Origin of the sequence: Pseudomonas cerasi, from assembly GCF_900074915.1 — a bacterium.
GTDB lineage: Bacteria > Pseudomonadota > Gammaproteobacteria > Pseudomonadales > Pseudomonadaceae > Aquipseudomonas > Aquipseudomonas cerasi.
The window spans coordinates 2,062,405-2,117,970 of the sequence record NZ_LT222319.1; the positions used below are offsets into that span (position 1 = coordinate 2,062,405).

Below are 55,566 nucleotides of genomic sequence, written 5' to 3' on the forward strand. Positions count from 1 at the left end.
GCATCGTGTTGCGCTCGCAGTGGGACGTCAGCGACGCCATTGCCAGCGGCAGGCTGGTAAGGGTGCTCGCCGATTGGCAACTGGCCAGTGCGCCGATCAACCTGCTGGTGCCTGTACGCAAGCATCGCAGCGCACGGGTGCAGGCGTTGACCGAGTTTCTCGAGACAGCTCTGAAAGCCTGATCCGGCAAAGCAACGGCACGCTGTTGGTCGCAGGGTTGAATACCTTAATTGACGCTCACGGCAACGCGCGGGTATAAACCGCGTCTTGTGTTTTTGTCGGATTTTTCTCCATGAGTTTCAGCCCCCTGATTCGCCAGTTGATCGATGCCTTCCGCGTGCTGCCGGGCGTCGGTCAGAAAACCGCTCAGCGCATGGCGTTGCAGTTGCTGGAGCGTGACCGCAGCGGCGGTTCGCGGCTGGCGCAGGCACTGGGGCAGGCGATGGACGGCGTGGGTCACTGCCGCTCGTGCCGTACGCTGACCGAAGAGGAACTCTGCCCGCAATGTGCAGATACGCGTCGTGATGACACGTTGTTGTGCGTGGTTGAAGGCCCGACGGATGTCTATGCGGTGGAGCAGACCGGCTACCGCGGTCGTTACTTCGTGCTCAAGGGCCATCTGTCGCCGCTCGACGGCCTGGGGCCGGAGGCCATCGGCATTCCGCAGTTGATGGAACGCATCAGCCAGCAGGGCACCTTCACCGAAGTGATTCTCGCGACCAATCCGACCGTGGAAGGCGAAGCGACGGCGCATTACATCGCCCAGTTGCTCCATGACAAGGGCCTGGTCGCGTCGCGCATCGCCCACGGCGTTCCGCTGGGTGGCGAGCTGGACCTGGTCGACGGCGGTACCCTGGCGCACTCGTTTGCAGGGCGCAAGCCGATTTCGATGTGATACCGGCCAGCGCTTCTGCTGTCAGTAGCGCGGTGTAATATCGCGCTCGACAGGTGGCGCGTCCGGGTCCTGACCTGCCGGAAACTTGCCTTTCAGGTGCCAGGCGAACGCGATGATTTCGGCAATCGTGCGGTACAGCGGCTCGGGAATGCTGTCGCCCAGCTCCATGCGTGCCAGCAGCTTGACCAGTTCGGCATTCTCGTAGATGGGCACTTCGTATTCGCGAGCAATGGCCAGAATCGCCTCGGCCAACTGGTCGTCGCCCTTGGCGCTGAGCGTCGGAGCATGCTGGCCGTCATAGCTGAGGGCGATAGCCTGGCGCGGAGTGTGGTCGGGTAGGCTCATCAGGCGTTCTCGTCGATCCAGCGTTGTTCGAGCGCGGTACGCGGACCGCTTGGCGGTGTGCCGTGACTGCAGGCCAGTTCACCCACTGCCAGGCCGCAGGCTATCAGCCGTTCGCGCAGATACCCCAGCTCATGTTCGATCAATGCCGCGCTGTCGGGGCGCTCGGCCCACAGCTGGCTGGACAGCGTGCCGCGCAGTAACTGTGCATGCACCTGCAAGGGGCCCAACGGCTCGAGGTCGAACGCCAGATCGACTTTCCAGAGCTTTTCCCGGGTGTCCTTGATCTCGCCATCATCACGGTCTTCGGCGGCCTCCTGATCCGGCGTGTCTTCGCGCTGCACCTTGACCTGCAAGGGCACGATGTCGTGGGCGTTGCGCATTGGCACTTCCAGTTGCCAGGTGGTCACCTGGGTGCCGTCGGCGTTGGTACGTGTCTGCTCCAGACCGCCCAGTTGATGGCTTTGCAGGCGTGATACGGCAGCCGCAGCGAGCTTGAGGAGGATTTCCAGATCGTCCTCCTTCTCGCCTCCGCTGACCGTGCGCGATGGCAGCGGAAAAATGCTTGGCTGAGTGCGTGCCGCGACCAGGCCCAGGGTGCCCAGCGCATTGCGGATTGCATTGGGCATTGTGCGCGCCAGGGTATTGGACGCCGCCGCTGCGCCATAGGACGTGTTATCCGGCAGGCCGGGAAGGATCTGGGCGATCAGGCGCATCAGATTGGCTTTCATGTCCGGCATGTGCGCCGGGTTCAATCCGGCCAGCAGCTTGGCTTCCAGAAATACACCGCTGGCGTTGAGCGCCTGGGCGACGCCTTTGGGCGTGGTCATCTGCTCAACGTCGGGCAGGTCGGCGAGTAACTGGTTGATACTGGCCTGCAGCGGCGCGCTGATGGCCGGGCTGGTACTGGTCGGGCTGCCGGACTGCAGGTTTTGCAGTGCGTTGATCAGAGTGTCCAGCGAGCCTTGGCGATTTTGCTGTGCGGACAGTTGCTGCGCCACGGCCAGTTGGTCGAAACGACCGGGCAGGGCAACGAAGTTGAGTGCCTGATTGCCTTGTACCTGAGCGCTCAAGAGGCTGCCGACCGTCAGCGGCTGCGGGCTCTCGATGGTCAGGCTGGAACCCGCCAGCGCTGTGTTGAGCAGCATCACGATGGACCGGTAGGTGGGCGTCGCAGCGGCCGGGCTCTGGCCGGCCAGTTGATTGACTCCCTGAGCGATCACCTGGCTGGTCATGACTTTGCCCTGCAGCAGCGTGCCGACCGGTAATTGTCGGGTATCGATGCTGGTCATCGAGTTTTTCAGCGCGCCGTTGAGCTGCTGCAGCGTCAAGGTCAGCTCGTTGGCCGACGCCTGCGCCACTTGCAGCAGGCTGCCGGGCGTGAACGGGACGCTGCTGGTGACCGGTAAATTGGTCAGGCTGCCGTTGGCGAGCACCAGTCGCAACAGCAGCTGGAAGTTCTGGTTGACCTGCTTGAGGGTCAGCACTTCGGCGTTGACGGTTTCGCCTTCGGGGATCAGATTTTCCGCCGATTGCAGCATGGTCAGCACTTGCGCCGGGGAGATGCCGTTGCGCAGCAGTGTCATGGTGGCGTTTGTTGCCGGAACGCTGGTGATGTCGCCTGTCATTGAACTATCGACCCGAGGAAATTGCCCCTTTGATAACAGGACTCGCATGTATAATACCGGCCAAAACCGGACCAGCCGCCATTAACTTCTCTTCATGTAACGGCCGTATCAACCCCGACTTGAACCGCGTTTTACTCCGTATGTGTCTGTTTTGGCACATTTCGCGACGCAAAGCACTGGAAACGCTCGATGATCCCAGCCACCCCATTTTTGCAAGCGACGGCTCTGGCGTGTGAGCGGGACGGGCGGATGCTGTTCGAAAACCTCGATCTTCAGTTGCACACAGGCGACATGCTGCAGATCAGCGGTCCCAACGGCTGCGGCAAGACCAGCCTGCTGCGCCTGCTGTGCGGGTTGATGCAGCCAACGGTCGGGCAGGTAGTGCTCGACACGCAGCCAGTGGGTCGTGAGCCCGCGGCACCGGGCAGCAAGCTGTTGTGGATCGGTCATGCGCCAGCGCTCAAGGATGTGCTGACGCCGCTGGAAAACCTGTCCTGGCTCAGTGCACTTCACAAGCCAGCCGATGCCGACGCCATAGCCACCGCCCTCGATGCGGTCGGTCTGGCAGGTTTCGAGGACGTGCCCTGTCACACCTTGTCGGCTGGGCAGCAGCGTCGCGTCGCGCTGGCGCGTCTGTATCTGCCGGGTCCGCCACTCTGGCTGCTCGACGAGCCGTTTACCGCGCTCGACCGCCAAGGCATCGAGCAACTGGAAAACCACCTTGCCGGGCACTGTGAACAGGGCGGCATGATTGTCATGACCACCCACCACAGCCTGAGCCGGGTGCCTGCGGGCTATCGGGACCTCGACCTGGGGCAGTGGTCAGCATGAGCAATGTGTTTGTCCTGCTGATGCTCCGTGAGGTGCGGCTGCTGGCGAGGCGTCCCGCAGAGCTGGCTAACCCACTGGTGTTCTTCGCGATCGTGGTCGCCCTGTTTCCGCTAGCGCTGGGACCGCAGACGCAATTGTTGCAAACCTTGTCGCCGGGGCTGGTCTGGGTGGCGGCGCTGCTGGCCGTGCTGCTGTCGCTGGACGGGCTGTTGCGCAGTGATTTCGAGGACGGCTCGCTGGAGCAGTGGGTCCTTTCGCCGCACCCGCTGGCCCTTCTGGTGCTGATCAAAGTGCTGGCACACTGGGTTTTTTCCGGGCTGGCACTGGTACTGTTGTCACCCTTGCTGGCCTTGATGCTCGGCCTGCCGGTGCAGTGCCTGCCGGTGTTGATGGTTTCACTGCTGCTGGGCACACCGGTGCTCAGCCTGCTGGGGGCATTGGGGACGGCATTGACCGTGGGGTTGAAGCGTGGCGGCCTGCTGCTGGCATTGTTGATACTGCCGCTGTATATCCCGGTGCTGATTCTGGGCAGCGGTGCGTTGCAGGCCGCGTTGCAGGGCATGCCGACGACCGGCTATCTGTTGTGGCTGGGCAGCCTGGCGGCGCTGGCGATCACCCTGACACCCTTTGCGATAGCCGCTGGCCTGAAGATCAGCATCGGCGAATAATTGTGGTTCCGGGATCGAGACTTCGATGCCGTTCAATACCCTGGATGTACCCTGATGAAAAGCAACGCCATGAAAAGCAGCATCGGTTGGGCCTGGCTGCACACGCTCGGCTCACCGAAAGGGTTTTATCGCGTCAGCGCACGCCTGCTGCCCTGGTTGAGTGTTGCCGCCGTGCTGTTGCTGGTCATCGGCATGGTCTGGGGCCTGGCGTTCGCGCCGCCGGATTACCAGCAGGGCAACAGCTTCCGGATCGTTTATATCCACGTACCTGCCGCGATGCTCGCCCAGTCCTGTTACGTCATGCTGGCCGTGTGCGGGCTGGTCGGGCTGGTCTGGAGAATCAAGCTGGCCGATGTCGCACTGCATTGCGCTGCACCTGTTGGCGCGTGGATGACCGCGCTGGCGCTGGCGACCGGCGCGATCTGGGGCAAGCCCACCTGGGGAGCATGGTGGGTCTGGGACGCGCGACTGACCTCGATGCTGATTCTGCTGTTTCTGTATTTCGGCCTGATCGCGCTGGGCAATGCCATCAGTAACCGCGACAGCGCCGCCAAGGCCTGCGCGGTGCTGGCCATCGTCGGTGTGGTGAACATTCCGATCATCAAGTATTCGGTCGAGTGGTGGAACACCCTGCACCAGGGTTCGACGTTCAGCCTCACCGAGAAGCCCGCCATGCCGGCTGAAATGTGGCTACCGCTGCTGTTCACCACGCTGGGTTTCTACTGCTTGTTCGGCGTGCTGTTGATGATGCGCATGCGTCTTGAAGTATTGCGCCGCGAAGCGCGCACGCAATGGGTCAAGGCCGAGATACTGCGCAGCCTGGGTCACACAACCGCGCAGTCGGAGAACACGCTTTGAGTTTTGCATCGTTCAGCGACTTTCTTGCCATGGGCCGCCACGGCGTGTTTGTCTGGTCGGCCTACGGTCTGTGCCTTGTGGTACTGCTGGTCAACGTGGCGCTGCCGCTATGGGCTCGGCAGCGGTTTATGAAACAGCAGGCGCGTCGCCTGAAGCGGGAGAATCGCCCGTGAACCCGTTGCGCAAAAAACGCTTGTTGATCATTGTCGCGCTGCTGGCCGGTGTCGGTCTGGCCGTGACCCTGGCCCTCAGCGCCTTGCAGGAAAACATCAACCTGTTCTACACCCCCAGCCAGATCGCCAATGGTGAGGCACCGCTGGATACGCGCATTCGGGCTGGCGGCATGGTCGAAAAGGGCTCATTGCAGCGCTCGGCCGATTCGCTGGACGTGCGTTTTGTGGTCACCGATTTCAACAAGTCGGTGACCATCACCTACCGAGGCATTCTTCCTGATCTGTTTCGTGAAGGGCAGGGCATCGTGGCGCTGGGCAAACTCAATGCACAGGGTGTAGTGGTGGCTGATGAAGTACTGGCCAAGCATGACGAGAAATACATGCCCCCCGAGGTCACCAAGGCGCTGCGTGATAGCGGTCAGGCGGTATCGGCTGCGTCTTCCACACCCGTCAAACAGGGTTGACCGATGATTCCCGAACTCGGCCAGCTGGCCATGATTCTGGCATTCTGCTTTGCGCTGGTGCAGGCCATCATTCCGCTGATCGGCGCATGGCGCGGTGATCGCTTGTGGATGAGCCTTGCCCGTCCCGCAGCCTGGGGCCAGTTCAGCTTTCTGATCTTCGCCTTCGGTTGTCTGACCTACGCGTTCATGGTCGACGACTTCTCAGTCGCCTACGTTGCACAGAACTCCAACACCGCGCTGCCCTGGTACTACAAATTCAGCGCCGTGTGGGGTGCGCATGAAGGTTCGCTGCTGCTCTGGGCGTTGATTCTTGGTGGCTGGACCTTCGCCGTGTCGGTGTTTTCCCGGCAACTGCCGCAGGTGATGCTGGCGAGGGTCCTCGCCGTGATGGGCATGATCAGCCTGGGTTTTCTGTCGTTTCTGATCCTCACCTCCAACCCGTTCGCGCGTCTGTTGCCGCAGATGCCTGCCAACGGACGTGATCTGAACCCGCTGTTGCAGGACATTGGCCTTATCGTGCATCCGCCGATGCTGTACATGGGCTATGTCGGCTTCTCCGTAGCCTTTGCGTTCGCCATCGCTGCCTTGCTCGGCGGCCGACTCGACGCTGCCTGGGCGCGCTGGTCCAGGCCGTGGACGCTGGTGGCCTGGGCCTTTCTCGGCATCGGCATCAGCCTTGGCTCGTGGTGGGCGTATTACGAACTGGGCTGGGGCGGCTGGTGGTTCTGGGACCCTGTGGAAAACGCCTCGTTCATGCCCTGGCTGGTGGGCACTGCGCTGATTCACTCGCTGGCGGTCACGGAAAAACGTGGCGTGTTCAAGAGCTGGACGGTATTGCTGGCCATTGCTGCGTTTTCTCTGAGCCTGCTGGGCACTTTCCTGGTCCGTTCCGGAGTGCTGACCTCCGTTCACGCCTTTGCCTCGGACCCGGCGCGCGGCGTGTTCATCCTGATGTTTTTGCTGTTCGTGGTCGGCGGTTCGCTGACCCTGTTTGCGATTCGCGCACCGGTGGTCAAAAGCCACGTCGGGTTCGGTCTGTGGTCGCGGGAAACCCTGCTGCTGGGCAATAACCTGTTGCTGGTGGTTGCCGCGTCCATGATTCTGCTGGGCACCCTTTATCCGCTGGTGATCGATGCCATGAGCGGCGCCAAGATGTCGGTCGGCCCGCCTTACTTCAACACGCTGTTCGTGCCGTTGATGGGCCTGTTGCTGGCGGTCATGGCGGTCGGTGTACTGGTGCGCTGGAAGGACACACCACTGAAATGGCTGCTCGGCATGCTGGCCCCGGTACTGCTCGGCAGCGTCGTTCTGGCAGTGCTGGCCGGTCTGCTGCTGGACGATTTCCAGTGGGCGGTGCTGGCCGCTCTGATGCTTGCCGCTTGGGTGCTGCTGGCCGGTGTTCGCGACCTGTTCGACAAGACCCGCCACAGGGGGCTGCTCAGTGGTGCACGCAGTCTGACCCGCAGCTACTGGGGCATGCAGCTGGCGCACCTTGGCATTGTCGTGTGCGCGCTGGGCGTGGTGCTGTCGAGCCAGAACAGCGCCGAGCGCGATTTGCGCATGGCCCCCGGCGAATCCACCGAACTGGGTGGGTATACCTTTGTCTTCGAGGGCGCCCGGCATTATGAAGGGCCGAACTTCACCTCGGATCGGAGCACCGTTCGCGTGTTACGCAACGGCGTTCAACTGACCGAACTGCACCCGGAGAAACGCCTCTACACCGTGCAGCAATCGATGATGACCGAGGCGGGCATTGATGCCGGTTTCAGTCGCGACCTGTATGTCGCCCTGGGGGAGCCGCTGGGCGATGGTGCGTGGGCTGTTCGGGTTCATGTCAAACCGTTTGTGCGCTGGATCTGGCTTGGCGGCCTGCTGACCGGTCTGGGCGGGGTGCTGGCGGCGCTCGATCGGCGTTATCGCACCCGGGTCAAGAACAAGGTGCGCGAGGCGTTGGGTCTGTCGGGAGCTGCACAATGAAACGCTGGTTCATGGTACTGCCACTGGTGCTGTTTCTGGGCGTGGCGGCGTTGTTGTATCGCGGTTTGTATCTGGACCCCTCTGAGCTGCCTTCGGCGCTGATCGGCAAACCTTTTCCGGCGTTCTCGCTACCGTCGGTGCAGGACGAGCGGATGTTGAGCCGTGCCGATCTGCTCGGCAAACCTGCGCTGGTCAACGTCTGGGGCACCTGGTGCGTGGCCTGCCGGGTGGAGCATCCTGTACTGACCCGGCTGGCGCAGCAGGGCGTGCTGATCTACGGCGTGAATTACAAGGACGTCAACGCGGACGCGCTGAAATGGCTCAAGGAATTCCATGATCCGTATCGGTTGAATATTCGTGACCAGGAGGGCTCTCTGGGGCTCGACCTGGGGGTGTACGGCGCGCCGGAAACCTTCCTGATCGATGCTCAAGGCGTCATCCGTTACAAACACGTCGGGGTCATCGACGATGCGGTGTGGCGCGAAAAGCTTGCCGCGCGTTATCAGCAACTGGTTGATGAGGCGCGGCCATGAAGCGCTGTCTGTTGATCGTCCTGCTCGGCATGCTGTGTTCCGGTATTGCTCACGCGGCCATCGACGCTTATGCCTTTCGCGACGACGCCGAGCGCGCGCGCTACAGCGAACTGACCAGAGAACTGCGCTGCCCGAAATGCCAGAACCAGGACATCGCCGACTCCAATGCGCCGATTGCCGCCGATTTGCGCAAGGAAATCTACCGCATGCTGGGCGAGGGGCAGAGCAATCAGCAGATCATCGATTTCATGGTCGATCGCTATGGCGATTTCGTTCGCTACAAACCGAGCCTGACTGCGCGTACCTGGCTGCTGTGGTTCGGGCCGGCCTGCCTGCTGGTCGGCGGGCTTGTGGTGATCGGGCTTATCGTTGGCTGCCGCCGCAAGGCACAATCCGCACAGGCCGACGGACTCTCCGAAGATGAGCGGCAGCGTCTTGCCACCTTGCTGGATGAGCACCGCCCATGATCGATTTCTGGATGGCAACCGGGCTGTTGCTGCTGGTCGCGCTGAGCTTTTTGCTGATTCCGCTGCTGCGCGGCCATCGCGCGCAACGGGAAGAAGACCGCACGGCTCTGAACGTGGCGTTGTATCAGGAGCGACTGAGCGAGTTACAGGTTCAGCACGAGCAGGGCGTGTTGTCGGCGACGCAATTGCAGGCTGCACGTGCCGAAGCAGCGCGCGAGCTGCTCGCCGACACCGAAGGCGCAGAGCCTGCCCGGACATCGCGTCTGGGCAAGCCCTTGCTGGTGCTGGCTGCGGTGCTGGTCCCGGTGTTGGGACTGGCGGGCTATCTTCAACTGGGTGCCAGTGACCGGGTTGAATTGAGTCGCGAATTCGCTCGACCACCGACCTCGCTGGCAGACATGACCCAGCGCCTTGAGCGCAGCGTGCAGGCTCAGCCGGATTCCGCCGAAAACCTCTATTTTCTGGCGCGCAGCTATATGGCGCAGAACCGCCCCGGTGATGCCGCGCAGATGTTCGAGCGTTCGGTGGCGCTGGCCGGAAGGCAGCCCGAGTTGCTCGGGCAATGGGCTCAGGCGCTGTATTTCGCCCGCGGCAAGCACTTCACGCCACAGGTGCAGGCGCTGACCGACGAAGCGCTGCAGGCTGACCCCAGGGAAGTCACCAGCCTTGGCCTGCTCGGGATTGCCGCGTTCGAAACACAGCGCTATCAGGCGGCCGTGGATTATTGGACCCGGTTACTTGCCGCACTGCCCGCAGATGACGCATCGCGTTCGGCACTGGAAGGCGGCATTGCCCGCGCCAGAGATAACCTTGCCAAACGCGCTGCAGACGCGGCGCCGGCAGTGAAGGCGAAGTCGATAAAAATTCATGTCGAGCTGGCTCCCGGGCTTCAAGGCAAAGTAAGGCCGAGCGACAGCGTGTTTATCTTCGCCCGCGCCATCAATGGCCCGGCGGCACCTCTGGCGGTCAAACGCATTACCGTGGCGGACTTGCCTGCCGACGTGGAACTGAGCGATGCCGATGCGATGATGCCGCAACTGAACCTGTCGAACTTCGCGCAAGTCCAACTGGTTGCGCGAGTGTCTCGCGCGGGGCAGCCAACCACCGGTGAGTGGGTCGGCCGCAGTCAGCCTCTGGCCAGTGATACTGCGGCGCAGCAGGCATTGACCATCGACAGTCCGGATAACTAGAGAAATCGCTTATGTACCGTACCGCACGCATCACCTTGTTGGGTCTGGTCGTTGGCCTGAGTGCCTGTGCTGTCCAGCATCCGGCACCGCCTCACAGCCAGGATCCGATTCTTAACCTGCCGGGTGGCCAACAGCCCGGCGCGCCGCGTCCGAGTACCGCACCTTCGGAGCCTGCCAAGGCACCTGCCGCAGCGCCGAAGACCTCGGCCAGCTTCGCGCCGCCACCGGGTGGCGGCAGCCATTGGGACCCGCGCTTGGGCGTGTACGTGATGGACGATCAGCCCAACACTTTCTATCGCCAGCGCACCTATTACCAGTGGAATGACGGCTGGAGCTGGGCAACCAGCCCCAACGGTCCGTGGCAGGCGACCGATGTCAGTGGTGTACCGGCAGGGCTGGGCAAACAGTTCAGTAAATGATTCAGGCTTCAACAAAAACGGCGACCTCGAAGGTCGCCGTTTTGCATTGCCTGAGCGGCTTATTTACCCGGATAGATCTGGTCGAACACCCCACCATCGATGAAATGGGTCTTCTGCACCATGCGCCAGTCACCGAAGGTTTTCTCCACCGAGAGGAAGTCCACTTTCGGGAAGCGATCGGTGTACTTGGCCAGCACCGCCGGATCACGTGGGCGCAGGTAGTTTTTGGCAGCGATTTCCTGGCCTTCCGGGGACCATAGGTAGTTGAGGTATTCCTCAGCCAGGAGGCGGGAGCCTTTCTTGTCCACGACCTTGTCGACCACACTCACCGGTGGCTCGGCTTCTGCCGACACGGAGGGATAAACCACTTCGAACTGATCGCGACCGAATTCGCGGGCGATCATTTCTGCTTCATTCTCGAAGGTGACCAGCACGTCGCCGATCTGGTTGGTCATGAACGTCGTGGTCGCGCCACGGCCGCCGGTATCAAGCACCGGCACATGGCTGAACAGATCACCGACGAATTTCTTCGCCGCCGCTTCATCGCCACCTTTTTTCAGGGTGTAACCCCATGCCGAGAGGTAGGTGTAGCGGCCGTTGCCCGAGGTTTTCGGGTTGGGCACGATGACTTCCACGCCATCCTTGATCAGGTCCGGCCAGTCTTTGAGGGCCTTCGGATTGCCCTTGCGCACAATGAACACCGTGGCCGACGTGAAGGGCGCGCTGTGGTTCGGCAGGCGGCTGACCCAGTCTTTCGGCACCAGCTCGCCGTTGTCGGCCAAGGCGTTGATGTCGGTGGCCATGTTCATGGTGATCACGTCAGCCGGCAGCCCGTCGATGACCGAACGCGCCTGCTTGCTCGACCCGCCGAAGGACATCTGCACGGTCACATCTTCATTCTTCTCGGCTTTCCAGTGTTTCTGGAAGGCGCTGTTGTAGTCCTTGTAGAAATCACGCATCACGTCATAAGAGACGTTGAGCAGCGTTGGAGCTGCCTGGGCAGCGCTGGCAAAAGCCAGGCCGGCGGCCAGTAGCGAGGCGGCGAAGAGTTTATTCACTGCAGGGTCCTTGAGATGAAGAGTCGTGTGACAAGCCTGATGGCGTAATGCCGCGACACTATCAGCATCGCGCCTGCGGTTTAAAGACCGAAAAGATCTTTGCTTATGCCTTGTGCTCGGTTTTTTTGAACAATTGATTGCCACATCTTGAGCAGAACGCCGCGCCATGCTCGTGAAGGTTTTTCGAGCACACGGGGCAGTCGTGTTTCAGTTGCTCGCCGCGCATGGCATTGGCCAGCTCGGCGGTGAATATCCCGGTAGGCACGGCGATGATTGAGTAGCCGGTAATCATCACCAGCGAAGAGAGCATCTGGCCGAGCGGGGTCTTGGGCACGATATCGCCAAAGCCCACCGTCGTCAGGGTCACGATAGCCCAGTAAATGCCCTTGGGAATACTGGTGAAGCCATGCTCTGGGCCTTCGATCACGTACATCAGCGTGCCGAACACCGTGACCAGTGTAGACACGGTGACCAGAAACACGATGATCTTCTGCTTGCTGCCACGCAGCGCCGCCAGCAAATAGTTGGCCTGGCGCAGGTAGGTGCCGAGCTTGAGCACCCTGAAGATCCGCAGCATACGAATGATCCGCACGATCAGCAGGTATTGAGCATCGCTGTAATAGATCGACAGCACGCCGGGCACGATGGCCAGCAGGTCCACCAGCCCGTAGAAACTGAATGCGTACTTCAGCGGCCGTGGCGAGCAATAGAGGCGCAGGATGTATTCGATGGCGAACATCAGCGTAAAGCCCCATTCGATCCATGCGAAAAGCATCGCGTAATCACGATGAATACTCTCGATGCTGTCGATGATAGTGACCAGCAGACTGAGCAGAATCGCGACCAGCACCGCCTTGTCAAACATCCGCCCGGCAGGCGTATTGGCCTCGAAAATAACAATATGCAACCGCTCGCGGCGGCTGAGAGAGCTGTCCATGGTGCTTCCCGAATCAAAGATCGGGTGAGCCTAGGAGCATGGATCGGCAAGTGCAAGCACACAAGCGAGCTTGCTCGCGAAGAGGTCGTTACAGCCGCGTAAAGGTGACCTGAGCCGACCCCCAATCCACCTGATATCGCAGAACCGCCGTGTGACGCAGTGCATCACGAACTACATTCCCACGCTGGAGCGTGTGAACGATAATCCGGGTAGTGACTGACACGGGGAGTAAACATGCAGTATGCAGGCGAAGGCTTTTCTCTCAGGATATTGGCATTTGATGATGCCGAGCTGATCAGCCGTTATGAAAACACCCATCGCCAGCATCTGCAGCCCTGGGAACCGCTAAGGGACGATGACTATTTCATCCTCGAAAACACCCGATCAAGGGTCCAGCAGCAATGGGAAAGCATGCAGACCGGCAGCGCGGTCTTTTTCCTCATAACAGCTCCGGGCGGCGAATTGCTGGGACGCTGCAGCTACACCAACATCGTGAGAGGCGCTTTCCAGGCCTGCAACCTCGGCTTCTCACTGGCAGAAACCGCTCAGGGGCAGGGCTTGATGAAAAGATCGCTGGAAGTCACCAATCGCTACTGTTTCGAACAGATGGGGCTGCATCGAATTATGGCCAGCCACATGCCAGTCAATGTACGCAGCGAGCGACTTCTGCAATCACTCGGCTTCGAAAAGGAAGGGCAAGCGCGCGCCTACCTGAAAATTGCCGGTGTCTGGGAAGACCATGTCCTCAGAGCACTGATCAATCCGAACCACGCCTGATGGCGTGGCGAACGCGCATCCTACTGCTGCGCCACGTCATCCTTCTCCCAGCCGCCGCCGAGAGCCAGAAACAGATTGATCTGCCCCATCGCCACCTGAGTGTTGGCCTCTGCCATCTGCGCGCGTACGTCGGTGTAAGTGCGCGTGGCTTGCAGGTCGGCGAGGAACGAGGCGCGCCCGGCCTGATAGAAGCGGTGCGTCTGGTCAGCCGCTTCTTTGGCAGATTGCTCGGCTTCTCTGAGGGCGTCGCGGCGGTCGAGCAGGGCGGTGTATTGCGCCAGGCCAGTCTGGGTTTCACGGATGGCGTTGAGTACCACACCATCAAAGCGCGCAAGGGCCGCCTGCGCCGAGGCTTCGGATTGATGGATGCGGGCGCGCGAGCCATTTGACGGGATGGTCCAGTTCAGCAACGGGCCGAAGCCCCAGCGATTGGCCGCCGGTTTGCCGAGGTTCTCGATCAGGCCGGTGGTGCCAATGCTCGCACCGATGCTGATGTCCGGATACAACTCGCCGGTGGCAACGCCGATATCGGCAGTCGACATCGCCAGATGGCGTTCAGCCTGACGCACATCCGGGCGGCGTTTGAGCAGTGCTGCGCCGTCGCCCACAGGAATGACCTGCGCAATCTGCGGCAACTGGTTGCAGGCGCTTACCCCGGCGGGCAGTTGCTCGACAGGTTTGGCCAGCAACATCGACAGGCGAAACATCGCGGCCTGACGGCGCGCTTCGTAACGGGGCATTTCGGCGCGCAATGACTTGAACTGCGTCTGCGAACGAGTGACCTGGGTTTCATCGCCACGCCCGGCATCGCGCAGGCGCTGGTTGAGGGTCACGCTCTGTTGTTGCAGGTCCAGCGATTCGCGGGCGATATCGAGCTCTTCGTTGGCGGCACAAATCTGCGTGTAGGCGCGCACCACATCGGCGACCACTGTGATACGTGCCGTATCCACCGCCGCCTGATTGGCATCGACATTGGCCTGCGCCGCCTCGATGCCACGCTGCAAGGTGCCGAACAGATCGAACTGGTACGAAGTGGTCAGACCCACGTCGCCGACATTGGCCACCGGCACCTTGTCGGTCAGCAGAAACGCCTCGCCGGACTCCTGCACGCGCTGAGCGCCGATCTTCGCGCCGTTGGTAAAGCCGCCAGCCGCCTCGGCTTCCGAGGTCTGATAGCGAGCACGCTGCAGGTTGGCGGCGGCGATGCGCAGGTCGGTATTGGAAGCGATGGCCTGGCGCACCAGCTCATCCAGCCGCGCATCCTGATACAGACGCCACCAGTGCGCCGGCACCGGGGCGGAAACCGTGTTGACCGAGCGGCCAGCCAGTTCACCCTGCAGGTCCGGACGGTTGATCGCGCCCTCCTTGGGCAACCGGTAATCCGGGCCGACCATCTGGCAGGCCGACAGCACGGCGGTAAAGCCGAACGCGGCCACGCGTAAAGCACGTTTCATCGGCTGCGCTCCTGCGTGTCGTCGATGATCGATACCGTCGCGGTACGTCCGGCAATCATGCGGAAGTCGGCGGGCACGTCATCGAAGGCGATCCGCACTGGAATCCGCTGCGCCAGACGCACCCAGCTGAAAGCCGGGTTGACGTTGGGCAGCAGGTTCGAGCCACTGCTGCGGTCGCGGTCTTCGATACCGGCAACGATGCTCACCACATGGCCGGTCAGCCGCGCGTTGTCGCCGATGACGCGGATGTCGACGCCCTGGCCGACATGGATGCCATCGAGCTTGGTTTCCTCGAAATAGCCGTCGATGTGGAACGACGTCGAATCAACCACCGAAAGCACTGGACGCCCGGCAGTGACGAACTCATGTTCGCGGGGCGCGCGGTCGTTGAGGTAGCCGTCCACCGGGCTGCGTATCACCGAGCGATCCAGGTTCAACTGCGCGGCGTCCACTGCAACCTTTGATTCGCCCAGTGCGGAAAGGGCTCGGGCTTCGCGTGACTGGCTTTCTTCCAGTTGTTCGCGGGCGACCAGATTGCCCAGGCCACGGTTACGTTTGTTCTCACGGCGTGCCTGCTCCCAGGTTTCCTGACGTTCGGCGACCGTCGCCTGCGCCTGGCGCAGTGCCAGACGGAAGCGGTCCTGATCGATGGTGAACAGGACCTGGCCCTTGTGCACGGGCTGGTTGTCAGTGACTTCGACCTTCTGGATCAGCCCGGAGACGTCCGGTGCGATTTGCACGATGTCGGCGCGGATATGCCCGTCTCGCGTCCACGGTGCATACATGTAATACATCACCATGCGCCATACGACCACGGCGGCCAGGGTGACAACCAGCAGGGTCAGGACCACGCGGCCCAGTGTCAGTATCGGTTTTTTCATGTCATCAGGTATCGACTTAGAGTATCCACGGCGCCGAGCAACAAAGCGTATAGACCTACGTTGAACAAAGCCCGGTGCCAGACCAGACGGTAGAAGTGGGCACGCGACAGCACCGCATGCACGACAAGAAACAGCAGATAGGCGATGCCCATCATCGCCAGAAACGTGGGGATGAAGATCCCGCTGATATCCAGATCACCGATCACAGGGGCGCTCCATCGATGTTATGCGGCAGTTGCTCGGTCAGTTCCCCGCCCACGGTGACGATTTCGACCCCCGGCAGCAGCGCCAGGCGCAGGCCGCTGAGAGCATGCAGCAGGTGCAGTCGGGCCGGGTTGTCGCCCATCTCCTGATCGGTCAGTGAACGGCGTGCGCGGTCCATGGCCATCAGCAGGCCCCTGGGCGCGGGCAGTCGTTCACCGGCCTTGCGGCACTGTTTGAAATAGCCGCTGACTTCGTCGATCACCTGACGCAGCAATACCTGAGCCGCAGGCGTGGCGCGGCGGGTGTAGGCCAGCAGGTCGAGCATGTTCAGCGCGACGCGCAGCTCACGCAGGGCAATCCCGGTGTCCTGAGCGGTGAGCGTCAGGCGCGGCAATTGTTGCATCAGGCGGTCGAGCATTTGCACGCCCATGCGCCGGTGTTCGGCCAGAGAAGCGTTTTCACTGAGGCTGGCGATGTCACGCCAGCTGAAACGGGTCAGACGCTTGACGGCCAGTTCGACGCCGAACGGGCGGAACACCAGGGTCCAGATGAAGGCGAACAACAGCCCGGCAGGACCCGCCAGGTTGGAGTTGAGGAAGTTCATGAAGTCCGCGTCATAAGCGCTCTGGATGCTGATGAACGACGAGGTGTTGACGATGGTCAGCAGCGTGCCGAGAAAGAAGCGCGGTTGCACGGTCAGGGTACCGACGCAAATGAACGGCACGGAAAAGGCCAGCACCAGCATCGGGAAGTCATGCAGGTTGGGCAGCACCACGAACAGGTACAGGCTGGCGAACACTACCGAGAGCAGGGTCCAGAAGAAGAACCGGTAGATTTGCGGAGCAGGGTCGTCCATGGCAGCGAAGAAGCTGCACGACACCGCTGCCAGTGCCACGGCACTTGCGCCGTCTTTCCAGCCGAGCAGAATCCATAACACCGACGCAGCAATGATCGCCAGTACTGTCGAAGTCACCGAATAGAGCATCAGGCCGCGGTCGAGAAACGGGGTCAGCCGGCCCAGGCGCCAGTGGCGATAGACCGCGCGCCACTGTGACTGATCGTCGGTCTTGATCGCGTATTGCAGGGTTCGGCAATCCAGCCACAGGTCGATCCACTCACCCAGCCTGAACAGCGTATTGGATAGCAGGAGTTGATCGCGATCGTCCAGTTGCGCGGAGTCCGGTTGCAGGCTCTGCAAGTCGCGGTGCAACTGTTGCCATCCTTCCAACTGCGGCGCGTCGGCAGTGCTTTCGAGCCAGTCACAAGCCTTTTGCAACAAGGGCTTGATGCTGGCCAGCAGCTCGGGCGTGCGCCGCTCCAGCGCCCACAGCGCGTCATCCAGCGCATCGATGACCGGCAAGAGGTGGATCATCCGGCCGCGCAGTTCATTGGCGTTGCGCACGGTTTGCTTACGGGCGCCTTCGTGGCTCAACTGGCCGATCATCATTTCCAGCGAGTTGAAGCTGCCGACCATCGAATTGCGCAGCGTGCCGATTTCTTCGGGCTGACAGGTACGGCTGATAAAGCGCTGACTGTAGGTCGCGGCATCACTGAACCATTTCTCCGTGGTGGCCTGAAACACAGGTGCCAGGCGCCTGGGCCAGAACATCGCACCTACGACGGCGGCGCAGATGATGCCGAGAAAAATCTCTTCGGTACGCGACACCGCGATGTCGAACACAGCCTGCGGGTTGTCGACCACCGGCAGCGAAATCAGCGGCATGGTGTAGCCGGCCAACATCAGGGCGTAGCTGTTGGCGGTGCGCAAGTGCAGGGACAGAAACAACAGGGTGCCGGTCCACAGCCCGACCACTATGGCCAGCAACAAGGGCGTTTGTACGAACATCGGCACCAGCAGCACCGACGCCGCAGCACCGGCCAACGTCCCGGCCGCTCTGTACAGCGCCTTGGAGCTGGTCGGGCCGACGAAGGGGCTGGAGACGATGTACACCGTGGCCATCGCCCAGTAGGGGCGGGGCATTTCCATCAACAATGCGATGTACAGCGCCAGCATCGACGCGCCGAAGGTGCGCACACCGTAGAACCAGTCACGTGCCGGCGGAACGCTGGAGAAAAATCCGTTCAAGCCTGGCCCCCGTGTTCGCGCTGCGCCGCATCAGCAAAGGCCTGTAACACACGCAAGGTGGCCTCCAGATCGGCAGGCTGCAGACCTTGCAGCACTTCGGCGCGCAAGCGGGTCAGCTCGGCTTCGATGGAGCAGGCCAGTGCGCGACCTTTGCGAGTCAGGCTCAAGGCCTTGGCGCGGCGGTCATTCGGGTCTTCAGTGCGGCAAACGATATCGGCCTTGCACAACTGGTCGAGCAGACGCACCAGCGTCGGGCTCTCCATGCCAGCCGCCTGGGCGACTTTCACCTGATGTGCGCCATCGCCCAGACGCGCAATGGCCAGCAACGGACCTGCGCAGGCTTCGGAAATGCCATAGGTCACCAGCGTGTTCTGGCAGATGCGTCGCCATTGGCGAGACGCGGCCACCAGGCCACTGCTGATTGTCCGATGCAGGGATTCGACAGACATGGAAACACCAGGAATTTAGTTAGGAGCGATATTGTTAGCAGGGAGATAAATAGCTTGCTAACTAATATCCCGTAACAACTGCTTACAGTCAACCCGAAGCCGCCCGGCGGAGGCGCTTTTTTAACCCGGCGAAAGCGTATTTCGAGGAGGCGTAGCGTTGATGAAGGGGCGAATTTGTCAGTTTCAAGTGCCATAAGTTCATTTTTCATGAAGATAATTGCTACCGTCTGTCGGTAATTTGCGGCTTTTTGCGCTGTATCGGCCTCGATACATTCAAAAAAATGACGCGCTTCGCAAAACACTTCTTCACGTTAATCAACGCTTACAGCTTGGTGGTGGCACATAGCCTCATCGCAACAATTGACATCGTAATGATGGCGTCGGCTATCTTTAGACGTTTTGTTGACGCCAAAGCATTGTCGATGCTGTTTAAAAAATAAACGATTCAGCCGATAGTCTGGATGACCAAACGGGCCAGCACACCCGTTCCAGAGCCATTCAGTTGGTGCGCGATGCGCACCTTGCGAGCTACGCCATGATCGACCTTGCTACCTGGAATCTCTCCGTCCCTGTCGGAAGCCCTGCGACCATCATCGAAACCCCCAAATTGGTAAAGGGCTATCGGGATGGCTATTTCCAGTCCGGGGATACGCTGTTCTTCTGGGCACCGGTGACGGGTTCAACCACCGAAAACGCCAAGTACCCGCGTTCCGAATTGCGCGAGACGACGTCGGACGGAAGAGTCTTCAACTGGGCCTACTCTAGTGCCGACAACTTTCTGCGCGCGACCCTGGAAGTCGATCAGGTGCCTTCCAGCGGCAAGATCGTGATCGGTCAGATTCACTGCTACCAGAGCACCGAACCGCTGCTGAAGGTGGAGTATCAGTACAAGGAGAAGCTGCAGACCGGCAATATCGTCGCCAAGTTTCGTCGTACGCCGGACTCGGAAATCGAGGTCATCAACATCGCCCAGGGTGTGCCGCTCAATAAGCAGTTCAACTACACCATCAACCTGTCGCCGTCTGGCGATCTGACGGTGAATGCCTTCGACGCAGTCTGGTACGCCAAGCTGGATTCAGCCTGGGCCAGCAAACTGTTCTATTTCAAGGCAGGGGTCTACACCCAGGACAACACCGGCTACACCACGGAAGGCGGCTCGGCCACGTTCTACAAGCTGGCCATTGCCCACGAGAAAAAGAATTGATCCTCTCGCGCCGCAGGCTTCAGGCCGCCGGGAATATCAGACTGAAGCAGATTCTGCCGACGGCGGGTTGAGCGACTTCGACCCGACCGCCGTGCAGTTGCATGATTGCCGTGACGATCGCCAGCCCCAGGCCGTTGGAATCCGAACGCTAGTGGCGTGAGGCATCACCGCGATAGAAACGATCAAACAAGCGTGCGAGGGTGGCTTCCGGCAGCACCGGTCCACGGTTCTCCACATCGATCTTCCAGTGCCTGTCCACAGCCGTCACCTGCATCAGAATCTCGCTGTCTTCATCGGCGTAGCGGATCGCATTGGCGACCAGATTGCTCAATGCACGCCGTAGCAAAATCGGATCGGCCTGCAAAGTACCTTGTCCGTGGGGGCTCAGGGTCAGGTTGCGTTCTTCGGCCAGCCCTTCGAAATAGCCGGCAACCCGTTGCAGTTCATCATGCAGATCCAGCGATTGACGCTCCAGAGCGGCCTGGGCTTCGTCCGCCCGTGCCAGAAACAGGATGCTTTCCACCAGCCGCGAGATGCGCTCCAGCTCTTCCAGATTGGAGGCCAGCAGCGCCTGATATTCATCGGCGCTGCGGTTCTGGCGCAAGGCAACCTGACAATGGCCCATCAGCGAACCGACCGGTGTGCGGATTTCGTGGGCCAGATCGGCAGAGAACTGCATCAGGCGTCGGTAGCCATCGTCCAGACGGTCAAGCATGGCGTTGAAGGCGTCGCTCAATTGTTGAAGCTCGACGGGCGTATCACGGCTGTCGAGGCGTTTGTGCAGGCTGGCCGGGGTGATTGCGGCGGTATGGGCAGCCATTCTTCGCAGTGGACGCAAGCCGCGACGCAGCAGTACATACCCCAGGGCTGCGGTGATCAGAAACGCCAGGGCCACGGCTATATAGATGCGCTGACGGAAGCTGGCGAGCATGGCCATTTCCTTGACCATCAGGTGCGCTGCCTGCAAACGTACTTCGACACCGTTGGACATCACCTGTACGGCAGCAGCGCGCAACGGCACGCCTTGCAGGCTCATGCCGCTGCGCAGGTCATCGACACGCAGCGGTTGGTCCTGCGCCACGGTCGGCAGTTCCGGCAAGGGCGCGTGCTGCGGGTTGACGGAGATAACCGGTGACTTGCCCGGCTCGCCGATGATGAAGATGTCTTCTTCGCTGTCGAGCATGTTCTCGAACAGCTGCGGGCTGCCCTTGAGGTTGTCCATGGTCAGGTCATAGCGCAGCAGCTTGCGAAAGTGGTCCAGTCGCGCGAGCACGGCATGGTCACTGCGTTGCATCACTGTTGCTTCGATTGACTGATACAGATACAGGCCGGCACCGCTGACGGTGAGCATCGCCACCAGAGCAAATGCCAGGGTCGAGCGCAGGGTCAGGGAAGGCTGGCGTCGCATGGCCGTACCTCGCACACATAACCAATGCCGCGCACGGTGTGGATGAGCTTGACCGGGTAGGGCAGGTCGACCTTGCTGCGCAGACGCTTGATGGCGACGTCGACGACATTGGTGTCGCTGTCGAAATTCATATCCCAGACTTCCGAGGCAATCTGTGCCCTGGACAGTACGTCGCCTTCGCGGCGCAATAACAGGTGCAGCAGGGCGAACTCCTTGTTGGTCAGCACGATAACCTGTTGCTGACGCGTCACCCGGCGGCGCAACAGGTCCAGTTCCAGATCGGCCAGATGAAAATGGTCCGCCTCGCGCACCACGCCCCGGCGCAGGATGGTGCGGATGCGCAGCAGCAGTTCAGTGAAGGAAAATGGCTTGACCAGATAATCGTCGGCGCCCAGTTCCAGGCCGCGAATCCGGTCCTGCAACTGGTCGCGCGCGGTGAGAAACAGCACCGGCACGTCCTGCCGGGCGCGCAGTACTTCGATGATTTGCCAGCCGTCGATGCCTGGCAGCATCACGTCCAGCACGATCAGGTCGTAGCGGTTTTCCAGCGCCAGGTGCAGGCCGTCGGCCCCGTGCTGGGTCCAGTCCACCTTGTAGCCGGACTCACCCAGACCCTTCTTCAGGTACTCGCCGGTTTTGGTGTCGTCTTCAATCAGCAGGATATGCATCGTTTTGTCCGCTACGCTTTTGCCTGCACCCATGGTGCGCCGATGCCGGAGTCTAACCAGTTGCCGACGAGGTGTCCGGCGAATGACAAAAATGTCATTGCCCGGTCATTCTGCGGTGCCGGTAACGGTGCAAGGATGGGTTTCAGATATCAACTGCCAAGGAAGTACCGATGAAGACTGCACTCTCTACTACGTTCGGCCTGCTGTTGCTCAGCGCTGCTGTCATGACTCAGGCTGCTGACATGAAGGTGGTTAAACCGATGCGCGGGACCGTCGACAGCGTCAGCGCCGACACCCTCGATTTCACCATCCGCTCGGGTCAGCACGAAAGTATCAAGCTGACTGACAAGACCGGTATTCGTCTTGTGTCCGAAGCTGACTTCAAGCAAATCAAAGGCGACAGTTTTGTCGGTTCGGCTGCCATCCCGCAGGCGGACGGCACACTGAAAGCGCTGGAGGTGACTGTTTTTGAAGCCAGCCTCAAAGGCAGCGGCGAAGGTCACTATGGCTGGGAAAACGCTGATGGCAGCACCGGCACCATGACCAATGGCACCGTTGGCACGTTGGCTGGCACCGATGGCCGCACGCTGACCGTCAAATACGAGGGTGGCGAGAAGAAGCTGGTGGTGCCGCAGGATGTGCCTATCGCCTACGTCGAGCCAGGCAAGGTTGATCAGTTGACCAAGGGCGCCAAGGTCGTGGTGTTCCCGGCTGACGACGGCAAGTCTGCTCGTGGTGTGGCAGTCGGCAAGGACGGGTTTACCCCGCCGATGTAATCACCGCCAGGGCTGTCAGGGGCGCAAGGCTGCCCCTGGCAGCCTTTTCCATGCCTGATCAGAGGGATCTCGACATGAAAACCCGCCCCATTCATCCGTGGCCGGTGCGCCTGACGCACTGGGTCAATGCCGTGGGCATGGTCTGTATGTTCATGAGCGGTTGGGCGATCTACAACGCATCGCCACTGATGCCGTTCACCTTTCCCAAATTCCTGACACTCGGCGGCTGGCTGGGCGGTTCCATTGCCTGGCACTTCGCGGTGATGTGGCTGTTGGTCATCAACGGTCTGATTTATGTGCTGTATGGCGTGTTCAGCCGCCATTTCAAACGCGACCTGCTGCCGGTCCGGCCGTCCGAAGTGACGCGTGACATGAGTGACGCGTTGCGTTTTCGACTGGTCCACGTCAAAGGCCGTTACAACGCGGTGCAACGGCTGATGTACTGGCTGGTGCTGGCCATGGGTGTGTTGGTGGTGCTGTCCGGCCTGGCCATCTGGAAACCGGTGCAGTTTCAGGGGCTGGTCAGTCTGCTGGGCGGATTCGATTTCGCCCGTTGGGTACATTTCGGGGCGATGACCGCCATCGGCGCATTTGTCATCGTCCATCTGCTGCTGGTCGTGCTGGTGCCCAGTACTTTGCTGCCGATGATTACCGGCGGCCGCCAGCCGAACGAAGACGGAACTGCGCAATCATGAACGAACCACGTAAACGCATCACTCAGCGTATCCGCCTGGAGCCCGCGCAGGAGCGTCAACTGATCGATATTCAGCGCCGCTCGTTTCTGCGCGCGGGGCTGACCGTGGGCGCGATGTCGATGCTCACGGGCTGCAACTTGCAGGATGGCGATCAGGTCGACAAGGTGCTGTGGGCCATGTCGCGCTGGAATGACCGGGTTCAGGCCTGGCTGTTCAATGGCCAGAAGCTGGCGCCGACCTACAGCAAGGCGCAGTTGACCAACCCGTTCCCGTTCAATGCCTTCTACCCTGAGTACAACGTGCCGGAGCTGGATCTTTCCGATTACCAGCTGGCGGTGTCGGGGCTGGTGCGGGACAAGCAGCCGTGGACGCTGGGGGCGCTGCGCAAACTGCCGCAACGCACGGACATCACGCGGTTGATCTGTATCGAGGGCTGGAGTGCGATAGGGCAGTGGGGCGGTGTGCCGTTGAAGACCTTCCTGGAGTACATCGGCGCTGATACGACGGCGCGCTTTGTCGGTTTCAAGTGCGCTGACCGCTATTACTCGAGCCTGGATATGCCCACTGCGCTGCATCCGCAGACGTTGCTGGCGCTGGACTTCGGTGAAGTGGCGCTGCCACCTGATTACGGTTACCCGTTGCGGGTGCGGGTGCCGACCAAGCTGGGTTTCAAGAATCCCAAGCACATCGTCGAGATTTTCGTCAGCAACGAGAATCCTGGGGGGTATTGGGAGGATCAGGGGTACAACTGGTTCAGCGGGATCTAGGAGCGGACGCAGAGCGTCGCACGATGGCGGTAGTGAGATTATCGTTCCTCACGCTCCAGCGTGGGAATGCCGTTCGTGACGCTCTGCGTCACACAGCGGTTCTGTGGTGTCAGGTGGATGTAGGCTCGACTCAAGTCACCTTTTCGCCCCTCGGCGAGTTACTTTGATGAGGCCAAAGTAACCAAAGCCTTTCGCTCCGGTTTCCGGCCCGACTTCGTCGGGTTCCTTCGCCCTGGCACTGACGTCGCACTCTGCGTCGTCAGTGCCATCGCGTTAAAAAGCGCTTTCAGGCGCGGCGTTTCAGGTCAGTTCAGGCCCAGTTTGCCGCGCAGGGTCGAGAGGTCTTCTGCCAGGGTGTTGACCGGGCCGACCAGGGCTTTGCGGTCGTTCTCTTTGACTTTGTCGTAGGTTTCAAAGCCACCGTCCTTGGTTTTGTACTTGGCGAGGATTTTGTCCACGGTGGCGAAGTTCTTGTCGACTTTGCTGGAGAAGGCCTTGTCCTGTTGTTCGATCTGCGGGCGGAACAGGTCGACGATTTTTTTCGCGCCGTCGATGTTGCCCTGGAAGTCATACAGGTCGGTGTGGCTGTAACGGTCTTCTTCGCCGGAGATCTTGGTCGCTGCCACTTCTTCCAGCAGGGCTGCGGCGCCGCCGACGACTTTTTCCGGCGGGAAGGTCAGGTCGGCCACGCGCTTTTCCAGGTCCTTGACGTCGCTCAACAGCTTGTCGGCGATAGGGCCCTGATCTTTTGTGGTGTTCTGCGAGAACAGCGCATATTCCAGACGATGGAAGCCGGTGAAGTCTTCCGCCGTCACGCCTTGTTCATGGTCGTCGACGCGTGAGTCGATGGATGCGTCCAGGTCACTGAACAGTTCGGCAATCGGTTCTACCGACTCGTAGTACACGCGGGTCGGAGCGTAGAGCTTCTTGGCCGTTGCGATGTCGCCTTTCTTCACGGCATCGGTGAATTTCTGGGTGTGGCTGACCAGCTCTTCAATGTTCTCGGTCACGTAGATCTTGTAGTCCGACACCGGGCCTACCAGATCCAGCGGCGCGGTGGCGGCAAAGGCCGCCAGCGGGGTCTGGAGCAGGCCAAGGGTCAGGAGCAAAGCCAGGGGCGTCTTTTTCATGAGTGTCTTCCGGGGCGGGAGTGGATAGGTCATGCGTTTTTAGTGGGCGCTACGGCCGCCAGCAGCGAGTGACCGATGAAATCCTGGTCGCCGGTTACCCCCGGCAGGGTGAAGAAATAGCCGCCTCCGATTGGTTTGAGGTATTCCTCCAGCGGCTCGCCGTTAAGCCGGCTCTGTACCGTAATGAAGCCTTTTTCCAGATCGGCCTGGTAGCAGATGAACAGCAGGCCCATGTCCAACTGACCGTTCTTGTTAACCCCATTGGAGTAATTGAACGGGCGGCGCAGGATCAGGTTGCGCTGGCTTTCGGCAGTACGCGGGTTGGCCAGGCGGATGTGCGAATCCAGCCGGGTTTTCTTGCCTTCCGGGTCGGCCGCATAGTTGGGCACATCGCTCTCGACCTTGCCGTCCATGGGCGCGCCGGTGCTTTTGCTGCGGCCGAAAATCGATTCCTGCTCCTGCAGCGGCGTGCGGTCCCAGCGCTCGACGAAGTTGCGGATGATGCGCACCGCCTGATAGCTGCCATTGGCGGCCCAGGCCGGTTCATCGCTGCCCTGCTGCACCCAGACCAGCTCGTTCATGGTCTTCTGGTTGTTGGAATCCGGGTTCGCCGAACCGTCCCGGAAACCCAGGAAGTTGCGCGCGCTTTCCGGCGGCTGACCGGGTTTCTTCGGTGCCTGGGGCGGCACGGTGCCTTCCTGTTTCCAGCGCACCAGCAGCAGGTCGGGCAGGTTCTTGACGATGTCGCGCAGCGCATGGATGTTGCTGTCGGCAGTGTTGGCGCAGAACTGGATGCTCAGGTCGCCGTGGCAACTGGCCGGATCCAGCGCATCGTTGGGGAAACCGGTCATGCGGCTCAAGCGTTTCGGCTTGACCGGGGCCAGACCAAAACGCTCATCGAACAGCGATTCGCCCACCGACACGGTGATGGTCAGGTTGTCCGGGGTCACCACCGGACCGAGAATGCCCGAGTCCAGCGGTGGCAGTTTCGGATCGATCTCCGGCACCGGGCCACCGGTCATCAGGAACGCGATGCGCTCGTTCAGCGTGCGAAACAGGCGTTCCAGGTCCTCACGGTCGGCGGCCAGAACATCGAATGCCACAAGCATGCCCGCGGCCGGGCGCGGGTTGACGATGCCGCTCTGATGCTGGCCGTGAAACTCGTTGTGATCCTGCGTTTTTTCACTGTTCGGCGCTTCGGCGACTTGTGCAGGTGCTGCGGCAAGTACATTGCCACTCAGGCTGCTGCCAGCCAGCGCAGCCCCTGCAGCGCCGAGCCCCATCAGCACGCGGCGGCGTTGCAGGGAGGCCGGAGCGTTGGTTGTTTCTGGATTGCTGTCCGGATTTTTCATCGTGATGTGCTGTGCTCCAGTAAATCAGAGGCCGGAGAGGCCGAGTGCCGGGTCAATGCCATTGAGTGCGTCAGCCAGAGCGCCAGCCTTGGCAGCGATCTGCTTGCGCTGCGCCTCATCTACCTGGTCGTAGGGGCGCACACCACCATCAGCGCTGCTCAATGCATCGAGCGTGGTGTCCAGATCCGCCATGGCGGCGTCGATCTTCTGCAACAGATTGCCTGCACTGCGGCTCAGCAACGGACGTAGCAGGTCGACGATCTTGCGGGTGCCGTCCAGGTTGGCGGCAAAACCGTTCAGGTCGCTGTGGCTGTAACGTTCCTCTTCGCCGTTGCTGCGTACCTCAGCCAGGCTACGCAGTGTGCGAGTGGCAATGGCCGCCAGCTGTTCGGGCGCCAGCGATTGCGCCATCAACTGTTGCTTGAGCTGGGTGACATCGGTTTGCAGACGCTGCGCGATCGGCGCCAGGCCCTCGACGCTGTGTTGCTCGTACAGGCCGTATTCGATGCGGTGAAAGCCGCCGAAGCCGGGGTCCTGTTCACGTTTCTCGTAATAGTCGGCGCGGGCGTTGATTGCGTTGTCCAGCTCGGCCAGGCGCTGCGCAGCCGGTGCAATGCGCTGGTAGGCGGCGCGGGCGGGCAGGTAGGCCGCCTGGGCAGCGCTCAGGTCGCCGGCATCGATGGCCTGTTGCAGGGCGTTGACTGCCTTGATCAGCGCCGAACTCTGCAGGCTCAGGTACACGCGGTATTCGGAGAGCGGCCCGATGAAGGCGGTCATGGACGGACGCGCCTTGGCCTTGGCGTCGGACTCTGCGGTCGGCGTGACATGCAAGGTGCCGCGCGGATTGCTCAGCAGACCGCAGGTAATCGCGTAATCGCCGGGTGCCAGGTTGGCATTGATCACCTGGCTTAGCCCAGGTGCGATGTTTTCCCGTTCTTCAATCACCAGCACGCCATCGAGGATTTCCCATTCGACGGCGCGCTCCGAGCGGTTGACGATGCGGAAGGCGTTCTTGCCCGCCGCGACCGTCAAGGCGTTCGGTTCGCAGTTGTGGGCGTGGATATTGACCACGGTTTCAGTACCGGCATTGGCCGCGCGCTTTTTGGCCGCGACCTGCGAGGCGTAGTAGAACAGCCCGCCAGCGGCGATCATCAGGATCACTGAGCCGGCGACTGCCAATCGCAGGACACGGGGCGGCCGGGCTTTCCCGGAAGGCCCTGAGGGACGGTTAGACATGGAGGCCCTTATTCGTTCGTAACAGAAGATGTGTTTGGCTGCATGACCTTGCCAGTCGTCGGGGTGTGCGGCTTGAAGAACAGCAGCAGTGCCCCGATCAGGTAAATCAGGTAGGCACTCAGGGTGCTGACCGTCGGCGCGTCCTGATAACCGAACATGCCCGCCAGTACCGAACCGGCAGGGCCGTCCATCGGCAGCAGCGCACTGATGTCGAAGACCACCTCCTGCAGGTGATTCCATACACCAGCTTCATGCAGTGCCTGAACGGAGTTGGCGAGAATGCCCGCCGCTACCACCAGAATGAACAAACCGGTCCAGCGGAAAAACAGGCTCAGGTTCAAACGCATGCTGCCGCTGTAGATGGCTACGCCGAAACCGACCGCCAGCAATAGGCCGAGCAGCGCACCCAATGGCGCGCCGGAGCCTTCGCTCTGCTGGAACACGGCGAGCAGAAAGAATACGGTTTCCAGCCCTTCGCGGGCCACGGCAAAAAACACCATGGCGATCAGCGCGTAGGTCTGGTTTTTCGAGCCGGTGAGGGCCGCGTCAAGTGATTCGTGCAGCGCATGCTTGATCGACCGCGCGACCTTGCGCATCCAGAACACCATGGAGCTGAGAATGCCGACCGCGATCAGGCCGACGATCCCTTCGAACAGTTCCTGCTGCTTTTGTGGGAACTCGGCGCTCATCAACTCAAGCCCGCCACCGACGAACAGCGAGAGCGCGGCGGCCAGAAATACGCCGATCCACACCGCAGGCATCCACTCGCCGCGGCCGGTCTGCTTCAGGTAACTGGCGATAATGCCAACGATAAGCGCGGCTTCGATGCCTTCGCGCAGCATGATCAAAAAGGGAACGAGCATATCTCACCGAGTCAAAGCTGTAGGGTGAAGGTGTCTCGGCATGTCGTAGGCCGGAAACACTGCGTAACATAATGATACTCATTCTTGAATGCGTGTAGTTGTTTTTTATCGGGATTGCGTTTTTGAAAAGTCGTTCAGGTCAGGTTCAGCTAATCGATCACGGTTTTCTGAACGTTCCGCGGTCTTCGGAAATCAGCGATCATTTTCAACACCCCTGTAAACCGTGGTTGCCCCTCTGACCGCTTTATTCCGGAAATCATCATGTCATCAGAATCAGACAGCGCTGACCGCAGGCATGCCAGCGCTGACCGCAGGCATGCCGAGGCGGTCGCTGCGCTCAGGTCCATAGACCCGCAATGGCAGTCGCTGATTGACCAGGTCGGCCCCTGTCTGCACCCGGTCAGTGCGGCGCAGGACCCGTTTCAGGCGCTGGTCAAGGCCGTCGCCTACCAGCAATTGCATGCCAGGGCAGGCGATGCGATGGTCATGAGGTTGCGTACGCTTTTTGTGGATGACAGCTTCCCGGGGGCGCAGGCACTGGTCGAGCTGGATGATCAGGCACTGCGCTCTTGTGGGTTCTCGGCGTCCAAATGCCGGGCGATCAAGGCGATTGCCGCTGCGCGAGTGGACGGTCTGGTGCCTGAGGTCAGTGCGGCGCTGGCCATGGGCAACGAAGCGCTGGTCGAACGCCTGATCCAACTGCCTGGTGTGGGGCGCTGGACCGTGGAGATGATGCTCATTTACGGGCTCGGTCAGCTGGATGTGATGCCCGCCAGCGACTTCGGCGTGTGCGAAGGCTACCGGCGACTGTATGCTCTGGAACTCAAACCGTCGCACCGGCAAATGGCCCGGCTTGCCGAGCGCTTCGCGCCTTACCGAACCATTGCTGCCTGGTATCTGTGGCGAGTGCCGGCCGATTTCAGCGAAAACGGCTCATCTCGAATTTGAAAGCAAGAGTCGGAGTGCCCGGTGGCCCTGACAGGCGCAGGCTTATCGAAACTCAAGGCAGGCTCGACCATGGACAGCACAGAACGCACCCAACCGGCACGCGCCCCGCGCACTGAAGACGACCCGCGCTGGGACATTCTGGTCAATCGGCGTTCACACGCTGGCGCTGACTTCGTTTATGGCGTGCTGACCACCGGCATCTATTGCAACCCTTGCAGCCCGACACGCCTTCCGCGTCCGGAGAACGTGGTGTTTTTTGACAGTGCGCGCGACGCCGAGGCTGCCGGGTTTCGCCCGTCCCTGCGCAATGCCGGCGACCCGAATGCGCTGCAACTCAGATACGCAGAAGTCGTTGCCCAGGCCTGCAGACTGATCGATTCCGCCGAATCGATGCCCAATCTGACCGAGCTCGCCGAGCAGGTCGGGATGAGCGGTTTTCATTTCCACCGTATTTTCAAAAGGCTGACCGGGCTGACGCCCAGGACCTACAGCGTCGCCTCGTTACGCTCGCGGGTGAAAACTCAGCTCTCAGAGGACGTAAGCATTACCCGTGCGTTGTACGAGGCGGGCTACCACTCCAACAGTCGTTTCTATGAGGCTTCGCAGAACATGCTCGGCATGAAACCTTCTGAATACCGCGCGGGCGGCGCCAATGTCGATATCAGGTTCGCCCTGGGTGAAAGTTCGCTGGGTTCGATTCTGGTGGCCACCAGCAGCAAGGGTATCTGTGCGATTTCGCTCGGTGATGACCCGCATGCGCTGATCGAAGCTTTCCAGGACCAGTTTCCCAACGCCAACCTGATCGGTGCAGACGCAGCGTTCGAACAACTGGTTGCCGAGGTCGTGGGTTTTGTCGAATCACCCGCGACCGGCCTGGCGCTGCCACTGGATATCCGCGGCACGGTGTTTCAGGAGCGGGTCTGGCAGGCGCTCAGGGACATTCCCGCTGGATCGACGGCCACCTACACGCAGATCGCGGCGCAGATAGGACTGCCCAGTGCAGTCCGTGCGGTTGCCAACGCCTGCGGTGCGAACAAGCTTGCGGTGGCCATTCCCTGTCACCGGGTGGTGCGCAGCGATGGATCGCTGTCGGGCTATCGCTGGGGCGTCGAGCGCAAGCGCAAGCTGCTTGAACTCGAAGCGGCCGAGCAGGCAGGGCTGTTTTCAGAGCGTTGAGCAGCAGCCCATTTTCTGCAGAATTCGATAGGCCAGTTTCACCCGCTCCTCGTTCGGGTAGTTTTTGTTGGCGAGGATGGCAATCCCCAGCTGCTGCTCCGGAATGAACGCCACATAGCCACCGAAACCGTTGGTTGATCCGGTTTTGTTGACCCAGACCGAAGATTGCGCTGCCTGCGGCGGCTCGATCATTTCGGCTTTGACCGTGTTCAGCATGGCGCTGGCATTGCCCTCAAGCAGCGTCTCCAGACGCACCGGCAGCGGATACTGTTCCCAGATCAGGTCCTGAGTCATGCCGCCGACCTTGAAATAGCCGGTCCTTGTATCGCGCAGGGCTTTTTGCAGTGCGGCGTCGTTTTGACCGAGGCTGATGTTCGCTTCGATAAAACGGAGTACGTCCCGGGCACTCGATTTCACGCCATAGGCTTGCGCCGCCAGCGGACCTGGATTGACCCTGACCGGCTCGTCGAGCTTGTTGTAGCCCTGCGCATACAGCGCCTGTTTTTCATCGGGCACGTTGATATAGGTATTACTCAGACCCAGCGCTGGAAACAGCCGCTGCTGCAGGGCTGTTTCATACGGCAGCTTCATGCTGCGCGCCGCAACCATGCCGAGCAGGCCCACACTGGGGTTGGCGTAGGTGCGATGGGTGCCGGATAGATATTCGGGCTGCCACGCCTTGAAATATTCCATTAACTGAAGGGTGTTGTGCACTTTATCCGGCACCTGAAGCGGGAAGCCGCCAGCCGTGTGAGTGCCCAGATGGAAAACCGGCACCTTGCCCAGTCGCGTAGCCTGCAACTGCGGAATATAGCTGTCGATGCTTTGCGTCAGCGACAGCTGCCCATTGGCCTGTGCCCAGGTAGCGAGGGTGGCGGTGAAGGTCTTGCTGATCGAGCCAAGTTCAAACAGCGTATCGCGGGTGACTGGCTGGCCAGTGGCTTTTGACGCGACGCCGTAGGCGTAGAGCTGCTGTTTGCCCTGGTGAGTGACGGCGATCGACAGGCCCGCGATATGATTTTCCTGCATCACTTTGCTGGCTTCTGCCTGCACGAATGCGTCGACAGCCACGGTGTCGTCGTCTGCAACAGCCACCGCACTGGCCAGCAGAAGTCCTGTGCAGAGCAGCGTTCCATTCCATTGCATTGGGTTATTCCTTGTTGTTTTGGGGCATGGGCCGATCATCAGAGAGCCTTCCTGGGAGCCCCTCCGTGGTGGTCGGTCGTCAAAGGTTTGCGTAATATGCCCACTTTTTTGCGCTTCTTCCACGGAGCGCCGCTCAGGTAACCCATGAAAACGATCCGTATACGTGCCGAAGTCCTGGCAGGCCTCACCACATCTTTTGCATTGGTGCCCGAGTGCATCGCCTTTGCGCTGGTGGCTCATCTCAATCCGCTGATGGGGCTTTACGGTGCGTTCATCATCTGTACCCTGACTGCGCTGTTCGGCGGGCGTCCGGGCATGGTGTCCGGCGCGGCCGGTTCCATGGCGGTGGTGATCGTCGCGCTGGTGGTGCAGCAGGGTGTGCAGTATTTACTGGCGACCGTATTGCTGGGTGGCCTGATCATGATCCTGTTCGGCTTGCTGCGGCTCGGCAAACTGGTGCGACTGGTGCCGTATCCGGTGATGCTGGGCTTCGTCAACGGCCTGGCAATCGTCATCGCGATGGCGCAACTGGAGCACTTCAAGGTGGGTGAGTCATGGCTCAGCGGTACGCCGCTGTACGTGATGCTCGGGCTGGTGGCGCTGACCATGGCGATTGTCTATCTGTTGCCACGCCTGACCCGCATTGCGCCGCCAGCGCTGGTGGCGATCCTCAGCGTCGGGCTGGCGGTCTACCTGCTCGGCCTGCCGACCCGCACCCTGGGCGACATGGCGCACATTGCCGGTGGCTTGCCGGTATTCGCCATGCCGGACATCCCGTGGAATCTGGAGACGCTGCGCATCATTGCGCCTTACGCCATTCTGATGGCGCTGGTCGGTCTGCTGGAAACCCTGCTGACTCTGAACCTGACCGACGAGATCACCGAAACCCGTGGCTATCCGGATCGTGAGTGCGTAGCGCTGGGCGCTGCCAACGTGGTCTCCGGTGCCTTCGGCGGCATGGGCGGCTGCGCGATGATCGGCCAGACCGTCATCAACCTGAGTTCTGGCGGCCGTGGTCGTCTGTCGGGCGTGGTTGCAGGTTTGATGATCCTGATGTTCGTGCTGTTCCTCTCACCGTTGATCGAGCGCATTCCATTGGCGGCGTTGGTCGGGGTGATGTTCGTGGTCGCTCAACAGACTTTCGCCTGGGCCTCGCTGCGTGTGCTGCGCAAGGTGCCGGTCAACGATGTGCTGGCGATCATTGCCGTGACGGTGGTCACGGTGCTGACCGATCTGGCCACTGCAGTGCTGTTCGGGATCATTATCGCGGCGATCAACTTCGCCTGGCAGCAGGCTCGTGAGCTGTACGCCGACAGCCATGTCGAAGCCGACGGCAGCAAGGTCTACCACCTGCATGGCACGCTGTTCTTCGCCTCGACCACACCGTTTCTCGACCAGTTCAACCCGGCCGAAGACCCGGCGCAGGTGACACTGGATTGCCGCCACCTGAGCTTTGTCGATTACTCGGCCATCGCTGCGCTCAAAACCCTGCGCGAACGCTACGCCAAGGCGGGCAAGCACCTGCGTGTGGTCCACCTGTCCGAGCGCTGCAAGCGACTGCTCAAGCGTGCCGGCGTGCAGCATGCCTGAGTTGAGTTGAGTTGATGAGTTGCGTTGCGCGGCGCAGCCTCGTATAGGCTGGATGTCTTTTCTCCGATAGCGAAGGGTGTGTGCCTGATGGATGCTGTCTCTCCTCTGCAAGCCTACGAACGTGCCGTCCAGCGTGGTTTTCAACCCGATCAGGCGCAGTTGCAGGCCGCCCGGCAATTGCAGGTGTGTTACGAGGGGCTGGCCGACGCTCGAGGTCGGGCCCGGGGCGTTTATTTGTGGGGGCCGGTCGGGCGTGGCAAAACCTGGCTGATGGACCGCTTTTTCGAAAGCCTGAGCGTACCGGCCCGGCGTCAGCATTTTCATCACTTCATGCGTTGGGTGCATAAACGCATGTTCGAGTTGATGGGCACCTCCCAGCCGCTGACCGTGGTTGCCAGGGAGCTGGCGCGTGACGTGCGGGTGATGTGTTTCGATGAGCTGTTCGTCACCGATATTGGCGACGCAGTGATCCTGGGCGGGCTGCTGCAGGTCATGTTCGAGGAGGGCGTGGTGCTGGTCTGCACGTCCAACCAGCCACCGGAGCAGTTATACAGTCACGGCCATAATCGCGAGCGCTTCCTGCCAGCGGTTGCGGCCATTCTCAAGTACATGGATGTCGTGGCGGTCGACGGCGGCGAGGATCACCGACTGCACCCCGGGCAACTGCATCAGCGCTACTGGATTGCCGAAGCCGGTCGACCCAGCGCCCTGCAGGGCATCTTCGAAGCGTTGAGCGCGGATCAGCCGGTTCACGACTCGCAGGTCATGCTCGGTTATCGCAGCATCAACGTGGTTCAGCATTCCGACACCGCCGTGTGGTGCCGTTACCGCGACCTTTGCGAACAGCCGCTGGCGGCCATGGATTTCATCGCCCTGTGCGATCGCTTTTCGGTGATTCTGCTCAGCGAGGTGCCGCTGCTGGGGGCAGCACAGCGCGAAGCGAAAATCGCCCGCGGCACCGAGGATGGCGTCGAGCAGGTGAGCGCAGGCGATCGCGAGCTGCCGCAGTTGTCGCCCAACGATGATGGCGTGCGACGCTTCATCGCGCTGGTCGACGAGTGCTATGACCGGCGCATTCCGCTGTATGTCGAAGCGCCGGTGCCGATGGACGAGCTGTACACCGAGGGCTATCTGTCGTTTGCCTTCCGGCGCACCCTCAGTCGACTTCAGGAAATGCAGTTGGAGCGTTTCACCGAGTCTTGACGCTCAGCTCGCATCCCGGCGTCGCTGGGCCAGCATATGCTTGGCGCCTTCGATCATCAGTACCACGACGGCCATCCAGATCGGCAGGTACGTCAGCCATTCCTCGCGACCGATGCTCTCGCCGAGCAGCAGGGCGACGCCGACCAGCAGCACCGGCTCGACATAACTGAGCAGCCCGAACAGGCTGAACGGCAGCAGGCGGCTGGCAAGGATGTAGCTGACCAGCGCCGAGGCACTGATCACCCCGAGCAGCGGAATCAGCAGGTACAACAGCGGTGCCTGCTGAATGGCCTGAGGATGACCGTTGGCGATGAACCACAGTCCGATGGGCAGCATCAGCAGCATGTCGAACCAGAGCCCGCCGAGGTGATTGGTCCTGAGCTTGCGACGCAGCACGAAGTAAAGGGGATAGCCGCCCGCGACCAGCAGGGTTTCCCAGGAGAAACTGCCCAGCCTCCACAGCTCATGCGCCACGCCGATCATGGCAAACACCGCAGCGACTTTCTGCAGGTAGGAGAGGTGCTCGCCGTATACCACGCGGCCAGTGAGAATCATGCTCAGCGGCAGCAGGAAATAGCCCAGCGATACCTCCAGACTGCGCCCGTGCAACGGTGCCCACATGAAGATCAGCAACTGCGCACCGAGCAGCACCGAAGACAGCAGCAGCGCGAAGATCAGCAGCGGTTGCTGCCTGAGCCGGACAGCCACTTCGCGGACTCGCCGCCAGTCACCGCTGACCAGCATGAACAGCGTCGCGCATGGCACGGTGAGCAGCATGCGCCAGCCGAAGATCTCTTCACCGTCGAGCGGGGTCATCAGTGACGTATAAAAATACATGACCCCAAACAGCGTTGACGCCAGGACCGACAGCACCACACCTTTGTACACAACGGCCTCCGCGACAGCTGATTCGACAGATTACGCACCTGTCTGGTGCGCGTGGTCGTCAGTCTACTGGCCTGAGGTGCAAAAAGCTGCAAATCGGACGGCCATTGCACGACGATGGAACGAGCCTCGTGCAAGTGCATCAGAGGTTTTGGCTAATCGATCAGCTTTGTTAGGCTGTCGCGCTGGCCGGCGTGACCGTACTCGGCAAATTACAAGGAGCATGCATGACCTCTTTCAGCACCGCAGCCCAGGATGCCAAGGCTCGGGCGGAGCAGTCTTCGACGCGTATCGCGTTTTTCATTGCCGGTTTCAGTGTCGCCTCGTGGGCGCCGCTGGTGCCTTACGTCAAACAGCGGATGGGCCTCGATGAGGGCACGCTCGGGCTCTTGTTGCTGTGTCTGGGGGTGGGCTCGATCATTTCGATGCCGTTGGCGGGAGCACTGGCGGCACGGTTAGGCTGTCGGCGCCTGCTGGTCTGTTCGACGCTGCTGATCTGCCTGTGTCTGCCGCTGCTGGCGACGATTTCCAGTCTGCCGCTATTGATCGCCACGCTGTTTCTGTTTGGCGCGAGCATGGGCGGGGTGGATTGCACGGCCAACGTGCAGGCGGTGATCGTCGAGCGCGCCAGCGGCAAGACCATGATGTCGGGCTTCCACGGCCTGTTCAGCCTCGGCGGGATTGTCGGTGCCGCGGGTGTCGCCGGCTTGCTCAGTCTGGGCATCTCGCCGTTCACGGCGATGCTGATCGTGGTATTTCTGACGTTGGTTGCGCTGGCCAAAGCGGCGCCGAATCTGTTGCCTTACGGCAGTCCGGCCGATGGGCCAGCCTTTGCCATCCCGCGTGGCGTGGTGCTGTTCATCGGCCTGCTGTGCTTCACCGTATTTCTGGCCGAAGGCGCGATGCTCGACTGGAGCGCGGTATTCCTGACCTCGTTGCGTGGTGTCGAAGCGGCGTATGCCGGGCTGGGCTATGCGGTATTCGCCGCGACCATGACCCTGGGGCGGTTGTTTGGCGATGCGGTGGTAAAGCGGGTGGGCTCCAATCGGGTGATCATTCTTGGCGGACTGTGTGCCGCAGCGGGTCTGGCCGTCGCGACATTGATCCCGGTCTGGCAGGCGGCGCTGCTGGGGTATGCATTGGTAGGCGCGGGTTGCTCGAACATCGTGCCGGTGTGCTACAGCGCGGTCGGTCGGCAGAAGACCATGCCCGAAAGCGTGGCCATCCCGGCGATTACCACAGTCGGTTATGCCGGGATTCTGATCGGTCCTGCGGCAATCGGTTTCATCGCCCATGTCAGCAGCCTTGAACTGGCGTTCATGGTCGTTGCCGTGATGCTTCTGGGCGTGGCGATAGGCGGCAGCAAACTCAGGACCTGATCCCCGCTACAACCTGCGCGCCATCCCCGACACCCGGATCGAGCTTCCCCGTTGCTGCGGGATTTCGGCGCGCAGGCGCGACGGGCTGCCCATGTCCTCGCCCTGAATAATGTCTATCAAACCGCCATGCGGCCAGTCGATATCGCGCAGATAGCCGCCCAGTGCCGCCGTGGCCGCTCCGGTGGCCGGGTCCTCATAAAAGCCACCGAACGCAAACGGGTTGCGGGTGTGGAACAACTGATCGGTCTCGGCCCACGCCAGCAAAATCGTCGCCCAGCCTTCACGGACCATCAGGTCGTGCCCCGCTTGTTGGTCATAGCGCATGGCCTTGAGCCTGGCCCGGCTGTTCAGCGCCAGCAGCAGGTGCCCGGCACCGCCATTGACATGCGCGGGGCTGATGCGCTCATCCAGATCGGCATGGTTATAGCCGAATAGCGCCAGGGCTTCTTCCAGCAACAGCGCGCTGATCGGCGTGCTGAACGTGGGCGGCGATTGCAGCGCCGCCGACGTCAGCGAGCCCTGCGCATGGCCTTCGACAGTAATCTGCGCCTGATTGAGTGTCAGCTGATACACGCCATCGCCTTGCTGTGCCGCCAGCGCTGCGCCCAGGGCGATGGTGGCGTGCCCGCAAAACGGTACTTCTGCCAGCGGCGAGAAATACCGCACCCGCCAGCCGGCTTCGACAGGCGCAGCGAACGCCGTTTCGGAAAAACCGATGTCGGCGGCAATCTGTTGCATGACGGCATCATCGGGTAACGCATCGCCGATCCATACGCCTGCCGGGTTGCCACCGCGATCTCCATCGCTGAACGCCGCCAGTTTGAGTACTTCAGTTGTCATCGAAGGGTGTCCTTGCCTGGGTCAGTAGGGGACAGTGTGCAATGGCGAGGATTTGATTATCCAGTGAGAACATTTGATGTACGGCATCCATCTGCCTGATGCGTCACACCTCACACCTCGCCAGGCGTCGCTGCATCAGGCGTTCACGCAGTGTGTCGTAGGCCCAGTTGAACAGCAGGGTATAGGGCAGAAACATCAGCAGCAGACCGATGTCCAGCCAGAACGCTTCCATCAGGCTGATTGTCAGCCACCATGCGGCCAGCGGCACCACGGCCAGAATCAGTCCGGCTTCGAACCCCGTTGCGTGCAGGATGCGTACCGTCAGGTTCATGGTAAATCCGTAGCGGTTGCGTAGACGGTCGAACAGCGCGTTGTAGGTCATGTTCCACAACATGGCGATGGTCGAGATCATCACCGTCATGGCCCCCATCATCGCCAGCGATTGGTCCATCAGCCAGGCCAGCAGTGGTGCGACCAGAATCACACCGCCGATCTCGAACAGCGCGGCATGCAGCGCCCGCTCACGCAGGGTTTTGCTGGCGACGCCGGGTTGCCGGTCGGTGTGCGGTTGGTTGTTACTCATGACTACGCTGTCCTTGGTGCTGATGGATGGCAGTATTATCATCGGTGTTTGCGTTAAGCTGAAAATCAGTACCATCGGTTAAACCGATATGAGAGCGCCATGAGTTATTCACCAGAAGCCCTGGAAGCCTTCGCCCAGATTGCCGCGCTGGGTTCTTTCAGCGCCGCCGCACGCCGTCTGGGCAAGAGTCAATCGACCATCAGTGAGGCGATCGCCCGCCTGGAAATCGACCTGGGGCTGGAGCTGTTCGACCGTTCTTCCAGGCAACCAGTCCTGACCGAAGCGGGTAGGGTGATGCTTGGCCGTGTCGATGATCTGCTGTGCGCCTCGGACCGGCTGCGTCGTGCTGCCGCGCGGCTTGCAGCAGGCGTCGAGCCGCGGCTCACGCTGGTGCTGTCGGATGCCAACCAGTTTGCTGATTTCGAGCGGCTGATGACCGAACTCGATCAACGCTTTCCAGAGCTGGAGATGGAATGCGTGTTCGCCGAGCATGGCGACGCCATCAGCCTGGTGCAGTCGGGGAGGGCGTCGCTGGGGCTGCTGTCGGCGCAAGCCAGCTACCCACCGGAAATCGGTCACGCGACCATCGATGAAAGTGCCGATTTCGGTCTGTTCGTGTCGCACAAACATCCGCTTGCCGCGCTGGAACGGGTCGATTACCAACAGTTGTCCCGCTATCGCGCCTTGCGCCTCAATACGCTGATCGAGCACAGCATCCCCACCGACGACTTGCCCACCAGCGGCCATCGGCACTGGTCGGCACCTAATTACCTGCTGTTGATGGACATGGCTGCGTTCGGCTTTGGCTGGTCGGCATTGCCGCGCTGGCTGGTGTCGCGCTATTCGGGCGGACTGCTCAAAGAACTGCACGTCTCCGGTTGGCCGCGGCGCTCGGCGGTGGACGTCATCTGGTCATTCCAGCGCAGCCTGGGGCCTGCGGGCGCGTGGCTGCTGGAGTCGCTGGTGCCGTTCGCGGGAGAGTGAGACGGGTTTAAGCGAATTCCTGTACGCCACAAGCCCTTCCAACCTCGCGACTGCAACAGAATCCCGCTATAAAGAGTGCCTGCAACCCGACGGCAGAAGGAATCAGGCATGGCTTTCGATTGGCACTCCGACCTCATCACGCGTGATACGCCAGTGGATGACACTTATCGGAACACGCAGAACGTGAGGCGTTTCATGACCGGGCAGTGCGGGGCGTCGTTCAGGTTCGATCGGCCATTCATGGCATGGATCAACAATGGCGAGCCCAAGAACATGGGGCAAGTCGCGGACCAATGGTTGCGCCTGCATGCCGCAGCTTCGGCGTCGAACTGATATCACGGGTCAATCGGGATCGGTACAGCGTGGCCCCTGTACTCGTGAATGTTGTTCACAAAAGTACCTATCGCGCTGACTGGGTCAAAAAAACCAGAATTTCTGAGCTCAAAACGCCATTATTTTTGCATGCGAGCGGTTTTTCTCGTAGCGTGCTCGTGCCGCCCCGCATGACGGGAAAGCGGCGCAACCAATACCTCAGGTGCCGCCGCTTTGACCCCGACAGATTTACAACATCTCCAGAGCCGATTGGCGGCTCTGGAGCAGGAAAATGCCTCGCTTAAAGAGAGCCTGAGCGTCACCGGTCGGGAGGCCGAATACGCCCTGGCCCAATCCCAGGAGCGCTATCGTTTTCTGTTCAACGCCATGGATGAAGGCTTTTGCATCATTGAGTTCTTTGACGGTCCACACGGTCCGCTGAGCGATTACATTCACGTCGAAGCCAACCCGGCCTACGAGTACCACGAGTACCACGCCGGCATTTCCAACGTGGTGGGCAAGAAGCTGCGCGAGATGGTTCCCGAGGAGGCTGATGGCTGGCTGGAGTTTTACGGCGACGTGTTGCGGACCGGCAAGCCGATCCGTTTCGAGCGCGAACTGGTGGCCACAGGGCGCTATCTGGCCTTGACCGCGTTTCGCATCGAGCCGGCCAGCCGCAAGCAGGTCGCGGTGTTGTTTCAAGACATCACTGAACGCAAACGCGCTGAACTGGCGCTCAAGCAACTGAACGAAACTCTGGAAGCACGCATTATCGAAGCGGTGGCCGAGCGTAATGTGCTGGCCGACGTCGTCAACGGCACCAATGCGTTCATTCATGTCGTCGACTGCAATTTTCGCTGGATGGCCATCAATGGCGCTGCCCTGCGCGAATTCGAGCGTCTGTTCGGTGTTCGGCCGCAGGTGGGTGACAATATGCTCGACCTGCTCGCCGACCTGCTCGCCGACCGGCCGCAGAGCAAGGCTGATCTTGAACGGCGCTGGACGCGTGCGTTGGCGGGCGAAGAGTTCGCCGAAAGTGTCAGCTTCAGTGACTCGAACGATCCGGCCAGTCATTTTGAAATACGTTACAGCACGCTGCGCAATGCTCAGGGGCAGGCCATTGGGGCCTACCTGTTTGCCTACGATGTCAGCGAACGGCTTCGCGAGCAGGAGCGCCTGAGCCAGGCTGAGGAAGCCTTGCGCCAGTCCCAGAAGATGGAAGCCGTAGGCCAGTTGACGGGCGGTATCGCCCATGACTTCAACAACCTGTTGACCGGCATCACGGGTTCGCTGGAACTGCTCAAGACACGGGTGAGCCAGGGCCGTTTCAATGAACTGGACCGCTACATAGGGGCTGCGCAGGATGCCTCCAAACGTGCGGCGTCACTGACTCATCGATTGCTGGCGTTTTCGCGCCGGCAGACCCTTGACCCCAAGCCGGTCGACGTCAACCGATTGGTCATCGGCATGGAAGAGCTGATTCGTCGCACGGTCGGGCCGCATATCACTGTGGAGGTGGTGACCTCGGTCGGGTTGTGGTCAACGTTCATCGATGCACCGCAGCTGGAAAATGCCTTGTTGAACCTGTGCATCAACGCCAGGGACGCCATGCCGCGCGGCGGGCGAATTACCATCGAGACAGCCAACCGCTGGATTGACGAGCGCGGCTCACAAAGCCGCGATCTGATCCCCGGGCAATACCTGTCGCTGTGTGTCAGCGACACCGGTACAGGCATGTCGCCCGAGGTCATCAATCGGGCCTTCGACCCTTTCTTTACCACCAAGCCACTGGGGCAGGGTACGGGGCTGGGCTTATCGATGGTGTACGGTTTCGTGCGCCAGTCCGGCGGGCAGGTGCGTATCTATTCCGAGCCTGATCAGGGCACGAACATGTGTCTCTACCTGCCGCGTCATTACGTTGGGGCACCGGAAGAGATCGAGGCTGCAGATGCTGCTGGATCGGCGCCTGTGCAGACCGAGCGCACCGTGATGATTGTCGACGATGAGCCGACCATCCGCATGCTGGTGGCTGAAGTGCTGGAGGATCAGGGCTACATTCCGATCGAGGCGGGCGAAGGCGCATCTGCGCTCAAGGTGCTGGAGTCTGATGCGCGTATCGACCTGCTGGTGACTGATGTCGGGTTGCCGGGGGGGATGAATGGCCGGCAATTGGCCGATGCCGCGCGCATCATTCGACCCGACCTCAAGGTGCTGTTCATCACCGGGTACGCTGAGAACGCCATCATTGGCAACGGCCATCTGGATCCGGGGATGTGGGTGCTCACCAAACCCTTCACCATGGAAGCGTTTGCCAGCCGCATCTACGAAATGATTGAGCGCGAAGACTGATTCCAGCAGCCGTCAGCGGGTGGGCGGCGCCTGGAATTCACCCTTGGACAAGCCTTCCACGTCATTGCCCATGCTGTCACGAATGCTCAGGTCTGCGCCCTTGTCGGTCAGCTCCTTGAGCACTTCGGTGCGTTTGAACAGGGCGGCGTACATGGCTGCGGTCTGCCCGGCATTGTTGGTGAGGTTCGCACCGCAATCTGCCTGAACCAGACGCTTGGCGATGCTCAGTTCACCTTTGAAAATCGCACCCATCAGCGCCGTATTGCCGCGATTGTCCTTGGCGCAAGGGTCTGCTCCGGCATCTATCAGGCGTATCACCGAGTCTTCATGGCCGTGATAGGCCGCGAGAATCAAACCGGTATAGCCTTGTTCATCGCGGATGTTGAGGTCGTAATGAGCCTCGATAAACGTGTCCAGCATCGGGTTGTTGCCTTCACGGGAGGCGTCGAAAAACAGCGTGCGCAGCTGGCTGGCCGTCTGCTCGGCAGTCAGCTCCGGGGGCGGTGGAGTGGGGGTCGTTGTTGATGTCGGTGGTGTGGCGTTCGCGGCTGCGGCGAACAGCAGCAAGCCATAGATCAGATGCTTCATGGGCGTTCTCCTGACGGGAACCGTCCCGGCGACTGAGCACCGGGACGGGGTATCAGATCATCAGTCCTTGAGGCTTGCAGCCAGGGACTTGACCTTGCTCAGATCGCCTTTGGCGACTTCGGCTACCCGAGTGCCGTAGTCCGGATCTGCCTTGTACAGGTACGACAGCATGATGTTCTTGCTTTCAGTATCGGTGTCGGCCAGCGACTCGCCGAAGCTCTGCACCAGGTCAGTCTTCTCTTTCGCGCTGTAGGAGCGATACAGATCACCCGCCTGCTTGAAGTTCTGCTCACGCGTGATCTTCGCCTGCTGGGTAGTGCCACTGAGCGGCAGTTCGCTGTAGCGCGCCTTGTCATCCGCTGGACGAGGTTCCAGACGGCTCGGCTCATAGTTGACGCCGCTGGTGGTGTGGCCAGTGTTCAGCGCACCGTCCTGATTACCGTTGTTGACCGCAACCTTGGGCTGGTTGACAGGCAGGCTCAGACCATTCGCGCCAAGGCGATACATCTGGGTGTCAGCGTAGGAGAACACACGGCCTTGCAACAGGCGGTCTTCGGAAGGTTCGATACCTGGAACCAGGTTGGCCGGGGCCATGGCGACCTGCTCGGTTTCCTGGAAGAAGTTATCGACGTTCTTGTTCAAGACCATCTGCCCGATCTTCTTCTCGGGAACGTCCGGCCAGATCTTGGTGGCGTCCAATGGATCGAAGTCGAATTTCGCCAGCTCTTCAGGCTTCAGGACCTGAACGTACAAATCCCATTTCGGGAAGTCACCCTTTTTGATCGCACCAACCAGGTCGTTGGTCAGGTGGCTGTAGTCCTTGGACTGGACCTGAGCGACTTCCTTGGGATCAAGGTTCTTGATGCCCTGCAGGGATTTCCAGTGGAACTTGACGTAGTGCACTTCGCCCTTGGCATTGACCAGTTTGTAGGCGTGTACACCGTTGCCATCCATGAAGCGATAGCCTGCTGGGGTGCCCTCGTTCGAATACAACAGGGTCAGCGTACGGGTGGCTTCCGGTACGTGGGAGAAGAAGTCGAAGCGACGCGAGTCGTTGTCCAGGTTGGTACGTGGATCAGGTTTGAACGCGTGGACCATGTCCGGGAACTTGATGGCATCACGAATGAAAAACGTCGGGAAGTTGTTGCCAACCAGGTCCCAGTTACCGTCAGCCGTGTAGAACTTGGTGGCGAAGCCGTGCGGGTCGCGCAGGGTTTCAGGCGAGTGATTGCCGTGAACCACGGAGGAGAAGCGTACAAATACCGGCGTCTTCTCACCGGATTTGAAAACGGTCGCCTTGCTCAGATCACTGATGTCGGCAGAGGCCGTAAATTCGCCTTTGACGCCGGTGCCGCGGGCATGCACGACGCGCTCGGGGATGCGTTCGCGATCAAAGCGCTGCAGCTTTTGCAGCAACTGAACGTCTTGCAGCAGGACAGGGCCCTGGGCGCCTGCGGTCTGAGAGTTCTGATTGTCGCCGACGACGGCGCCATTGTCGCGGGTCAGGGTGTCGGCTGCATAAACGGTCGGAACAGTAATCAGACCGGCTGCAGTCAGGCACACCATGTGTCTGGACCAGTTTAATAACGGCATTTTGAATCCCTCATATTTTTAGTAGGCCGGATAATCTTAGGCGCGTGAGGGAAATGCGGTGATTATAAAAATATATTGGGGTGATTGAGATAAATACTCGAACAAAAGGTGGACCCGGTAACGGATGTTTGTACCGAGTTGGCCTGATGCGTTGATTGCACGTTCGGTCGCTGTAAATCAAGTTATATTTCCATTTTTTGCTAGTTATGCATCCCTTTGAAAAAATTGGATTTTTATTGAATGTCAACAGTCATTAAACCTCCTTGTATCCCCTTACTCAGGTAGATGTGAATCATTATCAACTTTATTATTTGGTAACAGACTGGCGACTGTGGTGTGTGCTGGTACGATCGTACCGATACTTACAATGGTCTTTCGGGTGGATGGCTATTTGATATTCTTTTTTTAAAATCATCGTATAAGTTGCAACTAAGTTGGCGCGCTGCAGCATGCTGGCAATATGACAATATCGGTCCTGAATGCCTCGACGCGCTATCATGTGGCCACATCCCGTACAAACACACCTATTAATGGAGCCCCTTGTCCCATGTCGACGATCATGCTGCTGAAAACCCCGCCGCCGGAATTCATCCGTAGCCAGATCCAGCAGATGGTCGTCGACTACGTGACGGACATCAGTCTGGTGGCGATCGCGCCAAGCAACCCGCTGTACAACCTTTACCAGTACGGCGTGGGGTATGAGGTGCATTTGTACCTGAATGCCATGGACGGTTCGCAGCAGCTGACCGTGGAGCTGATCGTCGCGCTGGACGATGAAGACCCCGAAACTGTATTGGGGTTTTTGCTCTATCTGCCTGTGCAGGATGATCCGCAGGCCTGCGCCGTAGCCTACATGGCGGTGCGCGACAGCCACCGCCGTCAGGGCATCGCACGCTCGATGCTGGAGAAAATGACGAGTCGCTATCCGCACGCAGAGCTGTATTGCGTGGTCGGCAAAGTCGCGTATTTCGAGGCAATGGGCTTTCAGGTGCTGGGCGCGCGTGGTCCGCAGGTCATCATGAACACGCGTGATCACGGTACTGACGGTCTGCTTGCGGTCATGGATATCGCGCCCATCTACAACTCGGTCGAAGTGCGGCAGATCCACGCTTACCTGCTCAAACAGCACGGCAAAAGCGCGATGGTCGATGCGGAGAAGCAACGCGATCGCCATCTGGACCGCATGACTCTTGAAGCGAGAACGTTCGCCGAGCAACGTCTTGGCAATGATGGCCTGGCAGCCGGCGCGTCAAACACCGTGCGGCTGCACTGATAACGAACAGGATTTGCGAACGGGGCGGTGCCGATAGAAGGCAGTAGTCGCAGATCTGCGACTTGTCAAAGTTTTTCTATCAAAAAGCGAGGAGGTCGGGAACGATCCAAATGAGGTGAAGTCATTATGACATCATCGCTGTTTGATCAACTCATTCCGGCACTGACATCACTCCTCATTCAGCAACAGGTAAGCCCCATGAACGTCCTGCGTCAGTCCAAGTTTTCCACCAAGCTGCTCTCCGCTTTCATCATCTGTGCATTGATTACGCTGGCCGTCGGCGCCTTGGGTATGGTGGGCGTGACACGCCTGGCCAATGCCCTTGAGCTGACCTTCTCCAACAACCTTGTCTCGGTCAGCAACACCAATGAAGCGCTGACCAGCTTCACCGCCCACAACCGCGGGCTTTACCGTTTGCTGGATGCGCAGGATGGCGGTGTTTCCGAAACGGACAAGGATCGAGTTCGTCAGGCGTTGAGTGATGACCTGGCCCGTGCGCAAAAAGTGTTTGCGATCTACCGCGCCACGCCTCTGGAAGATGACGAGCGCGCCGCCGGTGACCAGTTGGAACTGATGCTGCCCGCGTACGTTTCGGGCTCTCAACAGGTTGTCGACCTGATGAAGGCGGGTAATTACGAGGCTGCCCGGACCCAGTTGAATAGCCTTTCCTCGGAAAGCTTTACCAAGGTGCGCAGCTATCTGCGGATCATGATCGATTCCAACAATCGTCAGATCAAGGAAGGCGCAGCCGCTGCTGCCGACCTGAAGGCCAGTTCGGTATTAATGCTGGAGATTGGCGTGGTGATTGCTTTTCTGGTGGCCATCATGCTCGGCGTGCTGATTACCCGCATGATCACCCGTCCTTTGGCTGTCGCAGTCGCCAGTGCTCAGCGCATTGCGGGCGGTGACCTGACCCAGCCCATTGTTTCCAACAGTGGCGATGAGGCCGGACAACTGTTGAACGCGCTGTCCGACATGCAGGGCGGTCTGAAAAACACCATTCAACAGATTGCCAGTGCCTCGGACCAGCTGGCTTCCGCTGCCGAAGAACTGAGTGCCGTCACCGATGAAAGCACCCGCGGGCTGACTCGCCAGAACGACGAAATCCAGCAGGCGGCAACGGCCGTCAATCAGATGACTGCCGCAGTGGAAGAAGTGGCGCGTAACGCGGTATCCACGTCTGAGGCTTCGAAGTCTGCTACAGACGATGCCATCGATGGCCGTGGCCAGGTCGATCACACGGTCAAGGGCATCACCACCATGGTCCATGAGATCACCGCATCCACTGGCGCTGTGTCCGAGCTGGCCGGGCATGTCCGGGAAATCAGCAAGGTGCTTGACGTTATTCGCAGTATCGCCGAGCAGACCAACCTGCTGGCCTTGAACGCCGCCATTGAAGCTGCACGTGCTGGCGAACAGGGTCGTGGTTTTGCGGTGGTGGCTGACGAGGTTCGGGCTCTGGCGCACCGTACCCAGGCATCGACAGTGGAAATCGAAGGCATGATCAGCACCGTGCAATCGGGTGCTGACGGCGCGGTTGCGGCGATGGGCAAGAGCCTGTCGCTCGCCACCAACACGCAGGAACTGGCCCAGCGTGCGGGCGCGGCGCTGGAGAAAATCACCCAGGGTGTTGCAACCATCAACGAGCGCAATCTGGTCATTGCCTCTGCTTCGGAAGAGCAGGCCCAGGTGGCTCGCGAGGTGGACCGCAATCTGCTCAACATTCAGGACCTGTCGACCCAGAGCGCTGCAGGTGCCAACCAGACCAGCGCGTCCAGTCAGGAACTGTCGCGACTGGCCACCTCGTTCAATTCACTGGTGGCCAACTTCAAGCTGTAAGTCGCTCCCAAGAGGCATTGTCTGGCGCACGTCCTGGCCCGATCGGTGGTGAAATTCCGGTCAGGCATAAAAAAGGCGTTGCGCCCGACCGGGTCATTTCGCGCATCATAGGCGGACTCAGCCCGAGAGAGACTTTTCATGCCTGTCATTAATTACTTTCTGCGCCTGTCGCTCCCGCGAGTGTCGTTAGCCTTTCTGGCCGTGTTGTGCTCTGGTGTGTTTGCCAGTGCTGCGCTGGCTGGCGACGAAACGCAACTGATCGAATCCCTCAATGCCTATCGCAGCCAGGCACAGCGCTGTGGCGAGCAGGTGTCCACGGAACTGCCGCCGCTGACCAGCGACGCGCGTCTGGTGCTGCCGGCCAGTGGCAATCTGGACCTGCAACAGGCGTTGACGCGCGCTTCCTACCCAATGGTCACTGTGCAGGCGATAAGCCTGTCCGGTCCGAACAATGCAGAGGCTGCACTCAAGGCGGTTCTGGAGAGTTTCTGCCGCGTGGTGCTGGACCCGCAGTTCGTCGACATCGGTGTCAGCCGCGAAGGGCGAGACTGGCGTATCGTGCTGGCGCGCTCGCTGGTCGCGTCGCGTCTTGGCGACTGGCAGACAGAGGGGCAAAAGATTCTGGAAATGATTAACAATGCCCGCACTCAGGCACGTCAGTGCGGCCCACAATCCTTCGCCGCTACCACGCCGCTGGCCTGGAACCTGGTTCTGGGGACCGCTGCGCAACGTCATTCCCAGGCGATGGCCAATCAAAACTTTTTTGACCACAAGGATCGTGACGGCCGCACGCCTGGCGACCGCGCTGAACTGGCCGGGTATGTGGGGCAGCAGGTGGGCGAGAACATTGCTGCCGGTCAGGACAGTGCGCGCAAGGTGGTGGATGGCTGGCTGCTGAGCCCGGGCCACTGCGCCAATCTGATGAATCCGGATTTCCGCGAGCTGGGTGCAGCCTACGCGATGGACCCCAAAAGTGACGCAGGGATTTACTGGACGGCAATGTTCGGCACGCAGCAGTAGCGTCTAGCGCTGCGCCAGTGGCTGACAAGCCTGGGCAGACCATTCGAAGGAGAGATGCCGGGAAGCGAGCTTCCCGGCAGAGGGGCTTAAACGCGGAATTGCCTGGTGAGACGGTTCAGGCTTGAAGCCAGGGTCGACAGTTCGGCAGTGGCGATGGCCGTCTGATTGGAACCCTCGGACGTCTGGCTGGACAGATCACGAATGCTGACCAGGCTTCTGTCTACTTCTCGAGCGACCTGAGCCTGTTCTTCAGCTGCGGTGGCAATCATCAGGTTACGTTCATTGATCTGGCTGATGGATTCGGTGATTTCGAGCAGCGCCTTGCCGGCACCATTGGCCATCTCCAGCGTCTTGTGGGCCTGAACGCTGGTCTGCTCCATTGCGCTGACAGCATTGCCGGTGCCGGTCTGAATCGAGCCGACCATCTGTTCGATTTCACGGGTCGATTGCTGAGTACGATGCGCAAGTGCCCGGACTTCGTCCGCAACCACGGCAAAGCCCCTTCCGGCTTCACCTGCGCGGGCTGCTTCGATGGCCGCGTTGAGTGCCAGCAGGTTGGTCTGTTCGGCGATGGCCCGAATCACATCCAGCACCTTGCTGATATCCGTCGCCATGACGGCCAGGCCCTGTACCTCGGTGGACGTAATCTGCACCTTGGAGACCATCAGGTTGATCGCCGTGACGGTCTCATCGACCTGAGCGCGTCCGGCCATGGCGGCAGTGCTGGATTGCGAGGTCACCTCAGATGCCGATGCGGCATTACTGGCCACTTCTTCCACCGCCGCGCTCATCTCGTTAACGGCCGTGGCTGCCATTTCGATCTCGTTGGTCTGGCGCTGAATGGTGCGCGATGCGTCCTCCGTGACGGCATGCATTTCCTCGGAAGTGGCAGCCAGCTGGGTGGAGGAATCGCCGATCAGGGTCAGGGCATTGCGCAGGTTGGCCTGCATGGTGGCAAGTGCGGCAATCAGTTTCGCCGCCTCATCAGTGCCATGCTGCGGAATATCCTTGCTCAGATCATTGGTGGCGATGCGTTCCGCGATACTCAACGAATCGCCAATCGGGCCAGTCAGGCTGCGGGTGTACATCCAGGCAAGGAGCAGCGTGGTAATGACGCCCACGGCGATGAAAATACCCACCATCCACAGCGTCTGCTGATAGGCAGTCTGAGCGGTATCACCGGCTTTCTCGGCTTTGGCGTCGTTGACGGTCCTGAGTTTCTTCAGTCCGGCTTCAACCTGATCGGCCGCGCTTTTCATTTCGCCATTGGAGGTTGCCACTGCAGCTTCCAGATTGCCGGCGGCCACCGAGGCCAGGTAGCGATCCTGTGCCACCTGATACCCGGCCTGTGCCTGGGACAATTCATCGAATGCCTGGCGTCCTTGCGGAGTCACGATCAATTTGCCGAGGGCGTCAAAATAGCCGGCGATCAGCGAGCGAGACTGCTGGATATCGCTGAGCGCCTTGGTCTTTCGATCCTGCGGTTCAATCGGATTGCGCACTCGGGCGTTGTTGCCCCGAATACTGACAAACTCCCGATCAATCGACGCGATCTGTTTCACGCTCGGAAGCACATTGGTCTCGATGAATTTTTCCGCAGCATTGAGCTCGGCGGCCTGACGCAGGGCGAGCAAGCCCAAAGCAATGATCATCAGGCAGAACACGCCGAAACAGAGCGTCGAACGAGCAGCCAGGTTAAGTTTTCGCAGGATCATAAGTGTTTCTCCGAAGGGGTAATCAGGTATCGCCCTCATTCGGATTAACTTGGCCGTAAAAGAGTAACAAAGTGTTTCAGAGGGGTTGCAATATTGGCTTTTATCAAAACCGCTTGGTTCTGTTATGCGGACTCAACGTTTCTCCATACCCAACATGAAGGTATCCACCGCGCGTTCGACCATGGCGTGAATTTCTTCGATACTCAGCGGCATGGGCGCCTGCTGGTAAAGACGAATGTCGGTTTCGGCAGTCAATAGCGAGGTCAACTGCAATGCGGCGATGTGCGGATCGGTTTCACGCAACTGGCCTTTTCGCATCGCCAGAGCCATCAGTGAGCTGACTGTCTGCAAACACTGGCTGGGACCGGACTCGTAAAACATCATGCCGATGTCCGAGTGCCCTGACTGGGCCACTACCATGCGATAGACAGCCAGTGCCTTGTCGTCATTGATGAGCACCATGAGCATGCGTTCCCCGAAACGGGTAAACAGTGTTCTCAAATTGATCGGTTTGTCATCCTGGATCGCCAACTCTGAAACCGCGTCGGCCAGATGAGCGGTGGCGAGCCTGTTAACCACGGCGATGAACAGTTCTTCCTTGGAGGGGAAGTAACTGTAGATCGTCGCCTTGGAGCCACCCATTCGTTTGGTGACTTCATTCATCGAGGCACGCTCGTAGCCCATTTCGAGGAAGACACTTGCTGCGGCATCAATGATGGCTTCGCGGCGAGCTTCAGTACGGACCTTCATTCATATCCTCAATTCTCCAGTGGGCAGATTGTGTGCAAAATTCTCTAGACTGGAACTGAACCGTTCGGTACGATTTCAGCAGACTCCGTGGAGCTTACTGGAAAAGCAGGCGCAGATAAATGCCGATGGACTGCACCCGGCCATTCGTTGCCCGAATCCATTCAAAGATGGAGTGAACAGTTCTATGACCATTATCGACTTCAACAAATCCGTCAAACGTGCTTTTCGTAGTAATACGGCAGCCGCTCCTCAGCTGGAAAAAATGCTGACCGTGATTCTGAAGACCGACGCTCCCGTGCTCATGGGGATTTGCAGTGACGGGCTGCGTAGCAACAGCAATGTAGTGGGCGGGGAATTTTACGGCGAAAACTTCAGCGGCTCGGTACTCTCCGGCGGTAGCAATACGCTGGTTGAGTTGTCATCCGAGCTTGCCTTTCTGGAAACCCGTTTCACGCTGGTCACCCAGTTGGGTGAAATGATCAACGTTGAAAGCAGGGGCGCTTTACTCGTTGACGAAGCGGGCCAGCACGACCTGCAGAACGGAGTATGGCCAATCAGCGAAGGCCATTATCAGTGCACCTGTACACCGCGCTTTCAGGTCTCTCTGGGTCCTAACGAGTGGCTGGAGAAGAGCGCATTCATCGGCAGGTTCGAATACCTGTATGGCAATGAAGCGCTGATCAGCTTTTACCGAATGAAGTTCTGATCAGTCCCTGCGAATGTCCGCGTAGCACGCCTGGGCAGGCCTGCTACGCGACAGCCTTTTAAAACGTGACGCTGGCACTCAGGCGCGCGGTGCGCGGTTCACCCACGTTGACCTGCAACTGGCTGCCGGTGCTGGACGGGTAGTACTGCTTGTCGAACAGGTTATCCACATTCAACTGCAGGCGTGTTTTATAACCGGCCATGGGCACGTCCCAGCGCAGAAACGCATCCGCCACTGTGTAGCTGCTCATATAGAAGGTGTTGGCATCGTCGCCAGCACGTTCGCCCACATAGCGTGCGCCGCCACCTGCGTGCCAGTCGCCCAGGCCGGACGGGACTTGCAGATGGTGGGTGAGGTACAGGCTGGCCGTATGCTTGGGGGCCTGGCTAAGACGATTGCCCTTGTTGCTTGGATCATCCAGCACTTCGGTGTGGGTGTAAGCGTAAGTGCCGATCATGTCCCAGCGCTCGGCAATTCGACCGGTCACGTCCAGCTCGATGCCTTGTGAACCTACCTTGCCAGCGGCTTCGCTGACACCCGTCACGCCAGTAGGGGTGACGACGTTTTTCTTCTCGATATCGAACACCGCAAGGTTGAAGTCGAGTTCCGGTGCCAGTGCATATTTGGCCCCGACTTCGTAACTGCGACCTTCTTCCGGGTCGAAGGTGGTGCCGTCATCGTTAACGTCATCATTGGGGACGAAGGAGCGGCTGTAGTTGCCGTACAGCGACAGGTCTTCATTGACCTTGAATACCAGGCCCGCCATCGGCAGGAATATATCGTCATTTTTGTCCAGGTTAGTGTTGCGGCTGGCGCCGAGGCCTTGGGCGATGTACTGGTCATAATGCTGATAGCGGCCGCCGAGGACCAGAATCCAGCGGTCATCGAGGTGCCAGTTATCCTTGAGGTAAATGGACGATGAAGTCAGTTGATTGCTCAGGTTGCTGTTCGCTGCGCTGATCACGCTGGGCTCTGCCAGGCTGCCATAGCTGGGCGAAAAGATGTTGAAGCCGTTCTGGGCGGTGTTGCGATAGGTCTTGCCGCGGTACTTGTCGGAGTCTTCCTGTTCGGCACCGATCAGCAGATCATGTTGCTGGCCAAACAGCTCCTGCTTGCCGATGAAGTCCCAGCTGGCATAACGCGTTTCATAATCGTAGTGGCCGCCATTGGCCTGACGCCGCAGCACGCCGCTGCTGGACAGCGTACTCGGCTGGGCAATCGAGAGGCTGTAGCGGTCGTTGTTCCAGCCGTAGGTCAGACGGGTTTTCCAGTCATCGCTGAGCTGGTACTCGAAGCGCGCGGTTGCGGTTTCGCTGATGCCGACTGTATTGGACCATTTTTCATCCAGTCGCTTGTCGTAGCTGATATTGGCAGGATGACCGCCCGTGAACACCGTGCCACGATCGAACGGGCTCACGTAATCGTTGTATTCGTAAGCCAGCGTCAGGCTGGCGCGCTCCCCCGTCCAGGACAGCGACGGCGCGACCAGCGTGTGCTGGTCAACGCCGTAGTTACGCCAGTAGTCCTCGCTCTGACGCTCGGCCACCAAGCGGTAGGCCAGCCCCGAGTCGCCCAGCGGGCCGGTGGTGTCGATGCCGAAGCTGCCGCCGCCTTCGCTGTACGCCGAGCCACTGAGCGTGGTGCTTTGCGCGTATTGCGGCTGTTTGCTGATCACGTTGATCACGCCACCCGGCTCCATGGCTCCGTACAGCAGCGAGGCCGGGCCTTTGAGCACTTCAACGCGTTCGGTGGTAGCGCCGAAATTTTTCGACACCACCGAGCGCACGCCGTCACGCAGCACCGAGCCATCATCGTTGGTGCCAAAGCCGCGCTTGACCAGCGAGTCCTTGGTGTTGCCAAGCGTGTTGCCCTGGCTGACGCCACTGACAAACTTCATGGCATCGTCCAGCGAGCGCACGTTGTAGTCGGCGATGGTCTGCGGTGTCACCACGTTGACCGACTGCGCTTCTTCCTTCAGCGGTACATCGCTCTTGCTCGCGGTGCTGGCGCTTTTGGCGCTGTAGCCTTCCTGTGTTTCGGTCGCGGTTGCCGACACCTGCGTGGCAGGCAGCGTTGCGGTTTCGGCTGCATGCACTGCACCGCCGGAGAACATCGCGAGAGAAAGCGCGGACAGCAGAAAAGTGCCGGGACGGCGAGGGCATTGGAAGGAAGTGCTCAAGGGAGATGCTCTGCTAGGACGTTAATAGCAATAATTGTAATTTGATATTAATTCTCATGTAAATAAATGATTGAGGCGCCTGCCGGTTTCTTTCCCCCTGCAAACAGGGGGCGCACGGCTCAGGGCAGATTAGGCACATTGGCATCAATCCGCTTACCCATGCTGATAATGGGCTCAGGCGTATAGCCCAGGGTTTGATAGAAGGCCTGCACGCTTTCATTAAAGGTATGGATCTGCAGGTTGATCTTCACACAGCCAAGCTCCGCGAGCGCTTTTTCAGCGTGCCTGACCAGCCGGGTGCCCAGGCCTTTGCCACGCTGTTGGGGATCAACGGCAACCGAATACAGCCAGCCGCGATGACCGTCATAGCCGGCAAGGAGGGTCCCGACCACCTCGTCATCCGCTAGAGCGACGAAAAACAAATGATCGTCGACAGCCCTTTTCTTGTCGATCGACAGGTCTGGGCGATTGTGCGGCTTTTCGTCATTGAAGACGGTCTTCCACAGTTGGATGACCGCGAGACGGTGATGCGGGTCTGAATACTCGACAATACAGTTCATTGCGGGGTCCTTTAGCCATGAATCCGAAGACTAAGGCCACGCGCCCTGCATTGTCTAACCGGCGGTCTTTGAGCCCTTGCCCTGTTTTGTCACCTGAGGCAGCGATGCGGGTGTATCGAGCAGGGCGCGAATGGCCCGGCTGTAAGCGGGCTGCCCGAGCTGCATGCTGTTGTTATGCGTACCGCCAGGCACCAATAGCAGTTTCTTCGGTTCCTGCGCGGCCTCAAACAACTGTTCGCTGAAGCGGGCCGGGACATAGCGATCCTCGGTGCCATGCACGATCAGCACCGGCATATGGATGTCTGCAATCTTGTCCAGTGAGTCGAACTTCTGCGACAGCAGCCAGCGCACCGGCAGCGAGGTATTGGCCAGCGCGGTAGCCACATCGGCCAGGTTGGTGAACGTGGATTCTATGATCAGCCCGCGGGCCTGAATCGGCACATTGCCCTTTTCAGCGTCTTCGCCCAGCTCGGCAGCCAGATCCACTGCCACCGCACCGCCCAGAGAGTGTCCATAAATCAGCCTGCGCTGCGGATCGGGTTGCAATTGCTTCAGGCGTTCCCAGGCGATGCGTGCGTCTTCATACACGGACTTCTCCGACGGCAGCTGGCCCATGCTTTGCCCGAAACCCCGGTAATCGATCGCCAGTATCGAGTAACCCTGCGCCTTGAGCTGCTGGATACGGAACAGCTGGCCGGTGAGGTTCCATCGTGATCCATGCAGGTACAGCATCGCCGGGGCGTTCTTGTCCGCAGCGGGCCACCACCATGCATGGATATTCTGCGAGTTACCGAATGCCGGTGTACTGAGTTCGATTTCCTGTACATCTGCCGGCAGACCGCTGTACCAGCTGGCGGTACCGGGCTCGATGCGAAATACCAGTTCGCGCTCCTTGTGTTCAAGCACTGCGCAGCCGACGGGCAGGCCAAGGATGATGGCTATCATGCTAATCCATCTGAGCGGACGGGCTTTGAAGCGAGCCAGAGGCGAAATCGACATAAGAAGGAGAGTCCGGTCAACAAAGTGAAATAAATGCAGAATCTGCATCCGGGATGCAAGACCAGCCGACGAACGCCGGGTTACAGGATATTGCGTACCTGCGCCGGAAGGATTGATAGACCGAGGCGAGTAAAACCGGTGGCTTCAATACCTTGCGCGATGTGGCCCGAAGGCAGTCTGGACAACGACGCTCATTAGCACGTTTTGTTATTGAGGTAGCCCTTATCGATAGCTGCGGATTATGCTGTGTCGGCGAGGGCGCTGTGTTTTTGTCATCTACCGCCGCCGGATTCGCCGATCTGCTTGCTGTATTCCCGCGCTTTCTTCAATTTCTTCAAGAGGTTACCGCCTATGTTCACCTACCGTCCCCTGGAAGAAAAAGACGTCCCCCTCATCTGCGAGATGCCGCAGAATGCCGATGAGCTGTTCTATATGTTCCCCAGGGCCACGTACCCGTTGACCGCCTCGCAACTCATCGAAGCGCTTGAGACGCGTCATGATTCGACCGTCATCGAGATGGATGGCGAAGTAGTAGGGTTTGCCAACTTTTCTCTCTGCA

General features: G+C 60.1%; 55 protein-coding genes and 2 pseudogenes (2 of these 57 cut by a window edge). 31 read left to right on the forward strand and 26 right to left on the reverse strand.

Going from position 1 to position 55,566, the window contains the following annotated elements; genetic code table 11:
- Both PCPL58_RS11950 and recR read left to right on the forward strand, forming a co-directional pair.
- Positions 1-182, forward strand: the 3' portion of a protein-coding gene (locus PCPL58_RS11950) for a LysR family transcriptional regulator (protein WP_065349477.1). It extends 703 nt beyond the left edge of the window; only the last 182 of its 885 coding nucleotides appear in the window; the start codon falls outside the window, past its left edge; it ends in the stop codon at positions 180-182.
- A 110-nt stretch (positions 183-292) separates the two neighbouring features.
- Positions 293-895, forward strand: coding sequence for a recombination mediator RecR (gene recR, locus PCPL58_RS11955; RefSeq protein WP_003370271.1), 603 nt, complete (start codon positions 293-295; stop codon positions 893-895).
- Positions 896-916: 21 nt separating this feature from the next.
- Here the strand turns inward: recR and PCPL58_RS11960 are convergent, their stop codons facing one another.
- Together PCPL58_RS11960 and fliK are read right to left on the reverse strand one after the other, a co-directional pair.
- Positions 917-1,240 (reverse strand): EscU/YscU/HrcU family type III secretion system export apparatus switch protein, encoded by a 324-nt coding sequence (locus PCPL58_RS11960; RefSeq protein ID WP_003370273.1) that lies wholly within the window; start codon positions 1,238-1,240, stop codon positions 917-919.
- Positions 1,240-2,865 carry a flagellar hook-length control protein FliK gene (gene fliK / locus PCPL58_RS11965; RefSeq protein WP_065349478.1) on the reverse strand — a complete coding sequence of 542 codons (1,626 nt, stop codon included), beginning with the start codon at positions 2,863-2,865 and terminating at the stop codon, positions 1,240-1,242. Before fliK ends, PCPL58_RS11960 begins: the two co-directional genes overlap by 1 nt.
- A 189-nt stretch (positions 2,866-3,054) precedes the next feature.
- On the opposite strand from fliK, the gene ccmA reads away from it, so the two are divergent.
- The 10 genes from ccmA to PCPL58_RS12015 are packed head-to-tail and all read left to right on the forward strand — an operon-like array spanning position 3,055 to position 10,445.
- Positions 3,055-3,696, forward strand: a complete 642-nt coding sequence (ccmA, locus tag PCPL58_RS11970) for a cytochrome c biogenesis heme-transporting ATPase CcmA (protein ID WP_065349479.1) — start codon at positions 3,055-3,057, stop codon at positions 3,694-3,696.
- The gene (ccmB, locus tag PCPL58_RS11975) at positions 3,693-4,364 is read left to right on the forward strand and encodes a heme exporter protein CcmB (RefSeq protein ID WP_065349480.1); all 672 of its coding nucleotides are present in this window, start codon (positions 3,693-3,695) and stop codon (positions 4,362-4,364) included. The genes ccmA and ccmB overlap by 4 nt, the downstream gene beginning before the upstream one ends.
- 54 nt (positions 4,365-4,418) lie before the next feature.
- Positions 4,419-5,222: a heme ABC transporter permease gene (locus tag PCPL58_RS11980; protein WP_065349481.1), complete on the forward strand. Its 804-nt coding sequence runs from the start codon at positions 4,419-4,421 to the stop codon at positions 5,220-5,222.
- A complete protein-coding gene (gene ccmD, locus PCPL58_RS11985) occupies positions 5,219-5,395 on the forward strand; it encodes a heme exporter protein CcmD (protein ID WP_003370283.1) in 177 nt (58 codons plus the stop codon). The genes PCPL58_RS11980 and ccmD overlap by 4 nt, the downstream gene beginning before the upstream one ends.
- A complete protein-coding gene (gene ccmE / locus PCPL58_RS11990) occupies positions 5,392-5,859 on the forward strand; it encodes a cytochrome c maturation protein CcmE (protein ID WP_065349482.1) in 468 nt (155 codons plus the stop codon). Before ccmD ends, ccmE begins: the two co-directional genes overlap by 4 nt.
- A 3-nt stretch (positions 5,860-5,862) precedes the next feature.
- Positions 5,863-7,836 (forward strand): heme lyase CcmF/NrfE family subunit, encoded by a 1,974-nt coding sequence (locus PCPL58_RS11995; protein WP_065349483.1) that lies wholly within the window; start codon positions 5,863-5,865, stop codon positions 7,834-7,836.
- Complete coding sequence (locus PCPL58_RS12000) at positions 7,833-8,369, forward strand: DsbE family thiol:disulfide interchange protein (RefSeq protein ID WP_054081582.1); 537 nt, start codon at positions 7,833-7,835, stop codon at positions 8,367-8,369. The genes PCPL58_RS11995 and PCPL58_RS12000 overlap by 4 nt, the downstream gene beginning before the upstream one ends.
- The gene (locus PCPL58_RS12005) at positions 8,366-8,836 is read left to right on the forward strand and encodes a cytochrome c-type biogenesis protein (RefSeq protein WP_054081583.1); all 471 of its coding nucleotides are present in this window, start codon (positions 8,366-8,368) and stop codon (positions 8,834-8,836) included. The genes PCPL58_RS12000 and PCPL58_RS12005 overlap by 4 nt, the downstream gene beginning before the upstream one ends.
- Positions 8,833-10,026 carry a c-type cytochrome biogenesis protein CcmI gene (gene ccmI / locus PCPL58_RS12010; protein ID WP_065349484.1) on the forward strand — a complete coding sequence of 398 codons (1,194 nt, stop codon included), beginning with the start codon at positions 8,833-8,835 and terminating at the stop codon, positions 10,024-10,026. Before PCPL58_RS12005 ends, ccmI begins: the two co-directional genes overlap by 4 nt.
- 11 nt (positions 10,027-10,037) lie before the next feature.
- The gene (locus PCPL58_RS12015) at positions 10,038-10,445 is read left to right on the forward strand and encodes a hypothetical protein (RefSeq protein ID WP_003370296.1); all 408 of its coding nucleotides are present in this window, start codon (positions 10,038-10,040) and stop codon (positions 10,443-10,445) included.
- A 59-nt stretch (positions 10,446-10,504) separates the two neighbouring features.
- On the opposite strand, the gene PCPL58_RS12020 is transcribed toward PCPL58_RS12015, so the two are convergent.
- Complete coding sequence (locus PCPL58_RS12020; RefSeq protein WP_065349485.1) at positions 10,505-11,503, reverse strand: sulfate ABC transporter substrate-binding protein; 999 nt, start codon at positions 11,501-11,503, stop codon at positions 10,505-10,507.
- A gap of 103 nt (positions 11,504-11,606) precedes the next feature.
- Positions 11,607-12,440, reverse strand: coding sequence for an ion transporter (locus PCPL58_RS12025; RefSeq protein ID WP_003370300.1), 834 nt, complete (start codon positions 12,438-12,440; stop codon positions 11,607-11,609).
- Positions 12,441-12,674: 234 nt separating this feature from the next.
- On the opposite strand from PCPL58_RS12025, the gene PCPL58_RS12030 reads away from it, so the two are divergent.
- Positions 12,675-13,217, forward strand: coding sequence for a GNAT family N-acetyltransferase (locus PCPL58_RS12030; RefSeq protein ID WP_065349486.1), 543 nt, complete (start codon positions 12,675-12,677; stop codon positions 13,215-13,217).
- A 20-nt stretch (positions 13,218-13,237) separates the two neighbouring features.
- On the opposite strand, the gene PCPL58_RS12035 is transcribed toward PCPL58_RS12030, so the two are convergent.
- Genes PCPL58_RS12035 through PCPL58_RS12055 form a run of 5 tightly spaced genes read right to left on the reverse strand, consistent with a single transcriptional unit; the run spans position 13,238 to position 18,291 of the window.
- On the reverse strand, positions 13,238-14,671 hold the full coding sequence (locus PCPL58_RS12035) for an efflux transporter outer membrane subunit (RefSeq protein WP_065349487.1): 1,434 nt from the start codon (positions 14,669-14,671) through the stop codon (positions 13,238-13,240).
- Positions 14,668-15,552: an efflux RND transporter periplasmic adaptor subunit gene (locus PCPL58_RS12040; RefSeq protein WP_003344172.1), complete on the reverse strand. Its 885-nt coding sequence runs from the start codon at positions 15,550-15,552 to the stop codon at positions 14,668-14,670. Before PCPL58_RS12040 ends, PCPL58_RS12035 begins: the two co-directional genes overlap by 4 nt.
- Positions 15,549-15,758 (reverse strand): DUF1656 domain-containing protein, encoded by a 210-nt coding sequence (locus PCPL58_RS12045; RefSeq protein ID WP_003315925.1) that lies wholly within the window; start codon positions 15,756-15,758, stop codon positions 15,549-15,551. The genes PCPL58_RS12040 and PCPL58_RS12045 overlap by 4 nt, the downstream gene beginning before the upstream one ends.
- Complete coding sequence (locus tag PCPL58_RS12050) at positions 15,755-17,842, reverse strand: FUSC family protein (RefSeq protein WP_044308509.1); 2,088 nt, start codon at positions 17,840-17,842, stop codon at positions 15,755-15,757. Before PCPL58_RS12050 ends, PCPL58_RS12045 begins: the two co-directional genes overlap by 4 nt.
- Positions 17,839-18,291: a MarR family winged helix-turn-helix transcriptional regulator gene (locus PCPL58_RS12055; RefSeq protein ID WP_003305524.1), complete on the reverse strand. Its 453-nt coding sequence runs from the start codon at positions 18,289-18,291 to the stop codon at positions 17,839-17,841. The genes PCPL58_RS12050 and PCPL58_RS12055 overlap by 4 nt, the downstream gene beginning before the upstream one ends.
- A gap of 535 nt (positions 18,292-18,826) precedes the next feature.
- Here PCPL58_RS12055 and PCPL58_RS12060 point away from each other — a divergent pair.
- Positions 18,827-19,495, forward strand: coding sequence for a polysaccharide lyase family 7 protein (locus tag PCPL58_RS12060; RefSeq protein WP_011268396.1), 669 nt, complete (start codon positions 18,827-18,829; stop codon positions 19,493-19,495).
- A 19-nt stretch (positions 19,496-19,514) separates the two neighbouring features.
- Here the strand turns inward: PCPL58_RS12060 and PCPL58_RS12065 are convergent.
- Both PCPL58_RS12065 and PCPL58_RS12070 read right to left on the reverse strand, forming a co-directional pair.
- Positions 19,515-20,903: pseudogene (locus PCPL58_RS12065) on the reverse strand (heavy metal sensor histidine kinase).
- The gene (locus PCPL58_RS12070) at positions 20,882-21,571 is read right to left on the reverse strand and encodes a heavy metal response regulator transcription factor (RefSeq protein WP_002554192.1); all 690 of its coding nucleotides are present in this window, start codon (positions 21,569-21,571) and stop codon (positions 20,882-20,884) included. Before PCPL58_RS12070 ends, PCPL58_RS12065 begins: the two are co-directional and overlap by 22 nt.
- Before the next feature lie 170 nt (positions 21,572-21,741).
- Between PCPL58_RS12070 and PCPL58_RS12075 the strand changes: the two genes are divergently transcribed.
- The 3 genes from PCPL58_RS12075 (at position 21,742) to PCPL58_RS12085 (ending at position 23,809) form a co-directional block, all read left to right on the forward strand.
- Positions 21,742-22,347 carry a hypothetical protein gene (locus PCPL58_RS12075; protein WP_065349488.1) on the forward strand — a complete coding sequence of 202 codons (606 nt, stop codon included), beginning with the start codon at positions 21,742-21,744 and terminating at the stop codon, positions 22,345-22,347.
- 74 nt (positions 22,348-22,421) lie between these two features.
- Entirely contained in the window at positions 22,422-23,042 is a 621-nt protein-coding gene (locus PCPL58_RS12080; RefSeq protein ID WP_003370324.1) for a cytochrome b/b6 domain-containing protein, read from the forward strand.
- Positions 23,039-23,809, forward strand: coding sequence for a molybdopterin-dependent oxidoreductase (locus PCPL58_RS12085; RefSeq protein WP_003370326.1), 771 nt, complete (start codon positions 23,039-23,041; stop codon positions 23,807-23,809). The genes PCPL58_RS12080 and PCPL58_RS12085 overlap by 4 nt, the downstream gene beginning before the upstream one ends.
- Before the next feature lie 305 nt (positions 23,810-24,114).
- On the opposite strand, the gene efeO (PCPL58_RS12090) is transcribed toward PCPL58_RS12085, so the two are convergent.
- The 4 genes from efeO (PCPL58_RS12090) to efeU are packed head-to-tail and all read right to left on the reverse strand — an operon-like array spanning position 24,115 to position 28,390.
- Positions 24,115-24,939, reverse strand: coding sequence for an iron uptake system protein EfeO (gene efeO / locus PCPL58_RS12090; RefSeq protein WP_003370329.1), 825 nt, complete (start codon positions 24,937-24,939; stop codon positions 24,115-24,117).
- A gap of 29 nt (positions 24,940-24,968) precedes the next feature.
- The gene (efeB, locus tag PCPL58_RS12095) at positions 24,969-26,291 is read right to left on the reverse strand and encodes an iron uptake transporter deferrochelatase/peroxidase subunit (RefSeq protein WP_065349489.1); all 1,323 of its coding nucleotides are present in this window, start codon (positions 26,289-26,291) and stop codon (positions 24,969-24,971) included.
- Between the two features lie 24 nt (positions 26,292-26,315).
- Positions 26,316-27,527, reverse strand: a complete 1,212-nt coding sequence (gene efeO / locus PCPL58_RS12100; protein ID WP_065349490.1) for an iron uptake system protein EfeO — start codon at positions 27,525-27,527, stop codon at positions 26,316-26,318.
- Positions 27,528-27,535: 8 nt separating this feature from the next.
- On the reverse strand, positions 27,536-28,390 hold the full coding sequence (gene efeU, locus PCPL58_RS12105) for an iron uptake transporter permease EfeU (RefSeq protein WP_003370335.1): 855 nt from the start codon (positions 28,388-28,390) through the stop codon (positions 27,536-27,538).
- 261 nt (positions 28,391-28,651) lie between these two features.
- On the opposite strand from efeU, the gene PCPL58_RS12110 reads away from it, so the two are divergent.
- Both PCPL58_RS12110 and ada read left to right on the forward strand, forming a co-directional pair.
- Positions 28,652-29,338 carry a DNA-3-methyladenine glycosylase family protein gene (locus tag PCPL58_RS12110; RefSeq protein WP_065349491.1) on the forward strand — a complete coding sequence of 229 codons (687 nt, stop codon included), beginning with the start codon at positions 28,652-28,654 and terminating at the stop codon, positions 29,336-29,338.
- 69 nt (positions 29,339-29,407) lie between these two features.
- A complete protein-coding gene (ada, locus tag PCPL58_RS12115; protein WP_065349492.1) occupies positions 29,408-30,514 on the forward strand; it encodes a bifunctional DNA-binding transcriptional regulator/O6-methylguanine-DNA methyltransferase Ada in 1,107 nt (368 codons plus the stop codon).
- Here the strand turns inward: ada and ampC are convergent.
- On the reverse strand, positions 30,503-31,660 hold the full coding sequence (gene ampC / locus PCPL58_RS12120) for a class C beta-lactamase (protein WP_065349493.1): 1,158 nt from the start codon (positions 31,658-31,660) through the stop codon (positions 30,503-30,505). The genes ada and ampC overlap by 12 nt on opposite strands.
- Before the next feature lie 144 nt (positions 31,661-31,804).
- On the opposite strand from ampC, the gene PCPL58_RS12125 reads away from it, so the two are divergent.
- Both PCPL58_RS12125 and zapE read left to right on the forward strand, forming a co-directional pair.
- The gene (locus tag PCPL58_RS12125; protein WP_003370343.1) at positions 31,805-33,250 is read left to right on the forward strand and encodes a SulP family inorganic anion transporter; all 1,446 of its coding nucleotides are present in this window, start codon (positions 31,805-31,807) and stop codon (positions 33,248-33,250) included.
- Between the two features lie 87 nt (positions 33,251-33,337).
- Entirely contained in the window at positions 33,338-34,453 is a 1,116-nt protein-coding gene (zapE, locus tag PCPL58_RS12130) for a cell division protein ZapE (RefSeq protein ID WP_065349494.1), read from the forward strand.
- A gap of 3 nt (positions 34,454-34,456) precedes the next feature.
- Here the strand turns inward: zapE and rarD are convergent, their stop codons facing one another.
- On the reverse strand, positions 34,457-35,341 hold the full coding sequence (gene rarD / locus PCPL58_RS12135; RefSeq protein ID WP_065349495.1) for an EamA family transporter RarD: 885 nt from the start codon (positions 35,339-35,341) through the stop codon (positions 34,457-34,459).
- Between the two features lie 224 nt (positions 35,342-35,565).
- Between rarD and PCPL58_RS12140 the strand changes: the two genes are divergently transcribed.
- Positions 35,566-36,717, forward strand: a complete 1,152-nt coding sequence (locus PCPL58_RS12140; RefSeq protein WP_003370349.1) for an MFS transporter — start codon at positions 35,566-35,568, stop codon at positions 36,715-36,717.
- 6 nt (positions 36,718-36,723) lie between these two features.
- Here the strand turns inward: PCPL58_RS12140 and PCPL58_RS12145 are convergent, their stop codons facing one another.
- Entirely contained in the window at positions 36,724-37,557 is an 834-nt protein-coding gene (locus tag PCPL58_RS12145; RefSeq protein WP_065349496.1) for a PhzF family phenazine biosynthesis protein, read from the reverse strand.
- Between the two features lie 103 nt (positions 37,558-37,660).
- Positions 37,661-38,140, reverse strand: a complete 480-nt coding sequence (locus tag PCPL58_RS12150; protein WP_044308590.1) for a multidrug/biocide efflux PACE transporter — start codon at positions 38,138-38,140, stop codon at positions 37,661-37,663.
- Positions 38,141-38,239: 99 nt separating this feature from the next.
- On the opposite strand from PCPL58_RS12150, the gene PCPL58_RS12155 reads away from it, so the two are divergent.
- From PCPL58_RS12155 to PCPL58_RS12165, 3 genes are all read left to right on the forward strand, one after another.
- Positions 38,240-39,124 carry a LysR family transcriptional regulator gene (locus tag PCPL58_RS12155; protein WP_003436246.1) on the forward strand — a complete coding sequence of 295 codons (885 nt, stop codon included), beginning with the start codon at positions 38,240-38,242 and terminating at the stop codon, positions 39,122-39,124.
- A gap of 108 nt (positions 39,125-39,232) precedes the next feature.
- Entirely contained in the window at positions 39,233-39,457 is a 225-nt protein-coding gene (locus PCPL58_RS12160) for a DUF6434 domain-containing protein (RefSeq protein WP_003370358.1), read from the forward strand.
- A gap of 213 nt (positions 39,458-39,670) precedes the next feature.
- Complete coding sequence (locus tag PCPL58_RS12165) at positions 39,671-41,785, forward strand: hybrid sensor histidine kinase/response regulator (protein ID WP_065349497.1); 2,115 nt, start codon at positions 39,671-39,673, stop codon at positions 41,783-41,785.
- 12 nt (positions 41,786-41,797) lie between these two features.
- Here PCPL58_RS12165 and PCPL58_RS12170 read toward each other — a convergent pair whose 3' ends face one another.
- Positions 41,798-42,373, reverse strand: coding sequence for an ankyrin repeat domain-containing protein (locus PCPL58_RS12170; protein ID WP_003370362.1), 576 nt, complete (start codon positions 42,371-42,373; stop codon positions 41,798-41,800).
- A 60-nt stretch (positions 42,374-42,433) separates the two neighbouring features.
- Positions 42,434-43,939, reverse strand: a complete 1,506-nt coding sequence (gene katB / locus PCPL58_RS12175; RefSeq protein WP_003370364.1) for a catalase KatB — start codon at positions 43,937-43,939, stop codon at positions 42,434-42,436.
- Positions 43,940-44,513: 574 nt separating this feature from the next.
- Between katB and PCPL58_RS12180 the strand changes: the two genes are divergently transcribed.
- The 4 genes and pseudogenes from PCPL58_RS12180 (at position 44,514) to PCPL58_RS12190 (ending at position 48,098) form a co-directional block, all read left to right on the forward strand.
- Positions 44,514-45,239 (forward strand): GNAT family N-acetyltransferase, encoded by a 726-nt coding sequence (locus PCPL58_RS12180; RefSeq protein WP_065349498.1) that lies wholly within the window; start codon positions 44,514-44,516, stop codon positions 45,237-45,239.
- Between the two features lie 198 nt (positions 45,240-45,437).
- A pseudogene (locus tag PCPL58_RS32620) lies at positions 45,438-46,220 on the forward strand (MCP four helix bundle domain-containing protein); the annotation flags it as partial.
- The gene (locus PCPL58_RS32625; protein ID WP_404944166.1) at positions 46,215-47,078 is read left to right on the forward strand and encodes a methyl-accepting chemotaxis protein; all 864 of its coding nucleotides are present in this window, start codon (positions 46,215-46,217) and stop codon (positions 47,076-47,078) included. The pseudogene PCPL58_RS32620 and the gene PCPL58_RS32625, both read left to right, overlap by 6 nt.
- Before the next feature lie 138 nt (positions 47,079-47,216).
- Entirely contained in the window at positions 47,217-48,098 is an 882-nt protein-coding gene (locus tag PCPL58_RS12190; RefSeq protein WP_065349499.1) for a CAP domain-containing protein, read from the forward strand.
- 86 nt (positions 48,099-48,184) lie between these two features.
- Here the strand turns inward: PCPL58_RS12190 and PCPL58_RS12195 are convergent, their stop codons facing one another.
- Both PCPL58_RS12195 and PCPL58_RS12200 read right to left on the reverse strand, forming a co-directional pair.
- Entirely contained in the window at positions 48,185-49,852 is a 1,668-nt protein-coding gene (locus PCPL58_RS12195) for a methyl-accepting chemotaxis protein (protein ID WP_414860607.1), read from the reverse strand.
- Between the two features lie 93 nt (positions 49,853-49,945).
- Complete coding sequence (locus tag PCPL58_RS12200) at positions 49,946-50,563, reverse strand: TetR/AcrR family transcriptional regulator (RefSeq protein ID WP_003370390.1); 618 nt, start codon at positions 50,561-50,563, stop codon at positions 49,946-49,948.
- A gap of 184 nt (positions 50,564-50,747) precedes the next feature.
- Between PCPL58_RS12200 and PCPL58_RS12205 the strand changes: the two genes are divergently transcribed.
- Positions 50,748-51,269 (forward strand): DUF3237 domain-containing protein, encoded by a 522-nt coding sequence (locus PCPL58_RS12205; protein WP_003370392.1) that lies wholly within the window; start codon positions 50,748-50,750, stop codon positions 51,267-51,269.
- A gap of 58 nt (positions 51,270-51,327) precedes the next feature.
- Here PCPL58_RS12205 and PCPL58_RS12210 read toward each other — a convergent pair whose 3' ends face one another.
- The 3 genes from PCPL58_RS12210 to PCPL58_RS12220 form a co-directional block, all read right to left on the reverse strand.
- Entirely contained in the window at positions 51,328-53,448 is a 2,121-nt protein-coding gene (locus PCPL58_RS12210) for a TonB-dependent siderophore receptor (protein WP_083188376.1), read from the reverse strand.
- 119 nt (positions 53,449-53,567) lie between these two features.
- A complete protein-coding gene (locus PCPL58_RS12215) occupies positions 53,568-54,008 on the reverse strand; it encodes a GNAT family acetyltransferase (protein ID WP_024662299.1) in 441 nt (146 codons plus the stop codon).
- A 54-nt stretch (positions 54,009-54,062) separates the two neighbouring features.
- On the reverse strand, positions 54,063-55,007 hold the full coding sequence (locus tag PCPL58_RS12220; RefSeq protein ID WP_065349502.1) for an alpha/beta hydrolase: 945 nt from the start codon (positions 55,005-55,007) through the stop codon (positions 54,063-54,065).
- 351 nt (positions 55,008-55,358) lie between these two features.
- Here PCPL58_RS12220 and PCPL58_RS12225 point away from each other — a divergent pair, with 351 nt between their 5' ends.
- Positions 55,359-55,566, forward strand: partial view of a GNAT family N-acetyltransferase gene (locus PCPL58_RS12225; RefSeq protein ID WP_003370401.1) — the beginning only. It continues 302 nt past the right edge of the window; only the first 208 of its 510 coding nucleotides appear in the window; it begins with the start codon at positions 55,359-55,361; its stop codon lies beyond the right edge, outside the window.

Bases quoted from the DNA above. Each gene is read 5' to 3' on its own strand.
- PCPL58_RS12195 (WP_414860607.1), bottom strand. From the start codon at position 49,852: ATGAGGGCGATACCTGATTACCCCTTCGGAGAAACACTTATGATCCTG.
- efeB (WP_065349489.1), bottom strand. From the start codon at position 26,291: ATGAAAAATCCGGACAGCAATCCAGAAACAACCAACGCTCCGGCCTCC.
- PCPL58_RS12155 (WP_003436246.1), top strand. From the start codon at position 38,240: ATGAGTTATTCACCAGAAGCCCTGGAAGCCTTCGCCCAGATTGCCGCG.
- PCPL58_RS12145 (WP_065349496.1), bottom strand. From the start codon at position 37,557: ATGACAACTGAAGTACTCAAACTGGCGGCGTTCAGCGATGGAGATCGC.
- PCPL58_RS11995 (WP_065349483.1), top strand. From the start codon at position 5,863: ATGATTCCCGAACTCGGCCAGCTGGCCATGATTCTGGCATTCTGCTTT.
- PCPL58_RS12055 (WP_003305524.1), bottom strand. From the start codon at position 18,291: ATGTCTGTCGAATCCCTGCATCGGACAATCAGCAGTGGCCTGGTGGCC.
- PCPL58_RS12015 (WP_003370296.1), top strand. From the start codon at position 10,038: ATGTACCGTACCGCACGCATCACCTTGTTGGGTCTGGTCGTTGGCCTG.
- efeO (WP_065349490.1), bottom strand. From the start codon at position 27,527: ATGTCTAACCGTCCCTCAGGGCCTTCCGGGAAAGCCCGGCCGCCCCGT.
- PCPL58_RS12180 (WP_065349498.1), top strand. From the start codon at position 44,514: ATGTCGACGATCATGCTGCTGAAAACCCCGCCGCCGGAATTCATCCGT.
- PCPL58_RS12005 (WP_054081583.1), top strand. From the start codon at position 8,366: ATGAAGCGCTGTCTGTTGATCGTCCTGCTCGGCATGCTGTGTTCCGGT.
- ada (WP_065349492.1), top strand. From the start codon at position 29,408: ATGGACAGCACAGAACGCACCCAACCGGCACGCGCCCCGCGCACTGAA.
- PCPL58_RS12140 (WP_003370349.1), top strand. From the start codon at position 35,566: ATGACCTCTTTCAGCACCGCAGCCCAGGATGCCAAGGCTCGGGCGGAG.
- PCPL58_RS12085 (WP_003370326.1), top strand. From the start codon at position 23,039: ATGAACGAACCACGTAAACGCATCACTCAGCGTATCCGCCTGGAGCCC.
- PCPL58_RS12060 (WP_011268396.1), top strand. From the start codon at position 18,827: ATGATCGACCTTGCTACCTGGAATCTCTCCGTCCCTGTCGGAAGCCCT.
- PCPL58_RS12215 (WP_024662299.1), bottom strand. From the start codon at position 54,008: ATGAACTGTATTGTCGAGTATTCAGACCCGCATCACCGTCTCGCGGTC.
- recR (WP_003370271.1), top strand. From the start codon at position 293: ATGAGTTTCAGCCCCCTGATTCGCCAGTTGATCGATGCCTTCCGCGTG.
- PCPL58_RS11980 (WP_065349481.1), top strand. From the start codon at position 4,419: ATGAAAAGCAACGCCATGAAAAGCAGCATCGGTTGGGCCTGGCTGCAC.
- PCPL58_RS12205 (WP_003370392.1), top strand. From the start codon at position 50,748: ATGACCATTATCGACTTCAACAAATCCGTCAAACGTGCTTTTCGTAGT.
- PCPL58_RS12150 (WP_044308590.1), bottom strand. From the start codon at position 38,140: ATGAGTAACAACCAACCGCACACCGACCGGCAACCCGGCGTCGCCAGC.
- PCPL58_RS32625 (WP_404944166.1), top strand. From the start codon at position 46,215: ATGCAGGGCGGTCTGAAAAACACCATTCAACAGATTGCCAGTGCCTCG.
- PCPL58_RS11960 (WP_003370273.1), bottom strand. From the start codon at position 1,240: ATGAGCCTACCCGACCACACTCCGCGCCAGGCTATCGCCCTCAGCTAT.
- PCPL58_RS12125 (WP_003370343.1), top strand. From the start codon at position 31,805: ATGAAAACGATCCGTATACGTGCCGAAGTCCTGGCAGGCCTCACCACA.
- PCPL58_RS12025 (WP_003370300.1), bottom strand. From the start codon at position 12,440: ATGGACAGCTCTCTCAGCCGCCGCGAGCGGTTGCATATTGTTATTTTC.
- ccmI (WP_065349484.1), top strand. From the start codon at position 8,833: ATGATCGATTTCTGGATGGCAACCGGGCTGTTGCTGCTGGTCGCGCTG.
- PCPL58_RS12080 (WP_003370324.1), top strand. From the start codon at position 22,422: ATGAAAACCCGCCCCATTCATCCGTGGCCGGTGCGCCTGACGCACTGG.
- PCPL58_RS12200 (WP_003370390.1), bottom strand. From the start codon at position 50,563: ATGAAGGTCCGTACTGAAGCTCGCCGCGAAGCCATCATTGATGCCGCA.
- efeU (WP_003370335.1), bottom strand. From the start codon at position 28,390: ATGCTCGTTCCCTTTTTGATCATGCTGCGCGAAGGCATCGAAGCCGCG.
- PCPL58_RS12110 (WP_065349491.1), top strand. From the start codon at position 28,652: ATGTCATCAGAATCAGACAGCGCTGACCGCAGGCATGCCAGCGCTGAC.
- ccmB (WP_065349480.1), top strand. From the start codon at position 3,693: ATGAGCAATGTGTTTGTCCTGCTGATGCTCCGTGAGGTGCGGCTGCTG.
- ampC (WP_065349493.1), bottom strand. From the start codon at position 31,660: ATGCAATGGAATGGAACGCTGCTCTGCACAGGACTTCTGCTGGCCAGT.
- PCPL58_RS12070 (WP_002554192.1), bottom strand. From the start codon at position 21,571: ATGCATATCCTGCTGATTGAAGACGACACCAAAACCGGCGAGTACCTG.
- fliK (WP_065349478.1), bottom strand. From the start codon at position 2,865: ATGACAGGCGACATCACCAGCGTTCCGGCAACAAACGCCACCATGACA.
- PCPL58_RS12170 (WP_003370362.1), bottom strand. From the start codon at position 42,373: ATGAAGCATCTGATCTATGGCTTGCTGCTGTTCGCCGCAGCCGCGAAC.
- katB (WP_003370364.1), bottom strand. From the start codon at position 43,939: ATGGTGTGCCTGACTGCAGCCGGTCTGATTACTGTTCCGACCGTTTAT.
- ccmA (WP_065349479.1), top strand. From the start codon at position 3,055: ATGATCCCAGCCACCCCATTTTTGCAAGCGACGGCTCTGGCGTGTGAG.
- PCPL58_RS12190 (WP_065349499.1), top strand. From the start codon at position 47,217: ATGCCTGTCATTAATTACTTTCTGCGCCTGTCGCTCCCGCGAGTGTCG.
- PCPL58_RS12075 (WP_065349488.1), top strand. From the start codon at position 21,742: ATGAAGACTGCACTCTCTACTACGTTCGGCCTGCTGTTGCTCAGCGCT.
- PCPL58_RS12160 (WP_003370358.1), top strand. From the start codon at position 39,233: ATGGCTTTCGATTGGCACTCCGACCTCATCACGCGTGATACGCCAGTG.
- PCPL58_RS12040 (WP_003344172.1), bottom strand. From the start codon at position 15,552: ATGAAAAAACCGATACTGACACTGGGCCGCGTGGTCCTGACCCTGCTG.
- zapE (WP_065349494.1), top strand. From the start codon at position 33,338: ATGGATGCTGTCTCTCCTCTGCAAGCCTACGAACGTGCCGTCCAGCGT.
- PCPL58_RS12035 (WP_065349487.1), bottom strand. From the start codon at position 14,671: ATGAAACGTGCTTTACGCGTGGCCGCGTTCGGCTTTACCGCCGTGCTG.
- efeO (WP_003370329.1), bottom strand. From the start codon at position 24,939: ATGAAAAAGACGCCCCTGGCTTTGCTCCTGACCCTTGGCCTGCTCCAG.
- PCPL58_RS12030 (WP_065349486.1), top strand. From the start codon at position 12,675: ATGCAGTATGCAGGCGAAGGCTTTTCTCTCAGGATATTGGCATTTGAT.
- PCPL58_RS12220 (WP_065349502.1), bottom strand. From the start codon at position 55,007: ATGTCGATTTCGCCTCTGGCTCGCTTCAAAGCCCGTCCGCTCAGATGG.
- PCPL58_RS12000 (WP_054081582.1), top strand. From the start codon at position 7,833: ATGAAACGCTGGTTCATGGTACTGCCACTGGTGCTGTTTCTGGGCGTG.